This is a genomic window from Thalassotalea sp. SU-HH00458, assembly GCF_040362795.1.
Classification (GTDB): Bacteria; Pseudomonadota; Gammaproteobacteria; order Enterobacterales; family Alteromonadaceae; genus Thalassotalea_H; species Thalassotalea_H castellviae.
Window position 1 is genome coordinate 461,371 of record NZ_BAABWW010000002.1, and the last position, 57,671, is coordinate 519,041.

The 57,671-nt window shown below is 37.1% G+C and carries 53 protein-coding genes (2 of these 53 only partly in view); 33 read left to right on the forward strand and 20 right to left on the reverse strand.

Going from position 1 to position 57,671, the window contains the following annotated elements; all coding sequences use genetic code 11:
• Window positions 1-146 carry the final stretch of a PilZ domain-containing protein gene (locus ABXH06_RS04965; RefSeq protein ID WP_311579776.1) on the forward strand. 538 nt of this gene lie to the left of the window's left edge, so only the last 146 of its 684 coding nucleotides appear in the window; its start codon lies off the left edge, out of view; the stop codon is at window positions 144-146.
• A gap of 1 nt (window position 147) precedes the next feature.
• Here the strand turns inward: ABXH06_RS04965 and xseA are convergent, their stop codons facing one another.
• A complete protein-coding gene (xseA, locus tag ABXH06_RS04970) occupies window positions 148-1,485 on the reverse strand; it encodes an exodeoxyribonuclease VII large subunit (RefSeq protein ID WP_353517481.1) in 1,338 nt (445 codons plus the stop codon).
• A 182-nt stretch (window positions 1,486-1,667) separates the two neighbouring features.
• Here xseA and guaB point away from each other — a divergent pair, with 182 nt between their 5' ends.
• From guaB to ABXH06_RS04995, 5 genes are all read left to right on the forward strand, one after another.
• On the forward strand, window positions 1,668-3,140 hold the full coding sequence (gene guaB / locus ABXH06_RS04975) for an IMP dehydrogenase (protein ID WP_353517482.1): 1,473 nt from the start codon (window positions 1,668-1,670) through the stop codon (window positions 3,138-3,140).
• 264 nt (window positions 3,141-3,404) lie between these two features.
• Window positions 3,405-4,988, forward strand: a complete 1,584-nt coding sequence (guaA, locus tag ABXH06_RS04980; protein WP_353517483.1) for a glutamine-hydrolyzing GMP synthase — start codon at window positions 3,405-3,407, stop codon at window positions 4,986-4,988.
• A 509-nt stretch (window positions 4,989-5,497) separates the two neighbouring features.
• Window positions 5,498-5,845, forward strand: a complete 348-nt coding sequence (locus tag ABXH06_RS04985) for a RidA family protein (protein WP_353517484.1) — start codon at window positions 5,498-5,500, stop codon at window positions 5,843-5,845.
• Between the two features lie 132 nt (window positions 5,846-5,977).
• Entirely contained in the window at window positions 5,978-6,685 is a 708-nt protein-coding gene (locus ABXH06_RS04990) for a glutathione S-transferase family protein (protein WP_353517485.1), read from the forward strand.
• Window positions 6,685-8,628: a RecQ family ATP-dependent DNA helicase gene (locus ABXH06_RS04995; RefSeq protein ID WP_353517486.1), complete on the forward strand. Its 1,944-nt coding sequence runs from the start codon at window positions 6,685-6,687 to the stop codon at window positions 8,626-8,628. Before ABXH06_RS04990 ends, ABXH06_RS04995 begins: the two co-directional genes overlap by 1 nt.
• Window positions 8,629-8,664: 36 nt before the next feature.
• On the opposite strand, the gene ABXH06_RS05000 is transcribed toward ABXH06_RS04995, so the two are convergent.
• Window positions 8,665-8,898 (reverse strand): diguanylate cyclase domain-containing protein, encoded by a 234-nt coding sequence (locus ABXH06_RS05000; RefSeq protein WP_353517487.1) that lies wholly within the window; start codon window positions 8,896-8,898, stop codon window positions 8,665-8,667.
• 163 nt (window positions 8,899-9,061) lie between these two features.
• On the opposite strand from ABXH06_RS05000, the gene ABXH06_RS05005 reads away from it, so the two are divergent.
• Window positions 9,062-9,322: a hypothetical protein gene (locus ABXH06_RS05005; RefSeq protein ID WP_311579801.1), complete on the forward strand. Its 261-nt coding sequence runs from the start codon at window positions 9,062-9,064 to the stop codon at window positions 9,320-9,322.
• 84 nt (window positions 9,323-9,406) lie between these two features.
• On the opposite strand, the gene ABXH06_RS05010 is transcribed toward ABXH06_RS05005, so the two are convergent.
• The gene (locus ABXH06_RS05010; protein WP_311579804.1) at window positions 9,407-9,895 is read right to left on the reverse strand and encodes an FKBP-type peptidyl-prolyl cis-trans isomerase; all 489 of its coding nucleotides are present in this window, start codon (window positions 9,893-9,895) and stop codon (window positions 9,407-9,409) included.
• A gap of 18 nt (window positions 9,896-9,913) precedes the next feature.
• On the reverse strand, window positions 9,914-10,888 hold the full coding sequence (gene ygfZ / locus ABXH06_RS05015) for a tRNA-modifying protein YgfZ (protein ID WP_353517488.1): 975 nt from the start codon (window positions 10,886-10,888) through the stop codon (window positions 9,914-9,916).
• 164 nt (window positions 10,889-11,052) lie between these two features.
• Between ygfZ and ABXH06_RS05020 the strand changes: the two genes are divergently transcribed.
• Complete coding sequence (locus ABXH06_RS05020; RefSeq protein ID WP_303453082.1) at window positions 11,053-11,316, forward strand: FAD assembly factor SdhE; 264 nt, start codon at window positions 11,053-11,055, stop codon at window positions 11,314-11,316.
• Window positions 11,264-11,776, forward strand: coding sequence for a protein YgfX (locus tag ABXH06_RS05025; protein WP_353517489.1), 513 nt, complete (start codon window positions 11,264-11,266; stop codon window positions 11,774-11,776). Before ABXH06_RS05020 ends, ABXH06_RS05025 begins: the two co-directional genes overlap by 53 nt.
• A gap of 35 nt (window positions 11,777-11,811) precedes the next feature.
• On the opposite strand, the gene nadB is transcribed toward ABXH06_RS05025, so the two are convergent.
• Window positions 11,812-13,422, reverse strand: coding sequence for an L-aspartate oxidase (nadB, locus tag ABXH06_RS05030; RefSeq protein ID WP_353517490.1), 1,611 nt, complete (start codon window positions 13,420-13,422; stop codon window positions 11,812-11,814).
• A gap of 202 nt (window positions 13,423-13,624) precedes the next feature.
• Between nadB and rpoE the strand changes: the two genes are divergently transcribed.
• From rpoE to ABXH06_RS05090, 12 genes are all read left to right on the forward strand, one after another.
• Complete coding sequence (gene rpoE / locus ABXH06_RS05035; protein ID WP_311579819.1) at window positions 13,625-14,203, forward strand: RNA polymerase sigma factor RpoE; 579 nt, start codon at window positions 13,625-13,627, stop codon at window positions 14,201-14,203.
• A 27-nt stretch (window positions 14,204-14,230) separates the two neighbouring features.
• Window positions 14,231-14,821 (forward strand): sigma-E factor negative regulatory protein, encoded by a 591-nt coding sequence (locus tag ABXH06_RS05040; protein ID WP_311579822.1) that lies wholly within the window; start codon window positions 14,231-14,233, stop codon window positions 14,819-14,821.
• Window positions 14,818-15,789, forward strand: coding sequence for a MucB/RseB C-terminal domain-containing protein (locus ABXH06_RS05045; RefSeq protein ID WP_353517491.1), 972 nt, complete (start codon window positions 14,818-14,820; stop codon window positions 15,787-15,789). The genes ABXH06_RS05040 and ABXH06_RS05045 overlap by 4 nt, the downstream gene beginning before the upstream one ends.
• Window positions 15,786-16,247, forward strand: a complete 462-nt coding sequence (locus ABXH06_RS05050) for a SoxR reducing system RseC family protein (RefSeq protein WP_353517492.1) — start codon at window positions 15,786-15,788, stop codon at window positions 16,245-16,247. Before ABXH06_RS05045 ends, ABXH06_RS05050 begins: the two co-directional genes overlap by 4 nt.
• Before the next feature lie 161 nt (window positions 16,248-16,408).
• Window positions 16,409-18,199, forward strand: a complete 1,791-nt coding sequence (gene lepA, locus ABXH06_RS05055) for a translation elongation factor 4 (protein ID WP_311579832.1) — start codon at window positions 16,409-16,411, stop codon at window positions 18,197-18,199.
• A 10-nt stretch (window positions 18,200-18,209) separates the two neighbouring features.
• Window positions 18,210-19,130 carry a signal peptidase I gene (lepB, locus tag ABXH06_RS05060; protein ID WP_311579836.1) on the forward strand — a complete coding sequence of 307 codons (921 nt, stop codon included), beginning with the start codon at window positions 18,210-18,212 and terminating at the stop codon, window positions 19,128-19,130.
• Complete coding sequence (rnc, locus tag ABXH06_RS05065; protein ID WP_311579839.1) at window positions 19,130-19,852, forward strand: ribonuclease III; 723 nt, start codon at window positions 19,130-19,132, stop codon at window positions 19,850-19,852. Before lepB ends, rnc begins: the two co-directional genes overlap by 1 nt.
• Window positions 19,849-20,757: a GTPase Era gene (era, locus tag ABXH06_RS05070; protein WP_311579842.1), complete on the forward strand. Its 909-nt coding sequence runs from the start codon at window positions 19,849-19,851 to the stop codon at window positions 20,755-20,757. Before rnc ends, era begins: the two co-directional genes overlap by 4 nt.
• Before the next feature lie 22 nt (window positions 20,758-20,779).
• Window positions 20,780-21,460 carry a DNA repair protein RecO gene (recO, locus tag ABXH06_RS05075; RefSeq protein WP_353517493.1) on the forward strand — a complete coding sequence of 227 codons (681 nt, stop codon included), beginning with the start codon at window positions 20,780-20,782 and terminating at the stop codon, window positions 21,458-21,460.
• A 10-nt stretch (window positions 21,461-21,470) separates the two neighbouring features.
• Complete coding sequence (gene pdxJ, locus ABXH06_RS05080; RefSeq protein WP_353517494.1) at window positions 21,471-22,205, forward strand: pyridoxine 5'-phosphate synthase; 735 nt, start codon at window positions 21,471-21,473, stop codon at window positions 22,203-22,205.
• A gap of 4 nt (window positions 22,206-22,209) precedes the next feature.
• On the forward strand, window positions 22,210-22,590 hold the full coding sequence (acpS, locus tag ABXH06_RS05085; protein WP_311579852.1) for a holo-ACP synthase: 381 nt from the start codon (window positions 22,210-22,212) through the stop codon (window positions 22,588-22,590).
• Window positions 22,591-22,703: 113 nt separating this feature from the next.
• Window positions 22,704-22,949 carry a hypothetical protein gene (locus tag ABXH06_RS05090; RefSeq protein ID WP_311579855.1) on the forward strand — a complete coding sequence of 82 codons (246 nt, stop codon included), beginning with the start codon at window positions 22,704-22,706 and terminating at the stop codon, window positions 22,947-22,949.
• Window positions 22,950-23,038: 89 nt separating this feature from the next.
• Here ABXH06_RS05090 and barA read toward each other — a convergent pair whose 3' ends face one another.
• On the reverse strand, window positions 23,039-25,912 hold the full coding sequence (gene barA / locus ABXH06_RS05095; RefSeq protein ID WP_311579858.1) for a two-component sensor histidine kinase BarA: 2,874 nt from the start codon (window positions 25,910-25,912) through the stop codon (window positions 23,039-23,041).
• A gap of 112 nt (window positions 25,913-26,024) precedes the next feature.
• Here barA and rlmD point away from each other — a divergent pair, with 112 nt between their 5' ends.
• From rlmD to ABXH06_RS05115, 4 genes are all read left to right on the forward strand, one after another.
• The gene (gene rlmD, locus ABXH06_RS05100) at window positions 26,025-27,380 is read left to right on the forward strand and encodes a 23S rRNA (uracil(1939)-C(5))-methyltransferase RlmD (RefSeq protein WP_353517495.1); all 1,356 of its coding nucleotides are present in this window, start codon (window positions 26,025-26,027) and stop codon (window positions 27,378-27,380) included.
• A gap of 42 nt (window positions 27,381-27,422) precedes the next feature.
• Window positions 27,423-29,618 (forward strand): GTP diphosphokinase, encoded by a 2,196-nt coding sequence (gene relA / locus ABXH06_RS05105; RefSeq protein ID WP_353517496.1) that lies wholly within the window; start codon window positions 27,423-27,425, stop codon window positions 29,616-29,618.
• A gap of 37 nt (window positions 29,619-29,655) precedes the next feature.
• On the forward strand, window positions 29,656-30,465 hold the full coding sequence (gene mazG / locus ABXH06_RS05110) for a nucleoside triphosphate pyrophosphohydrolase (RefSeq protein WP_311579866.1): 810 nt from the start codon (window positions 29,656-29,658) through the stop codon (window positions 30,463-30,465).
• A 130-nt stretch (window positions 30,466-30,595) separates the two neighbouring features.
• A complete protein-coding gene (locus tag ABXH06_RS05115) occupies window positions 30,596-31,786 on the forward strand; it encodes an iron-containing alcohol dehydrogenase (RefSeq protein WP_353517497.1) in 1,191 nt (396 codons plus the stop codon).
• Between the two features lie 61 nt (window positions 31,787-31,847).
• Here ABXH06_RS05115 and ABXH06_RS05120 read toward each other — a convergent pair whose 3' ends face one another.
• The 8 genes from ABXH06_RS05120 to ABXH06_RS05155 form a co-directional block, all read right to left on the reverse strand.
• On the reverse strand, window positions 31,848-32,576 hold the full coding sequence (locus tag ABXH06_RS05120) for a YebC/PmpR family DNA-binding transcriptional regulator (RefSeq protein ID WP_353517498.1): 729 nt from the start codon (window positions 32,574-32,576) through the stop codon (window positions 31,848-31,850).
• A gap of 203 nt (window positions 32,577-32,779) precedes the next feature.
• Window positions 32,780-32,917 (reverse strand): hypothetical protein, encoded by a 138-nt coding sequence (locus tag ABXH06_RS05125; RefSeq protein ID WP_311579875.1) that lies wholly within the window; start codon window positions 32,915-32,917, stop codon window positions 32,780-32,782.
• Window positions 32,918-32,926: 9 nt separating this feature from the next.
• On the reverse strand, window positions 32,927-33,439 hold the full coding sequence (locus ABXH06_RS05130; protein ID WP_353517499.1) for a hypothetical protein: 513 nt from the start codon (window positions 33,437-33,439) through the stop codon (window positions 32,927-32,929).
• Between the two features lie 122 nt (window positions 33,440-33,561).
• Window positions 33,562-34,434, reverse strand: coding sequence for a LysR family transcriptional regulator (locus tag ABXH06_RS05135; protein ID WP_311580355.1), 873 nt, complete (start codon window positions 34,432-34,434; stop codon window positions 33,562-33,564).
• A gap of 485 nt (window positions 34,435-34,919) precedes the next feature.
• Complete coding sequence (locus ABXH06_RS05140; protein ID WP_353517500.1) at window positions 34,920-37,055, reverse strand: putative bifunctional diguanylate cyclase/phosphodiesterase; 2,136 nt, start codon at window positions 37,053-37,055, stop codon at window positions 34,920-34,922.
• 4 nt (window positions 37,056-37,059) lie between these two features.
• Window positions 37,060-37,554, reverse strand: a complete 495-nt coding sequence (locus ABXH06_RS05145; RefSeq protein ID WP_311579884.1) for a Rab family GTPase — start codon at window positions 37,552-37,554, stop codon at window positions 37,060-37,062.
• Window positions 37,555-37,643: 89 nt separating this feature from the next.
• Window positions 37,644-39,407, reverse strand: coding sequence for an OmpA family protein (locus tag ABXH06_RS05150; RefSeq protein WP_311579887.1), 1,764 nt, complete (start codon window positions 39,405-39,407; stop codon window positions 37,644-37,646).
• Window positions 39,407-39,943, reverse strand: a complete 537-nt coding sequence (locus ABXH06_RS05155; RefSeq protein ID WP_311579889.1) for a hypothetical protein — start codon at window positions 39,941-39,943, stop codon at window positions 39,407-39,409. Before ABXH06_RS05155 ends, ABXH06_RS05150 begins: the two co-directional genes overlap by 1 nt.
• Before the next feature lie 483 nt (window positions 39,944-40,426).
• Here ABXH06_RS05155 and ABXH06_RS05160 point away from each other — a divergent pair, with 483 nt between their 5' ends.
• Window positions 40,427-41,086 carry a PEP-CTERM sorting domain-containing protein gene (locus ABXH06_RS05160; protein WP_311579892.1) on the forward strand — a complete coding sequence of 220 codons (660 nt, stop codon included), beginning with the start codon at window positions 40,427-40,429 and terminating at the stop codon, window positions 41,084-41,086.
• A gap of 65 nt (window positions 41,087-41,151) precedes the next feature.
• Here the strand turns inward: ABXH06_RS05160 and ABXH06_RS05165 are convergent, their stop codons facing one another.
• The 5 genes from ABXH06_RS05165 to ABXH06_RS05185 are packed head-to-tail and all read right to left on the reverse strand — an operon-like array spanning window position 41,152 to window position 48,857.
• Window positions 41,152-42,081, reverse strand: coding sequence for a glutaminase (locus ABXH06_RS05165; protein WP_311579896.1), 930 nt, complete (start codon window positions 42,079-42,081; stop codon window positions 41,152-41,154).
• A 5-nt stretch (window positions 42,082-42,086) separates the two neighbouring features.
• Window positions 42,087-43,112, reverse strand: a complete 1,026-nt coding sequence (locus ABXH06_RS05170; protein WP_311579899.1) for a zinc-binding dehydrogenase — start codon at window positions 43,110-43,112, stop codon at window positions 42,087-42,089.
• A 7-nt stretch (window positions 43,113-43,119) separates the two neighbouring features.
• Window positions 43,120-44,532, reverse strand: coding sequence for a TolC family protein (locus tag ABXH06_RS05175; RefSeq protein ID WP_353517501.1), 1,413 nt, complete (start codon window positions 44,530-44,532; stop codon window positions 43,120-43,122).
• A gap of 2 nt (window positions 44,533-44,534) precedes the next feature.
• Window positions 44,535-47,678, reverse strand: a complete 3,144-nt coding sequence (locus ABXH06_RS05180; protein ID WP_353517502.1) for an efflux RND transporter permease subunit — start codon at window positions 47,676-47,678, stop codon at window positions 44,535-44,537.
• Between the two features lie 9 nt (window positions 47,679-47,687).
• Window positions 47,688-48,857 (reverse strand): efflux RND transporter periplasmic adaptor subunit, encoded by a 1,170-nt coding sequence (locus ABXH06_RS05185; RefSeq protein WP_311579910.1) that lies wholly within the window; start codon window positions 48,855-48,857, stop codon window positions 47,688-47,690.
• Window positions 48,858-48,972: 115 nt separating this feature from the next.
• Here ABXH06_RS05185 and ABXH06_RS05190 point away from each other — a divergent pair, with 115 nt between their 5' ends.
• Both ABXH06_RS05190 and ABXH06_RS05195 read left to right on the forward strand, forming a co-directional pair.
• A complete protein-coding gene (locus ABXH06_RS05190; RefSeq protein ID WP_311579913.1) occupies window positions 48,973-49,917 on the forward strand; it encodes a LysR family transcriptional regulator in 945 nt (314 codons plus the stop codon).
• A gap of 137 nt (window positions 49,918-50,054) precedes the next feature.
• Window positions 50,055-50,636, forward strand: coding sequence for a DNA-J related domain-containing protein (locus ABXH06_RS05195; protein ID WP_311580357.1), 582 nt, complete (start codon window positions 50,055-50,057; stop codon window positions 50,634-50,636).
• Between the two features lie 64 nt (window positions 50,637-50,700).
• On the opposite strand, the gene ABXH06_RS05200 is transcribed toward ABXH06_RS05195, so the two are convergent.
• Window positions 50,701-51,576, reverse strand: a complete 876-nt coding sequence (locus ABXH06_RS05200; RefSeq protein WP_353517503.1) for a hypothetical protein — start codon at window positions 51,574-51,576, stop codon at window positions 50,701-50,703.
• A gap of 403 nt (window positions 51,577-51,979) precedes the next feature.
• Between ABXH06_RS05200 and ABXH06_RS05205 the strand changes: the two genes are divergently transcribed.
• From ABXH06_RS05205 to ABXH06_RS05225, 5 genes are all read left to right on the forward strand, one after another.
• Window positions 51,980-52,759 (forward strand): PEP-CTERM sorting domain-containing protein, encoded by a 780-nt coding sequence (locus ABXH06_RS05205; protein WP_353517504.1) that lies wholly within the window; start codon window positions 51,980-51,982, stop codon window positions 52,757-52,759.
• A 442-nt stretch (window positions 52,760-53,201) separates the two neighbouring features.
• Window positions 53,202-55,670, forward strand: coding sequence for a S8 family peptidase (locus ABXH06_RS05210; protein WP_353517505.1), 2,469 nt, complete (start codon window positions 53,202-53,204; stop codon window positions 55,668-55,670).
• 164 nt (window positions 55,671-55,834) lie between these two features.
• On the forward strand, window positions 55,835-56,671 hold the full coding sequence (locus tag ABXH06_RS05215; RefSeq protein WP_353517506.1) for a DUF6689 family protein: 837 nt from the start codon (window positions 55,835-55,837) through the stop codon (window positions 56,669-56,671).
• Window positions 56,672-56,697: 26 nt separating this feature from the next.
• Window positions 56,698-57,600, forward strand: coding sequence for an FHA domain-containing protein (locus tag ABXH06_RS05220; RefSeq protein ID WP_353517507.1), 903 nt, complete (start codon window positions 56,698-56,700; stop codon window positions 57,598-57,600).
• A 15-nt stretch (window positions 57,601-57,615) separates the two neighbouring features.
• Window positions 57,616-57,671, forward strand: the beginning of a protein-coding gene (locus tag ABXH06_RS05225) for a protein kinase domain-containing protein (protein WP_353517508.1). It continues 3,292 nt past the right edge of the window; only the first 56 of its 3,348 coding nucleotides appear in the window; its start codon is at window positions 57,616-57,618; its stop codon lies off the right edge, out of view.

Sequence of the window (57,671 nt, forward strand, 5' to 3'; positions counted from 1 at the left end):
CTGAATTAGGGACATTAAAATTTTCAGGAGAAATGTGTAGCCAAAAACAAATCACCAATGGGATGTCTTTAGGAATAAAATTTAACGAAGCACATAAAAATTCAGTGGTTAAGTTACTTTACCATGTGGTCACAATGGAACTTTAGTTTATTTCTGATCGTTTATACTCACCACATTTGCTTCAATAATACCGTCTTTCACTTGAATGTTAATTTTTTCATCAAGTTCAATTTGATGTACGCTTCTAATAATACCGCTTTTACTCCTACTAACACTATAACCTCGTGCAATGGTTGCAAGTGGGCTGACAATGTTTAGCTGTTCAATTAGATGGACAAAGTTTTCACTTTTTCGCGCTAAAATTTGTTGCATCGCATGAATTAATTGTTGCCTTTGCTGCTGTACTATTTCATGTTTATGCAAAATACCTTGCAGCGGAGAAAGTAAAGTTAAACGTTTAGTTAAATGCATGGGTATTACTTTAAAACGTTGAATTTCACGTTTTAATGCTTGCTCAAGTCGTATGGCAAGTTCATCCGCCTTTTGTTGGTAAACTTGTAATTTTTGCTCTGGATGTACTTGAGATAGTCGATGTTGTAACGATTGCATAACTTGTTGTTTGTTCGACAGGGTTTGGTGAATATTTTGCTGTACGCGTTGACTTAATACCGTCAGTTGCGTCAAAGTCTCGCTCAAATCTTGTGAAACTAATTCTGCAGCAGCAGAAGGTGTTGGTGCTCTTAAATCTGCGACGTAATCAGATAATGTTGTGTCTATTTCATGACCAACAGCGCTGATAGTTGGAATTTTGCTATGAAAAATGGCTTCTACGACGTCTTCTTCATTAAAAGGCCAAAGATCTTCTAACGAACCGCCGCCTCTGCCCACAATTAGGACATCGCATTCTTCTCTCGCGTTAGCCTGATCGATCGCCCTAACAATATCAAACTTTGCCTGCTCGCCTTGTACTACTGCCGGATAAATGACGATTTGAATGCTAGAGTTTCGACGTTTAAGGACTGAAATAATATCTTTGACCGCAGCGCCAGTTGGCGAAGTGACCAAGCCAACTCGAGTAATATGTTTAGGGATTTGTTGTTTAAATTGTTGAGCAAATAAGCCTAACGCATTTAATTTTTGTTTAAGTTGTTCATATTGTTGCTTGAGTAATCCTTCACCGGCTTCTTCCATCAATTCAATAATTATTTGAAAGTCACCTCTGGGCTCATATAAAGAAACTTTTGCACGAACAAGTACTTGCTGACCATTTTTTGGAGTGATCCGTGTCCGTTGGTTTTTTCCTTTAAACATCGCACACTTTACCTGTGACTTGGCATCTTTTAGTGATAAATACCAATGCCCAGAGCTTGCGGCGATGAAATTAGATATTTCACCACATAACCAGACAGTATTTAGTTCGCTTTCAAGCATGAACTTTACTTTTTTGGTTAGTTCACTTACTTGTAAAATATGCTTTGTAGCCATAAAAATAGTTACTTTATCAAATGTTAATCAGGATCTAACTTCTATTATATATTTGTTTAAACTATCTATGGCAATTTATTTCACTAAAATTTTAAAATTTAAGTTGTCCTAAGCTGATAAAACGGTTAAAATTCTGCCGCAATATTCACTCCCTAACCACACCTTTTTAGAGAGATGTTGCGATGCTAAGAATTGCCCAAGAAGCCTTAACTTTTGATGACGTATTACTTGTTCCTGCCCATTCAAAAGTGCTCCCACACACGGCCAATTTAAAAACTAAATTGACACGTAAAATTGATTTAAATGTACCCATGATTTCTGCGTCGATGGACACAGTAACAGAAGCCCGTTTGGCTATTACATTAGCGCAAGAGGGCGGCATTGGCTTTATTCATAAAAATATGACTATTGAAGAACAAGCTAAAAATGTTTCATTAGTGAAAAAGTATGAAAGTGGCATCGTTAGCGATCCTGTTACTGTTACTCCGAACGCTACGATTTTAGATACCATGAAACTAGCTGATGATTTGGGCTTTTCTGGTTTTCCTGTTGTTGATGATACCAATAATTTAGTGGGTATTATCACTGGACGTGATTTACGTTTTGAAACTGATTTAACTAAACCTGTTTCTGAGTTAATGACGGTTAAAGAAAAATTAGTGACGGTTGAAGAAGGCGCTGAACGAGAAGAAATTTTGTCGTTAATGCATGAACATCGTATTGAAAAAATACTAATGATCGATAGCGCGTTTAAATTAAAAGGTTTAATTACCGTAAAAGATTATCAAAAAGCGGAAAGTAAACCTAATGCGTGTAAAGATGAGTTAGGTCGTTTACGTGTTGGCGCTGCTGTTGGAGTTGGAGCAGGAACTGATGAACGAATTGATGCTCTAGTTGGCGCAGGCGTTGATGTACTTTTAATTGATACGTCACATGGCCATTCTCAAGGTGTACTTGATCGCGTTAGCGAAACGCGACAAAAATATCCTGATTTACAAATTATTGCTGGTAATGTTGCCACAGCAGCAGGTGCGAAAGCATTAGCTGATGTTGGTGTTGATGCAGTAAAAGTTGGTATAGGTCCAGGCTCTATTTGTACAACGCGCATTGTTACCGGTGTTGGTGTGCCGCAATTAACGGCAATTTCAAATGCAGTTGAAGGATTAAAAGGTACAGATATTCCAGTTATTGCAGACGGTGGCATTCGTTTTTCAGGTGATATTGCAAAAGCGTTAGTGGCAGGTGCTCACTGTGTTATGGTGGGTTCAATGTTAGCGGGTACGGAAGAATCGCCAGGTGAAGTGGAGTTATATCAAGGACGCTACTATAAATCATATCGTGGTATGGGCTCATTAGGTGCCATGGCACAAAAAGATGGCTCAAGCGACAGGTATTTCCAGAAAACTGATGGCGAAGCAGATAAATTGGTACCTGAAGGTATTGAAGGACGTGTTGCATATAAAGGTCCTGTTGCGGCAATCATTCATCAGCAAATGGGCGGGTTACGTTCATCTATGGGGTTAACAGGGTCTGCGACCATCGAAGAAATGCGAACTAAACCTGAATTTATGAAAATATCGTCAGCGGGTATGGGTGAATCACATGTGCATGATGTGACCATAACAAAAGAAGCCCCTAATTATCGTATGGGATAAAAAGGCTGAGGCCTTTTTTAACGATTTTAGCGTTGTCGATTCTCACCTACTAAAGTAGGCTCCGAGTCTCCGCCTTAAACTCGATAAAAAATACTCACAGCATATTGTTGCAGTAGTAAAAATTTAAGCAGGCTGACTTTCATTACTATGATGTAAGAGAATTTCAGCCTGTTGTTATTTTTAGCAAGTTTTAAAAATAACATTTATAAAAAGTGCTGTTATTTAATTTTCAGCGCTTCACTTTAAAAGAAACAGGAATTATTCATGACGACAAATAAAGATATTCATGATTCACGTATTTTAATTTTGGACTTCGGTTCACAATACACGCAGCTGATTGCACGTCGTGTTCGTGAAATTGGTGTTTACTGTGAGCTTTGGGCTTGGGATGTTACTGAAGCGCAAATTAAAGAATTCAATCCTACGGGGATTATTTTAGCTGGCGGCCCTGAGTCAGTGACAGAGCTGAATTCTCCACGTGCTCCTGAGTATGTATTCAATGCAGGCGTGCCTCTTTTGGGTGTGTGTTATGGCATGCAAACGATGGCAGAGCAATTAGGTGGCGGTGTTGAAGGTTCTGAACATAAAGAATTTGGGTATGCGTCAGTAGAAGTTATTGCAAAATCTGAATTATTTAAAAATATTGAAGATAACGTGAGTGAAAATGGCAATGCGTTATTAGACGTGTGGATGAGCCATGGCGATAAAGTGTCCGCTATTCCTGAAGGTTTTACTACTATCGCGCAAACACCAAGTTGTAAATTTGCTGCAATGGCGCATGAAGAGAAAAAATTCTACGGTGTGCAATTTCATCCGGAAGTGACTCATACTAAACAAGGTATGCGTATGCTTGAGCATTTTGTTGTTGATATTTGTCAGTGTGAAAAGCTATGGACGTCGGCGTCTATCATTGAAGACGCTATCGCTAAAATGAAAGCACAAGTCGGTGATGACGAAGTGGTATTAGGTTTATCTGGTGGCGTTGATTCGTCAGTGGTTGCCATGCTTTTGCATCGCGCTATTGGCGATAAGTTAACCTGTGTTTTTGTTGATAATGGTTTGCTTCGGTTAAATGAAGGTAAGCAAGTGATGGATATGTTCGGTGATCATTTTGGTCTCAATATTATCCATGTCGATGCTGAAAGTCGTTTCTTAGATAGGTTAGCCGGTGAGGCGGATCCTGAGAAAAAACGTAAAATTATCGGTAATGTATTTGTTGAAATTTTTGATGAAGAAGCAAGTAAGTTAACCAATGCAAAATGGTTGGCACAAGGCACTATTTACCCGGATGTGATAGAATCTGCAGCTTCTGCAACAGGTAAAGCGCATGTGATCAAGTCGCACCATAATGTCGGTGGTTTACCTGAAGATATGGAACTTGGCCTAGTTGAACCATTACGTGAACTATTTAAAGATGAAGTCCGTAAAATTGGTTTAGAGTTAGGTTTACCTTACGATATGCTTTATCGTCATCCATTCCCAGGTCCTGGTTTAGGTGTTCGAATTTTAGGTGAAGTGAAAAAAGAATATGCTGATTTACTGCGTCGTGCAGATCACATTTTCATTGAAGAATTACACAAACATGATTTATACAAAAAAGTCAGCCAAGCGTTTACTGTATTCTTACCTGTGCGTTCGGTTGGCGTGATGGGTGATGCACGCAAATATGACTGGGTTGTAAGTTTACGTTGTGTTGAAACGATTGATTTTATGACCGCTCGTTGGTCTCATTTACCGTATGATTTCTTAGGGTTAGTGTCGAACCGTATTATTAATGAAATTGATGGTATTTCGCGCGTTGTTTACGATATCTCAGGTAAGCCGCCTGCGACTATTGAATGGGAATAATTAATTAAGCGTTGTTTAAACTTGCTGTAATTTACAATTTCATCGTCAAACGTACTCACTGACTAACGTCTGCTCCGTGCGATTTCCTTGAATTAGTCAATTACCACTGCGTTAAAACATCACTTAAAATATATCTAAAGAAATCCTCAATGTTGAAAGGCCTTGAGGTTTTCTTTTTTAAAGCAATATAAATAATCAAACCATGAAGTTAAAAGTTCTAGGGCGTGTTGAACGTTCGAGTTTGTTTTTGCAGCAATTTGTTTGGTATTTATACAAGGCAGCACTTGCGCCGTGTAGTTATTCTACTCAAGTCAAGCGTTAACACAGTAGAACAGCCAAACAGATGCTACCGAAGGGGTCAACTAAACGCCTCCTGCTCTTTGTTACTTGAATTAATCATAGAATGACTATGCAATAATCCAAGTGCCGCATTCAGAAGCCGTTTGTTTTGAACGAAATTCATACAGCAAAGTTCAATACGCCCTAGTAGGAAGGCGATAGGGGTAAAAATGATAGAAAGATTAGAAACCAAACAACGCATGAGCCGTATTGTTAAACACAACGGCACGATATATTTATGTGGACAAGTGTGTACTGATGCGTCAAAGGGGATTACTGAGCAAACGCAAACCATGTTAGATAAAGTTGAAACTTTGCTTGAGCAGGCCGGTAGCTCAAAAGAACATATGTTATCCGCCACTATTTATTTAAAAACAATGGCTGATTTTGCAGCGATGAATGCAGTTTGGGATGCTTGGGTACCTCAAGGTTATGCACCGGCGAGAGCGTGTGTTGAAGCGGCAATGGCACGTGATGTGTTATTGGTTGAGATTTCAGTAGTAGCGGCTGAAAAATAAAGCGTTTTACAACGTTTACATTTTTTCTATCGTGAAACACTATTCACACCACTGTAATAATTTACAGTGGTGTTTTTTTTATGTATGCTTAATTTCTTTCTGGTGTGAATTTTATTAATTTAAGGATGAGTAATGATAAAGTTGTATGGTTTTGGCAGTGCATTTGGCGTGATTGATGCGAGCCCATTTGTGGTTAAAGTTGATTTATTTTTAAAGCTTGCAGGCATCGATTATCAATTTGTCGCCGATTTTAATAATTTAAAACAATCACCAAAGAATAAATTGCCTTTTATAGATGATGAAGGTGAGAAAATTGCTGATTCTGCTTTTATTATTAAATACTTAACTGAAAAATATCAAATAAAACTTGATGATCACCTCAACGATGAACAACAGGCTCAACTGTCATTATATACTCACGCGTTAGATGAAAGTTTGTATTGGATCTTAGTATATTCTCGCTGGTCAAAAGAGGAAACTTGGCCGGTCATCAAAGAAGCCTTCTTTAACGAACTCCCACTCCCATTAATGTGGTTTTTACCCAATATGTTGCGTAAAGGTGTGGTTAAAACTCTAGCAAGACAAGGATTTGGCCGACATAGCGAGTCTGAATTACTCACTAAAGCAGAGGAACACTTTTCTGCCTTATCAACTTTATTGGGCGATAAAGATTATTTTTTTGGTGAGCAAGCATGCTCTTTTGATGCCGTGGCTTATTCATCATTATGTCAATTTATCAGCGTTGATTATTTTAATAACTTTAATCAGCAAGCCCGTAAATACGAAAATTTAGTACAATACTGCCAACGTATTGAAGCAAAGTACTATTTAAACTCGTAATGACAAATAAACTTACCAGTTCGCTAAAAGAAATATTTGGTTTTGATGATTTTCGTCAAGGGCAAGAACAAACTATTGTCCAATTACTGCAAGGCCATTCATCGTTAGCTATTTTTCCGACCGGCTCTGGAAAATCTTTATGCTATCAATTTACCGCAACGCAACTGCCACATTTAACCTTATTAGTGTCACCTTTATTAGCGTTAATGAAAGATCAGTTAGCGTTTCTTGCAAGCAAAGGAATAGCTGCAGCCAGTATTGATTCAAGTTTAACCGCCGAGCAAAACCAACAAGTGATGGCCGAAGCAAGAAATGGTCAGTTAAAAGTATTAATGGTCTCGGTTGAGCGATTTAAAAATGAACGGTTTCGACAATTCATTAGCAAGGTGAAAATTTCAATGCTAGTGGTTGATGAAGCACATTGTATTTCTGAATGGGGTCATAATTTTCGTCCTGATTATTTAAAGTTACCATCCTATCAGCAAGCCTTAAATATTCCGTTAGTGTTATTACTGACAGCGACAGCGACGAAGAAAGTAAAATTTGATATGGCGGATAAATTTGCCATATCGGCAGATCACATAGTGCAAACAGGCTTTTACCGTAAAAATTTAACCTTATCGGTTATTCCTGTGCTTGAACATGAAAAAAATCAACAATTAATAACCGACATCCAGCAACAAATAGGATGCGGTATTGTGTATGTGACTTTACAGCAAACGGCTGAGCAAGTGGCTGACTTTTTAGTGAAAAATGGTTTGAATGCACAGGCATATCATGCCGGTTTTGATAGTGAAATGCGTGCAAAAATCCAAGATCAATTTATGTCAGGCCACGTGGAAATTATTGTTGCTACTATCGCTTTTGGAATGGGGATCGATAAATCAGATATTCGCTTTGTTATTCATTATGATTTACCAAAATCTATTGAAAACTATAGTCAGGAAATAGGGCGAGCAGGGCGAGATGGTTTGCCATCAAATTGTATTACATTAGCAAACTTAGATGGTTTAAATACAGTTGAAAACTTTGTTTATGGTGATACCCCCGAATTAAGTGGTATTGAGTATGTGCTGAGTAATATCAAAGACGAAAAACAAGCTGGTCGCTGGGAATTACAAGGGTTAAGTTTGTCGAATGCCAGTAACATTCGTCAATTACCGATGAAAACACTGTTAGTGCAACTTGAACTTCATCAAGTCATTAAGCCACTGTATGCTTATTTTGCTGATTTTAAATATAAATTTATAACCACTCAAAATGAAATATTAAATGCCTTCGAAGGAGAACGTAAGGCGTTTCTCCAGGCGGTTTTTCAGTATACTCAGTTCAAAAAAGTATGGGGTGAACCTGATTTTGAGCAATTGTTTCAACATTATCAATGTGAACGAAGTCGAGTGGTTGCTGCGCTAGAATATCTGCAAGAATTAGGACATATCGTATTAGAAACGAAAAAAATCACCGAAGTTTTTAGTATTAATGACACCGCTTTATCGACACCATTGTTAGCTAAAAAATTACATGATTACTTTCTCGAAAAAGAGCAAAGTGAAATAAAAAGAATTGCCGCATTGGTTCGTTTTTTTGAATTAGAACAATGCTTGACTCATCATCTATCGTTATACTTTGATGAACAAAGCTCGCCTTCTCATTGTGGTCATTGTTCTGTATGTAGTGGGAAGGTAGCAAAATTGACATATTCTTCCGTAGTAAACATGCCCAGTGATGAACTACTTAAAAAATATTTAGCAGAAGTAACTGAATTATTAAAAGCTAAAAGTCAAAATGCCATCTCTGTTGAAACCTTAACTCGATTTTTAACCGGCTTGATGGTGCCGTTATTCTCGCGGACTAAAGTGAAACAGCTTCCCGGATTTGCTTGTTGCCAGCATATACGTTTTCAAGAAGTGAAAAAGAAAATTCAGGCACTTAATATCGCGTAATTGACATTGAAAAAAGATTAAATAGTTAAACAATATTTAGCTTTCGGCTATTATGTTAGATTGAACAAAACAATTTCGACCTTGTTCTTTTGCTAAATATAGAGCTTTATCGGCATTTTTCACCATGGTTGTTTTATCACTTGTTTTTGAAACTTGTTCGAGATGAAAGCCAATTGAACATGTAACGTATTTCCCCGCCTTTCCCTTATCGTGTTCATCTTTTGCATTTTGCCATTGTTCAATGATGGCTTGAGCAAATTTTATGAACATATTTAACGTTATTAAAAGTAAATATTCTTTAAATTTCAATTAAATACTGCGAAAGCTTTAAGTTTAAATGAATGATGCTCGATTTATTTTTTATATTTTTGTAATAAATTTGCACAAAAACAGACTAGATGATTAAGAAAGTCATTTGCTAAAGGTGAACATTATGGAAATTATTCAATTAATAGTATCAACCAGTGTTATTGTTGCAGGAATACTACTCGTTGGTTTTCTCAATAAACGTTATGAGTTAGGGCTTGAGGATAATACATCTGGAGGCTGGGCATTTTCAAATTGTGCAAGTTATCCAAAACGTTTGGCAGAAAAAGATCAAATTATTAAGAATTTATCTGAAAGAGTAGCCGTTTTAGAAAAGTTAGTCACAGATCCACAAGAGCAATTAAAGCAAGAGATTGATAGCTTATAAAGTGATGCAATCCCAATATATGTCTTTATAACCCCTGTTTTGTTGCCAAAAAAGCTGAAACACTTTTTTGGCATCATAGAGTTTTTAATGGCTATGACCACATCCGCCCTCGCCATGAACATGGCCATGAGCTAACTCTTCTTCAGTAGCGTCACGTACTTCTAATATTTCCACGTCAAATTTTAAATCAATACCAGCTAACGGGTGATTACCATCGACAGTGATTTCATCTTCTTGTACGTCAACTACAATAACCGTTTGCTCGCCTTCATCCGTAGTTGCTCGAAGTTGAGTACCAACCTCTAAATCTTCAATTTCTGCAAACATTGCTTTAGGAACCGTTTGAACATAATCATCAAAACGCTGACCATATGCTTGCTCGGCGCTGACTTCTACTTCAAATTTGTCACCTGCAACATGATCAACTAAAGCGTTTTCTAGGCCAGGAATTAAATAACCTGTGCCTTGGATAATTGATAATGGGCTATGATCGTATGAACTGTCGATTAATGTGTCTTCGCTATCAGAAACGGCATAATGTAAAACGACAACTTTCTTATCTGTTATTTGCATGGGTTCTCCTAAAGGTAATTATTCTTCATTAAGCGTATAAGGCAGATCAATGATGGAAAGCGAAGACGCAGGATGATCTTTTATACGTAATTGTGTGGATGACGTTATGTCGTTATTTAACACTGCTTGAATATAACATTGGCCATTATCGGCTTGGTAAATACTGGTTATATCCCCGGCTTTACGCCAGTTTTCGCCTAACTGTTTTTCGATAACTTGGGTTTTTATTTCTCCCGTATTTTCACCTGAAAGGCTAAATAGGGCTTTTTTATTCTTGCCTAAATACTGCATACGAGCGACAGTTTCCTGTCCTAAATAACAGCCTTTAGTAAAGCTTATTCCTTGTATCGCTTGCATATTTAACATTTGTGGCACGTACTCATTGTCGCTTTGTAATGTTAACGATGGGATCCCTTCAAGGATCTCGAGTAACGTCCATACCTGACTTGAAAATACAGGAAATTCAAAACTGGTCATTAAGGTGTTGATATTTTCTGTTTCATCAATCATTAAGTAACGGGTCACTTTGCCAGCTATATAAACTAATGTGGTTGTACCTTGTTGAATGACCGGCGTTAAGTTATCAGGAATTTGAGTAAACTTTGTTTTTAATTTTTCTGTTGCTTGCTCGCCGACTACTGCGATAAAACTTAGTTGTTCAGCGGGCAATATTTCAACTTTGGCAAAAACGCCAAATTTTTTCAATTCAGCCAATGATCCTTCAAGGGTTGATTTAGGTTGAAATAAAAGATGTTGTTGCTGACGATTAAATAAACGAAAACAAGAAAAAACTTTTCCTTTCGCATTACAGTGTGCGCCATTTAGCAAACTTTTTTGCTCAAGTTCATTTACATCACAAGTGACTTGTCCTTGTAAATATTTACTTTGCTCTTCACCCATTAATGAAATCGCAGAGTAATCGTCCAATGAAATCAAGTAATTATTGGGTAAATTCTCTAATGAGGGCTTTGTTGTGTCTATTGTGATTGTCATAGCAGCTTAAAAATATCAAAACATGACATAGTAATAGGGGCGAGAGTGTAAAAATGCAAGCGTTAGACTAAACTATAATTTACACTTTTCTTGTTATCAAATGATGGCGTTTAAGCCGTTGAGTTTGTTACAATAGCAGTAATATTGAGAACCAAGGGTGTACTATGTTAACTGTAGGGTCGGTAGAAAAAGACAAATCAAGATTAAAATGGGCGTGCCGCCGTGGCATGTTAGAGCTTGATGTGCTGTTTATGCCGTTTGTCGATGAAGCTTGGGAACATTTATCAGATGAAAACAAAGCAATCTTTGAACGTTTATTAGTTTGCCAAGATCCTGAACTTTTCGCTTGGTTTATGGGACATGAGGAATGTAAGGATGCAGAACTCAACTCAATGGTGCAATTTATACTCGGGAGAGTCAAAGTATAATATCCGGTTAGTTAAATCGTCTAATCAACAGGCAATTCAGTACTGCATTGAGGCGATAACTTTATTGCTTGTTTGCTATATTATTCATCAGCTTTATATGCTGGCTATTATTACATCTCCCCTTAAATCAACGGTGAATATTGCGTTAATTTTATGTATCGTGATTATTGTCATGAAAGGTTATCATCGCTTACCAAAGCATCAAATTAAGTATTTGGTATTGCACAATAATGGTTTAATAGATTGTGATCGCCATAGTCAATTATCGTTACACTTGAATAGTCGTATTGGTTGGTTTGGTTGTTGGCTCATTTTAATTGATAGTCGTTCGAAACAGCTTGTTAACCCAATTAAACTTTTTATTTTTAAAGATAGTCTTTCCCCGCGAGATTATTGTCGGTTATCACGAGCTGTTTTATCGAATCATCGTAAAAAATCTACTTCACCTTCACCCCATTAAAACAAAAGGGTGCTTTGTAACCTTAGGTGTGTAAATTATAGATCTTCAGAAGAAAGAATTGTCATATTAATTTCATCACTTAGTTCAGGATAATCTAAAGTATAATGCAAACCTCTGCTTTCTTTACGCTGCATCGCACAATGAATAATTAATTCAGCAACTTGTACTAAATTTCTCAATTCTAATAAATTATTGCTCACTCGGAAGTTTTGATAATAGTCTTCAATTTCTTGTTGTAGTAATTCAACCCGATGTAATGCGCGTTCTAATCGTTTGGTGGTTCTAACAATACCAACGTAATCCCACATGAACAGTCTCAGCTCATGCCAATTATGTTGAATAACGACTTCTTCATCAGAGTCCGTTACGCGGCTTTCATCCCAATCAGGCAATTCAATGTATTTTTCTGTGTTAGGTAAATGTTTTTCGATATCTTCAGCCGCTGCTTTTGCAAACACTAAACATTCCAATAATGAATTACTGGCCATTCTATTTGCGCCGTGCAACCCAGTATAAGAGACCTCTCCGATAGCATATAAGTTTTCAACATCAGTTTTGCCTTGCTTATTTATCATGACGCCACCACAGGTATAATGCGCTGCAGGTACAATCGGCATTGGCTGCTTAGTCATATCAATGCCTAAAGAAAGGGTTTTTTCATAGATAGTTGGGAAATGTTGCATGATAAATTCAGGTGATTTATGGCTGATATCTAAATACATGCAGTCAGCACCGAGGCGCTTCATTTCGTAATCAATGGCACGGGCGACTATATCGCGAGGCGCGAGCTCTGCGCGTTCATCAAAACTAGGCATAAAACGACTACCATCTGGTCGTCTTAAAATCGCACCTTCACCGCGAAGCGCTTCGGTTAATAGAAATGTACCGGCTTCAGGATGAAATAAACACGTTGGATGAAATTGATTAAACTCCATATTAGCAACACGACAACCTGCGCGCCAAGCCATAGCGATACCGTCACCGCTGGCAACATCAGGGTTTGAAGTATATTGATAAACTTTACTTGCTCCGCCGGTCGCTAAAATGGTTTTTTTAGCAAAGATACGTTCAACTTTTTCACTATTACGGTTCCAAACATATGCGCCAATACAATGTTTGTTTTTGTCTTCTGAATTTTGACAAACTAAGTCAATGGCGTTGTATCTTTCAAAAACTCTTATTCTGTTATGGTTATTCACGCGATCAACGAGAGTCGTTTGTACCGCTTGCCCGGTAGCGTCTGCGGCATGAAGAATACGGCGATGGCTATGACCACCTTCACGGGTTAGGTGATATTTTACTTTGCCGTTATCATTATCATTATCGTTATCTTCTTGATCAAAATTAACCCCTTGTTCGATTAACCATTCTAAACAACTACGAGCATTTTCAGCGGTATACTGTACAATGTCTTCATTACAAAGACCTGCACCAGCAATTAATGTGTCGGAAACATGGGATTCAATACTATCATTTTCATCAAAAACAGCGGCAATTCCTCCTTGTGCATAAAAAGTAGAGCCATCGTTGACTCGGCCTTTACTTAAAATGACAACATCTGCATTTTTTGCTAAATGAAGAGCAAGAGATAAACCTGCTGCGCCACTGCCAATAATTAGCACGTCACAATTGTGTTGTTGATTCATAAATGATTGATTTTCATGTATCCTATTAGATAAATAAATTTTAACGTTTATTCGGCGCAGAGAACAGAAAAAACGGACTATATCGATTAATTTAAGTTTTTTTTAATTTATTTAGAACTTTTTCACACAAGTCTAGTCCTACTTGATGTGTTTGCTATGAGCCAAATTGAAAAGTTAACGAGTTTTAGGAGTATTGGCTCGGATGAGCGAACAAAATGTCGACCAAGTTTTGGTTGAGCGGGTGCAACGTGGTGATAAAAATGCGTTTAACCTGCTAGTTACAAAGTACCAACATAAGGTGGCAAATTTAGTTTCACGCTATGTTAAAAATCATAGCGATGTTCCAGATATAGTACAAGAAGCATTTATTAAAGCGTATCGCGCTTTACCTAATTTTAGAGGGGATAGTGCTTTTTATACATGGTTATATCGTATTGCGGTTAACTGCGCTAAAAACCATATGGTTGCCAGTGGCAGAAAACCACCAGGATCAGATGTTGAAATTGAAGATGCAGAGATTTATGATGCTGGTGATGCGCTAAGAGAAAATGCATCACCTGAAAAATTATTATTAACCAAAGAAATTAAGAGTGTAATTTTTAATACTATTGAGCAGTTACCAGAAGATTTACGTACGGCAATAAATCTTCGAGAGCTTGAAGGATTAAGTTATGAAGAAATAGCTACGATTATGGAATGTCCTGTTGGCACAGTACGTTCACGAATTTTTAGAGCACGTGATGCTGTAGATAAAAAAATCAGGCCATTAATTCAACGCTAATTTTATCGGTTTTTTTAAGGTGTATATATGAGTGAAAGTAAGTTTGAGACAGTTTCATCATTAGTTGATAATTATCAAACCAATGATGATGTTTTTGACGAATTAGTTAAAGACAACCATATGTCCGAAACTTGGCAACGTTACCATATGATTGGTGATGCGATGCGAGACGAATTACCTCATTCGTTAAATACTGATTTATCTACAAGTATTGCTAATGCAATTGCTGAAGAGCCTACCGTTCTTGCGCCAATCGCGAAACCAAGCTTTACAGAATCTGTAAAAGCTAAAGTAGTACAATTTTCTAAACCATTTGGACAAGTTGCTATTGCCGCATCTGCCGCCGGATTAATGGTGATAGGTGTCCAACAAAATGTTGCAGAGACTGATCCTTTAGTCCCTAATCCAATTGTTCAAACTGTTCCTTTTGGTGGCATAGCTGAGCCAGTTAGCTTAAATTATCAACAAAATGATAGAGCTTCCAAGCAACAAGCCATGGTTGAACAACAACGACGTTTTCAGGCACTATTACAAGATCATAAACAACAACTTAAATTTACAGCATTAGCGGAAAAAGCAGAAAATGCTGAAAAAGAGGTTACCAATCCGGTTAAATGAAGTTATTAATTTGTTTTTTAATGCTGGGGAGCTTAAGTTCTTCAGCATGGTCTGCTGAGACCGAATCTCCTGAAACAGCTGATGTATGGCTAGCTCGTCTTTCTCAATCTTTACAAACCTTAAATTTTAGTACCTCTTTTGTGGTGGTTAAAAATAACCATGCGGAACCTTATCATTGGTTTCATGGTGTAACCGATGAAAATGTTGAATTAGAAATATTATCTTTACTTAATGGCCCTCGCCGAGATGTGCTTAGAAAAGATAACACGATTAGTTATATAGAACCCGAATTACCGCCTTATTCCGTACTTTCCGCCAACCTTACTGGTCCAATTCCTAATATTTTAAGTGGTGATATTCATACGTTATCAACTACTTATAATTTCATACCTGTGGGTAAAAGTCGTATTTTAGGGCGTAGTGCTCAAATTATTCGCATCGTCCCTAAAGAAGCTAATAAGTACGGACATTGGTTATGGTTGGATGAAAAAACAGGGTTGTTATTAAAATTAGCAATTGTGACAGGAAAAGGACAACCACTTGAACAAGTGCAGTTTACTCATTTAGATATTACAGAACAACCTGCTGAGAGTTTAAAACAACTACAAGACACTGAATTGCCAAACGTTGTTGATATTCCACATGGTTACCAGCAACAAAAATTATCATGGAAAGTAAATTGGCTTCCTGCTGGCTTTGAAAAAATTAATGCTAATCGTCATCGAATTGCTTCGACAAAACAACCAGTAGAATTTATTTTATTTGGTGACGGTTTGGTTGATATTTCAGTTTATGTGACTCAAAGCCAAGAAAAACAGCGTTCTGTAGATTATGTTATGGATGGAGCAACAGTTGCACTGAGTCAAGTAGTAAATGGTATAGAAGTGAGTGTTGTTGGCAAAATACCTTCCCTAACAGCGAAAAAAATAGCAGATTCGGTAACGTTATTAGTTAGGACTCAACCATGATTAAAGAAGAGGCTCGGGTGACTGCAATAACACAAGATAGCGTGACGGTCGAAAGTATCGTCAAGTCTACCTGTAGTGGTTGTCAGCAATTAGAGTCCTGCGGAAGTGGCCAACTAGCGAAAGCGTTTCCTCAGAAAAAGACGACTTACACCGTCAGCTCTGAATTATCGGTAACAGTCGGGGATCGAGTTATAATTGGTTTGTCAGAAAAATTATTGTTATCAGCAGCTTGGCAAGTATATATCTGGCCTTTAATCGGCCTGTTTATAGGTAGCTTTTTAGGCCAATCTTTACTTGACGCTAACTTGATATCGCATGAATTGTGGGCCTTGCCAATGGCTATTTTGGGTAGCTATTTGGGGTATTTTCTCGCTAAACGACAACAATTTATTATGCGTGATAAACCCGAGTGGCATCCTACCTTAATAGATGTTTTACCAACAAATAAAAAGGATTGATAGCTTAGTTTCAAAGCTTTTATCAAATCTTAATCATTAAATTAACCTAACTTTCCTCGATTATCGTTATTAATATTCAACAAAAGATAGCCCCAAGAGGCTAAATTAGCTAAAATCTCGCCACTATTGATTTTATAAAACGTTTAACTGAATTTTCATCTATGAAACATATCCGAAATTTTTCTATTATTGCCCATATTGACCATGGTAAGTCGACACTATCTGATCGTTTGATCCAGCATTGTGGCGGGTTACAAGACCGAGAAATGGCAGCACAAGTTCTTGATTCTATGGATATTGAACGTGAACGTGGTATTACCATTAAAGCACAAAGTGTCACGTTAGATTACCTGGCAAAAGATGGTGAAACATATCAGTTAAACTTTATCGACACGCCAGGTCATGTTGATTTCTCTTATGAAGTATCTCGCTCGCTCGCTTCATGTGAGGGAGCATTGCTTGTTGTTGATGCTGGTCAAGGTGTTGAAGCACAAACAGTTGCCAACTGTTATACCGCGATTGAAATGGATCTAGAAGTATTGCCGATTTTAAATAAAATTGACTTACCGCAAGCAGATCCTGACCGAGTTAGTGAAGAAATCGAAGATATTATCGGTATTGACGCGACAGGCGCAGTGCAATGTTCGGCTAAAACAGGCATTGGTATTGAAGATGTTTTAGAAACGATTGTTGAAAATATTCCTCCGCCAGAAGGCGACCCTTCGGCTAATCTCCAAGCGCTGATTATTGATTCTTGGTTTGATAATTACCAAGGCGTAGTTTCATTGGTTCGAGTGATGAACGGTGAAGTTAAAAAAGGCGATAAAATGGTGGTGATGTCAACAGGACAAACCCACATTATTGATAAAGTAGGTATTTTCACGCCAAAACAAACAGATACTGGAGTATTAAAAACCGGTGAAGTTGGTTTTATCATTGCAGGTATCAAAGAAATACATGGTGCACCTGTTGGTGATACTATTACTATTGCCAAAAAAGAAGCTGCTGAGCAATTACCTGGCTTTAAAAAAGTACAACCACAAGTCTATGCGGGTATTTTCCCTATTAGCTCAGATGACTATGAAAATTTTAGAGACGCGTTAAATAAATTAAGTCTAAATGATGCATCGTTAGTGTTTGAACCTGAAAATTCATCGGCACTTGGTTTTGGTTTCCGTATTGGTTTCCTTGGTATGCTGCACATGGAAATTATTCAAGAGCGTTTAGCAAGAGAATATGATCTTGATTTAATCACGACCGCACCAACGGTAAATTATGAAATTGCTTGTACTGATGGTGAAATTTTATCTATTGATAATCCTGGTGATTTACCACCGATTAATAATATCGATGAGATCCGCGAGCCAATTGTCCAAGCTAATATTTTAGTACCACAAGAACATTTAGGTAATGTAATTACCTTATGTATCGAAAAACGTGGTGTTCAAAAAGATATTATTTATCATGGCAATCAAGTGGCTGTCACGTACGAGTTACCGATGGCAGAAGTAGTGATGGACTTTTTTGATAAGTTAAAGTCAACCAGTAGAGGTTATGCTTCTCTTGATTATCACTTTGTTCGTTTTGAAGCTGCGGATATGGTACGTGTTGATGTGATGATCAACGGAGATCGCGTTGATGCATTAGCGATGATCACCCACAGAACGAACTCAGTGTCTCGTGGCCGTATGTTAGTTGAAAAATTGAAAGAACTTATTCATCGCCAAATGTTTGATATTGCAATTCAAGCAGCTATTGGCAATAACGTTATCGCACGTACCACGGTTAAGCAACTTCGTAAAAATGTAACGGCTAAATGTTACGGTGGTGATATTTCTCGTAAGAAGAAATTATTACAGAAACAAAAAGAAGGTAAAAAACGTATGAAACAAGTAGGTAATGTTGAAGTACCTCAAGAAGCGTTTTTAGCCGTCCTTAAATTAGAGAATTAATAGGGAAAGCATGGCTGTTTATTTTTCAATATTTTTAGTAGTTCTTACTTCGGTTTGTGGCGTTATTTGGTTATATGACAGATACGTTTTATTACCACAACGTAAGTTAAAATTAGCAACTGCACAAGCGCAGTGTGAGGGAGAACTTAGTGAAGACGTTAAAGAGAAAATCTTAGCGATTCCTGTTTTTATTGATACTCCGGTACAAATTTTTCCGGTTATTGCGTTTGTCTTAATTTTGCGTTCTTTTTTATATGAACCTTTTCAGATCCCATCAGGCTCAATGATGCCAACGTTACTTGACGGGGATTTCATTTTAGTCAATAAGTTTAATTATGGCTTACGTGATCCGGTAGCGCGTAATAAATTTGTTGAGGTAGGATTACCTGAGCGCGGCGATGTTGTGGTGTTTAAATATCCGATAGATACGAAAGTTGATTATATTAAGCGGGTGATAGGTTTGCCTGGCGATCGAATCATTTATCGCAATAAATCGTTATATATCAAATCTGCCTGCACTGAAGCCAAAACAGAATGTAATGAATTCAAACAAGTAGAAACGACCTTTGTGAGTAACGGTGATTACAGTGATGGCAATGTAGAGTTGACTCGCTATACCTCAGCTATGCCTAATAAAACGCATGATATTTTAGTCAATAATCAAATATTGCCACGTACAGCACATTATTATAAACAGTCAGGTTCACAACGGGATGAATTTGTTGTGCCAGAAGGGCATTATTTTGTGATGGGTGATAACCGCGACAATAGTTTAGATGGCCGATTCTGGGGATTTGTTCCTGAAGAAAACTTAGTCGGTGAAGCAGTTTTTATCTGGATGAGTTTTGATTTCGAACGTGATGATTCGAGTTTCTTACCCCGTTGGGTTCCTACAGGAGTCCGCTTTGAACGCTTAGGTAGTATTCATTAATGATAAATAGTAATGCCCTTGCGATTAATCAATTATCTAAAAAACTTGGCTATCGTTTTCAAGAGCCAACTTTATTGATCCAAGCTTTAACCCATCGAAGTGCTAAAGGGGATCATAATGAAAGGCTTGAATTTTTAGGTGATTCTATTTTGGGCTTTGTTATTGCTGAAACACTTTATGATAAATTTCCGCAAGAAAACGAAGGCGATTTAACTCGAATGCGTTCTAGCCTTGTTAAAGGAGTCACGTTGGCAGAAGTGGCGCGTGGTTTTAATTTAGGCGACTATTTAATTTTAGGGCCTGGTGAACTCAAAAGTGGTGGTCATAGAAGAGACTCTATTCTTGAAGATGCGGTAGAAGCTATTATTGGTGCAATATATATTGATTCAGATATGGCGACGTGTAAGTCGCTTATTTTGTCATGGTTTGAACAACGCCTGAATGCTATAAAACCAGGCCAAGCACAAAAAGACCCCAAAACCCGTTTACAAGAATATTTGCAAGGACGAAAAATAGCTTTGCCTATATATGAAGTGATTGATACTACGGGTCAATCCCATAACCAAGAATTTACCGTGCGTTGTACTACTTCAGAAATCGATAATGAAGTAATTACCAAAGGCACAAGTCGCCGTAAAGCGGAACAATCAGCCGCAGAAAAAGTCCTAGAAATTATTTTAGCGAATAATGCCAAAGGTAAACGAACGAGTAAAAAATCATGACACAAAGTACTCATTGCGGACTCATTGCTATTGTAGGTCGCCCTAATGTTGGTAAATCGACTTTATTAAATAGCATGTTAGGTCAAAAAATTAGTATTACTTCGCGCAAACCACAAACAACACGTCATCGTATTTTAGGTATATTAACCGAAGATAATCATCAAGCCGTACTAGTCGATACCCCAGGCTTACATATCGATGAGAAAAAAGCGATTAACCGTTTGATGAATCGTGCGGCAAGTAGTTCTATTGCGGAAGTTGAGCAAATTCTATTTTTAGTGGAAGGCACCCATTGGACTGCGGATGACGAACTTGTTTTAAATAAAGTAAAAAATAGTGGCGCACCGTGCGTTTTAATCATCAATAAAATTGATAATGTGCAAGATAAAGAAGCATTGTTACCGCATTTACAAAAGCTAGGTGAAAAACATAATTTTACTGATATTGTGCCTATCTCAGCGAGTAAAGGGGATAATGTCGATAAAATTCGTGAAATTTGTTTTAAAGCTTTACCTGAAAGTGACTTTTGGTTTTCTGAAGATCACATTACAGATCGCTCAAGTCGATTTATGGCATCTGAAATAATCCGTGAAAAATTAATGCGCTTTACTGGTGATGAATTACCGTATTCAACGACAGTAGAAATAGAGCAATTTAAAGTAGATGAAAAAGGTATTCTACATATTAATGCCTTGATTTTAGTGGAACGTAATAGCCAAAAACGTATGGTTATTGGCAATAAAGGTGAGCGCCTGAAAACCATTGGCCAAGAAGCGCGTAGAGATATGGAGGAAATGTTTGAACAGCAAGTGTTCCTCGAATCTTGGGTGAAAGTAAAATCGGGTTGGGCAGATGATGAAAGAGCCTTGCGCAGCTTAGGTTATGGCGATGATTATTCAGGTTAGATTTGAGTTGTTAATGTAAGCAATGAAAGAGCTTGAGCAACATGCCTTTTTATTACATTCACGACCACTTCGTGATAATCAGGTTATCGCTGAATTTCTCACAGAGTTAAACGGAAAAGTATCTGCAATTGTCTATGTGGGCACTTCTCTAAAATCTAACAAAAAAGCATTATTACAGCCATTTACTCCTTTAATTATTGTCCTAAAAGGTAAAGGCAATTTAAAAACGCTTAATCGTATAGAAGTTAGTAGTAAGTCATTTTTATTGACCAGTGATCACTTATACAGTGGCTTTTATTTAAACGAATTACAAGTACGTTTACTCGGGGAACATGTCCCTTATGAAAACTTATACGGACTGTATAAACATTGTTTAGTCCAGTTGGCGGAAAAAAAATCGATAGAGCCGATATTAAGACGGTTTGAGAATTCCTTATTAGAAGAGCTAGGTTTAACTATTGATTTTTCGGTGCTCAATGAGCAAGATGAACAGTTTTATTACTTACCAGAGCAAGGTTTTATCCCTGTCGTTGAAAACTTAACTCAGCCACGTTATTGCAAAGCGCATTTAGTCGCGATAAATAACCAAGACTTTAGTCATCAGGAAGTAAGAAAAACCTATAAAGTATTAATGCGACAAATTATAAATCATTTACTTGGTGGCAAACCGTTAAATAGTCGCCAATTATTTAAAAAAAGATAGAGAAACATCCATGAGTGATATTTTATTAGGTGTAAATGTAGATCATATAGCAACGTTAAGACAAGCCAGAGGTACCTCTTACCCTGATCCTGTCCATGCTGCGTCTGTAGCAGAGCATGCTGGTGCAGACGGCATCACGATTCATTTACGCGAAGATCGACGTCATATTCAAGACAGAGATGTTTACGTCATGAAAGAAACCTTACAAACACGGATGAATTTAGAAATGGCCGTTACCGATGAAATGCTTGCCATTGCTTGTGAAGTTAAGCCTGTTTTTTGTTGTTTGGTTCCTGAAAAACGTCAAGAACTCACTACAGAAGGGGGCTTAGATGTTGCAGGTCAACAAGCTAAAATTAATCAAGCCGTTCATCAACTTGAGCAAGCCGGTGTACAAACCAGTTTATTTATTGATGCCGATAAAAAACAAATAGATGCTGCTGTTGCAAGTAAAGCACCTTATATTGAAATTCATACCGGTCATTACGCAGATGCTGTTACGGAAACTGAACAACAACAAGCGTTAACGAGACTTATTGAAGGGATCGAATATGCCCATCAGCAAGGCTTGAAAGTAAACGCAGGTCATGGACTTACCTATTTCAATGTTAAACCAATCGCGGCCATTCCTGAAATTATTGAACTTAATATTGGTCATGCGATTATCGCTCGTGCTGCCATTGACGGTTTAGATAAAGCTGTCAGAGATATGAAACAGTTAATGTTAGAAGCTAGAAGAGCATAACTGTATGTCTGTTGTTGGTATTGGTAACGATATCGTACAAATTAAGCGCCTTGCTGCTATGAATGAGCAGGCGTTAGAGCGTTTGGCATTAAGAATATTAACGCCAAACGAATATCGTTATTACAAAACCTTAAAGTTTCACATTTCTTATTTAGCCAAACGATGGGCAGGAAAAGAAGCCGCAGCGAAAGCATTAGGTACTGGAATTGCGGAAGGTGTGTCGTTTCAGCATTTCGAAATTGCATCACTGGCTAGTGGCCAACCCCAATTGATTTTAACTGAAGTTGCATTGAATAAAGCAAAATCACTTCAAGCAAATTCTTGGCATATTTCTTTATCTGATGAAAAAGACTATGCGACGGCTTTTGTTGTTTTATCAAAGTAAATTTCTTGATTTATCAAACACTCATCAACCAGTAACTGTTTTAACCTGCTAAAACCTAAAATTTAAACTATACTGAAATAAATTGTGTATAAAATTTATACGGGTAATGTGTTATGCAGTCACAAAAACTTCCTACCGTTGATCGAAGAAGTGAGGCTCCTGAGCAATCTGTTTGGTGGTCAAAGCTATCTTTAGCACAAAAATTTTCAGCCAGTAGTCTAGGTAAATTTGGTTATGAATTAGCCTTTGTTAGAAATGAGAATGGTAAAAGTATTGCCGTTTTATTATGCAATGGAGGGGTGGCTGTTATTAGTGAAGATGGTGACATTAATACTTCTCCAGATATTAAAATTCGATAATATAGCCAGTATAGATATTACAAGCTTTGACATTATTTGATTTTTATTTAGTCAAGCTTAATCAGAGTCTTGAATACACCATTTTGGTTTTATGAATAATTTTTTTCTAATAATTTATCTATTTCAGCAAATGCTTCATCCGCTAAACTCGACACTCGTTCAATATGTTCAAACAGTTCAAAAAATTCAGGTTCTAAATCATCAATGCCACTACCGCTTTTCAGTTGGGTTTCTATTTGATGTACTATTTTCCCAAGATCAGGTACACCAGTGTAACAGCATGCTCCATTAAGCTTATGAATAAACTCTTTTAATCGGTCAATATCTTGAGCCGTTAAAGCTTCTGATATGGTTAATTTTGTTTCCGGTAAGCTCTCTACTAAACCTTCAAGCATATCTCTTGCTAATTGTGGTTTTCTACCGGCTTTATTCATGGCATCTGGCCAGTTAATAACGGTTGAATGCTCAAATATTTGTACAATAGGATTTTGATTATCTTTAAGTTTGGCTGGTTTTAATGGTTTTTGTGATACCTCAAGTTCGTCAGCAAAGTTATTTTGAATATGACTGACATTTGTAGTGTGACGGCCTAACAGGCGAATATCACAGTATTCATAAATGATATGGCGTAACATGCTTTCATCAATAGGTTTAGTCATGTAAGAGTTAAAGCCCTCTTTAAGCAGTTTGTCTTTTTCATCGCTTAGGGCATGAGCAGTCACGGCTATAATGGGAGTTCGATCATTGAAGGTTTGAGACTTTATATGTTTCAACGCGGAAATCCCATCCATGATTGGCATTTGAATATCCATAAAAATGATCGCGAAATTCTCATTCATACATAACTCTAGAGCTTCTTGACCATCTTTTGCGGTAACTACTTCACGTACTTGTTCTCGTAATAAAGCATTAATAAGTTTTAAGTTTGCTTCATTATCATCAACGGCAAGTACTTTAATATCTATTTTATTTTCTAACACTTCAGTCAGTGAGTGAGCAAAATCAAAATGTTGAGGCGTTAGTGCTTTACAAAGTCTTTCCGGGGTTAATGGTTTACTTAAACAGCTACTTGATCCCACAGCCATTAACGCTTCTTGTAAGTTAGGCGAATTACTATTGATGGCTAAATGAATGGATGGGATGTTCTCTTTGATAGAGACAATCAATTGCTTTAATTCATTTAATGCCGTTGGGGTAATATCATGGGCAATTAATGCAAAGTCGAAGGTATTGCCTTTTGCTAAGGCATTACTAATTTCTTCGAGGCTGATCACCGGAAATACTTTCATATTCCAGCTTTCTAATATTTCACTCGTTGCTATTCTGCTGTGAGTGTGTGGTTCAAAATATAGAATAGTTTTGTTTGCCAATGACGCAGGGTATAAAAAAGCATCGTCTGGAATAGGATTAATTTCACATTGAAAGGTAAACCAAAAGGTTGAACCATTTTTTTCATCACTGATAAAATTAATTTCCCCCTTCATTTCTTTTACGAGCCGTTGTGAAATCACTAACCCTAGGCCTGTACCACCATATAAACGTGTCACGCTTTGATCTGCTTGCCCAAAAGCTTCAAATATAGACGCTTGTTGAGAAGTATTCATACCAATCCCGGTATCATTGACCGTTACTTTTAACGTGGCTTTATTTTCATCAACATCGGCTTTATCGATATCAATATTAACACAACCTTTATCGGTAAATTTAATTGCGTTGCTCGCTAAATTAATGATGACTTGTTTAATGCGCATAGCATCGCCAATTAACGAATCAGGTATTTGCGGTGCAATTCTTAAAGAAAGTTCTATATTCTTTTTATGCGCACCAGGCGCTAATAATGTAATGGTTTCTTCTACCGTTTCTCGCATTGAAAAAGGAATTTTTTCAATGACCATTTTACCTGCATCTAGCTTTGAAAAATCAAGAATGTCGTTGATGATTGCTAATAAATTCGCGGCAGAACGTTCAATCGTTTGTAAATAATCGCGTTGGGTATCTGATAATGGGGTTTTTAACACCTGTCGAGTAAAACCGATCACGCCATTTAACGGCGTTCTTAATTCATGACTCATGTTCGCTAGAAACTCAGATTTTACTTTATTGGCTTCTTGCGCCTTTCGCTTGGCAATATCTAACTCAACGTTTTGAATTTCAAATTGCTCAAGGCTTTCTCTTAAATCAATGGTGGCTTGATCGATACTTTGTTGCATCTCATCATGATAATCTCCTAAGGATTCCGCCATGGCATTCACACCATTTTTAAGAAAATTTAATTCACCAATTAGTTGGCCAGTAACACGGCTTTCCAGCTTACCTTCTCGTATGCGGTCAACTGCTTGCACCATAGAAGTAATAGGACGTGTAAAGCTTTTAATAAGTCTTGTTGAGAAAAAGGCACTGATCAAAACGCCAAATAACGCTATTGCATAAGCCATCATGATCTGACTTTGCTGAGCAAGTTTGATGTGATTCTTATTGATTTGCATGGCAATGTAACCAACGATAACTTGAGCCGATGAAGTAGTAGAGATCACTTCATCATCACTTTTTTCATCAATAATGGGAGTGCGAAAAATAATGTAATCGTCCGTAAATACAGAAGAAGTGGTTAACGGAATTTGTTCGCCAGCATCAATACGCATCAGTTCAGTATCACCATTGTAGGCACTAGCAACAAGTACCTGATTATCTTTCGAAAAAATGGTTATACTTTTAATAATCGAAGATTGGGTACGATGGGTAAAACCCACTAAATGTCTTAATTTTTCTCTGTCAGTATTAATAACGGCTTCTGTGGTTGCTATCGCTAGAGGTTCAATAATACTTCGAGCACGATCACTTAGGTGGGTATTTAGCTCAACATAACGGCTATAAGAAAAATAACTAGCAATACTAAAACCAATGATAGTAGTCGGTACTATTGTTAGTAAAATAACCCAGTCTTTTAGGCTTAATTTATACATTTAATGTGAGACTCTTAATGCCAAGATTTCGTGAAGATTTTTAGTATAATTGGCATTATAATGGCACATCAGCAAGTAAATTTATAGCGCTTAACAATAGGTCTCAATTTTTGTGGCAAATTTCTTTAAAGTAACCCCGAAAACCCAAAAATTGGGTCAACAATGCACCGTAAATATTTCTCGTTTAGATGCTAATGGATGTGGAGTTGCTCACTATCAACAAAAAAACATTTTTATTGATGGCGCATTGCCTTCAGAAACCGTGGTGGCTAAAGTCATTGAACAAAAAAGTAAATACTATCGCGGTAAACTGGTTGAAATAGTCACAGCGGCAGAACATCGGGTAAAACCGAGATGTCAGCACTTTGCTCGTTGTGGTGGTTGCGATATACAGCATTTGGCATCTGAAGAGCAATTGTCATTTAAACAGCAAAAAATTACCGAACTCTTTGCCCGAAATGAAGTTATTCAAGGGAGGCAGTCAAACAATCAATCGTTGAAAATAAAGCGTGAACTGCCATGGCAGACACCGATAACCGATAAAGAATGGCATTATCGCCGTAAAGCTCGTATTGGTGTGCAATATAATAAAAAAGGCCAAGCAACTATTGGTTTTAGACAAAAGGCCAGTAATCAATTAGTGGCGATTAAAACATGCCCTGTGTTAGTTGAGCCATTCGATTCGCTATTTCATTCACTAAATGTACTTATTGCAGCCGTATCAGGTAAAAACCCCATTGGACATATTGAAATCATTGCTTCTAATGTTAATACGTTGATAATTAGACAATTAGTAAAAATGTCAGTACAAGATCGAGCGCTTTGGTTGGTCTTTGCTCAACAACATCAATGCCAAATTATGGTGGATGATGGGCAGTCAATTTTACCGCTAACCACTTGTGAAGAATTAAGTTATCAAATTGATACTGATATCAACATCACATTTAATCCGGATAATTTTATTCAGGTAAACCATCAAATAAACACTAAAATGGTTGCTATGGCCATGGCATGGTTAGCCTTAACACCGCAAGATACTGTCCTTGATTTATTTTGTGGGTTAGGCAATTTTAGTTTACCACTGGCGAAAAGAGTTAACAGGGTTGTAGGTGTCGAAGGTGTTGATGAAATGGTTGTGCAAGCACAACAAAACGCTCAAGCAAATCAATTAACGAATTGTCAATTTTATCAAGCAGATCTCAATAATGATTGGCAGTCTTACCCTTGGAAAAATGAAACCTATACCAAAGTGTTGATCGATCCTGCCCGTGCTGGCGCTTATAAAGCGATAGCTCAACTGGTAAAATTAAAAATACCGCAGTTGTTGTATGTAAGTTGTGATCCCGCAACGTTAGCAAAAGATAGTCAACTTTTATTAAGCCAAGGCTATAAAATTGAAAAAATTTCTTTAATCGATATGTTTTCACACACAAAGCATATTGAGACTATGGTATTGTTTGTTCGTTAACTTTTTCTTTATTTCTACAATAGTAAAAACACAGGATGTCGCATGGTTTCGGTTCGAAAATCTCATCAAATGACCCAAACAAGTTTTGAGCAATGGTTATTATCACTTGAAATCAGCAAAGAGAAATGTCAAATACTAGAAAACATCTGGTCTGAAAATAAAGTTCATCATGAAATAGATGAGCAATGTCAGACAAAATCGCTAGAAATGGTTGAAATTCTTGCAAGCCTTAACCTCGATAAAGACTCGTTAGCTGCCGCTTTTTTGATCCCATTAATTGAATATGACTACATCTCGTTAACTTATGTTGAAGAGCAATATTCCAATTCTGTTTTTCTATTATGCAAAGGCGTTGCACAAATGGAGGCAATTAAAGCTTTACGACAAAGTCAGTCAAATAAAGTCTCTGTAAATCAGGTAGATAACATTCGTAAAATGTTACTTGCTATGGTTGAAGATGTGCGTGCTGTGGTGATTAAATTAGCTGAACGTTTATGTCAGTTACGACTTGTAAAAAATACCGATGAAGAGTCCCGCGTTATTGTCGCCAAAGAAACCGCTAATATTTACGCACCATTAGCGAATAGATTAGGTATTGGCCAGTTAAAGTGGGAATTAGAAGATATCTCATTCCGTTATTTACATCCAAGTGTTTACAAAAAAATAGCCAAATTATTGGATGAAAAACGTTTAGATCGTGAACAGTACATGGTTGATTTTGTGAGTAATCTGTCTCAGCAATTAGCGGATTTAAATATTCAGGGGGAAGTCTATGGTCGCCCTAAACATATTTATAGTATCTGGAAAAAAATGCAGCAAAAATCACTGGATTTTGAGCAATTATATGACGTGAGAGCGGTTCGTATCGTTGTTGAAAAACTACAAGACTGTTATGGCGCATTAGGAATTGTTCATACTAATTGGCAGCATTTACCGAAAGAGTTTGATGATTATGTTGCCACACCAAAACCTAACGGTTATCAGTCGATACATACAGTGGTTTTGGGACCAGAAGGTAAATCTGTTGAAGTACAAATTAGAACGAAGCAAATGCATGATGATGCCGAATTAGGTGTCGCGGCACATTGGCGATATAAAGAAGGCTCGGCGCACGGAAAAACCAGCGGTTTTGATGAAAAAGTCAGTTGGCTTCGCAAAATTTTACAATGGCAAGAAGATGTTACTGAAAGTGGCGAACTTATTGAAGAGCTTCGCAGCCAAGTGTTTGAAGACCGAATTTATGTGTTTACACCCAATGGTGATGTTGTTGACTTACCTAATGGATCAACGCCACTAGATTTTGCCTACTACATTCACTCAAATGTTGGTCATTGTTGTATTGGCGCTAAAGTATTTGGTCGGATAGTACCTTTTACGTATCGCCTTAAAACTGGTGATAAAATTGAAATATTAACCAGTAAAACGCCTAATCCAAGTCGTGATTGGTTAAACCCTAATTTACATTATATTCATGCGCCTAGAGCTCGAGCAAAAGTGCAACACTTTTTTAAACTTCAAGATCGAGATAAACATCTTGCGCAAGGCAAAGACTTACTCGAACAAGAGTTATTGAAGCATGATTTAATGCAGGTTGATTTATTGTCAACCAGTAAACGTTTCAATATTAAAACCGTCGATGATTTATATGTAGCCATTGGCTCTGGTCATGCGCGATTGCAGCAAGTGGTTAATCATCTTCTTTTAGAAAATGAAAAGTCACAACCTCCTGTTGAGTTAGATCCACAAAGTTTAGTCAAGCCACAGTACCATCAAGCTAAAAGCGCCGTTGATGCAAATGGTATAACGGTTTCAGGAGTCGGGAATTTACTCACGCATATGGCAAAATGTTGTCATCCGGTACCGGGTGATGAAATTATGGGCTTTATTACCCAAGGACGTGGGATCTCAGTTCATCAAGCAGATTGTGAACAATTAGCTAATTCACTTACACAACAGCCAGAGCGTGAGATTGAAGTGCAATGGGGGGAAAACCCAACACAACATTATCAAGTGACGGTGAAGCTTGTTTGCGTAGATAGACAAGGGTTAGTGCGAGACATCTCGACGATTATCGCCAATGAAAGGGTAAGCATTATGGGGATGGAAAGTCGTTCAGATCATAGTAACCAAACTGTTATTATGTCGTTAACCATAGAAATAGCGAATAATGAAATGCTCACCCGCTTGATCAGTAAGCTATTACAACTTGACGATATTATTGAAGCGAAACGATTATAGCTATTTGAATATCATCAGTGAATGAGAAAATTTTTACATGTTAAATGATAAACCTTCCATCGAAAAACTTCGCTGGATCATGGCCGAACTTCGTGATCCTGAAACCGGTTGTCCATGGGACCTTAAACAAACTTTTGCCACTATTGTTCCTCATACGATTGAAGAAGCTTATGAAGTAGCTGATGCTGTGACAGAGGCGGTTGAACAGAATGATTTTAGTGAATTAGAAAAAGAGTTAGGTGACTTACTCTTTCAAGTGATTTTTTATAGCCAATTGGGTAATGAACAAAAAAAGTTTGATTTCGACAGTGTATTAGCGGCAATTTGTGAAAAGTTAATCCGTCGTCATCCTCATGTTTTTGCGAATGAGCAGTTAACCACTGAGGATGAAATAAAACAAAATTGGGAGAATGAAAAAGCTAAAGAGCGTCAGAGCCGAAATCAAAATGCTAACATCAGTATTTTAGCTGACATTCCTAAAAATTTACCGGCGCTTTCGCAAGCGGCTAAAATTCAAAAACGTTGCTCTCATGTCGGTTTTGACTGGCATGATATTCACGATGTTTTCGCTAAAATAGAAGAAGAAGTGAATGAAGTTAAAGAAGAGCTTGTTGGTGATCAGCAAGGCTTAGCAGAAGAATTAGGCGACTTAATGTTTGCGGTAGTGAATTTATGTCGGCATGCAAAACAAGATCCCGAACACTTGTTAAGAAAAGCAAATCAAAAATTCACTAAGCGCTTTCATGGTGTGGAAAGACAAGTGGCAAACTCAGGTAAAACGTTCGAACAGCATCAACTTGCTACATTGGAACAATTTTGGCAAAACGTAAAAAAATCAGAAAAATAATTATCTAGGATATATAAAAGATCACACAATGGTGTTTTATAGAGAGCGTCTTGCTATGGTTAGACCAGTTGACAACCACTTACAGTCGTAGTTAGATGGGTAACATCAGCGACTATCAAACGAGTTTTTTGTGATCCATTCTTTATTTATCTTCATCCGTCGATATGTCAATCGACTTATTAACATTCCATTGCCACAACTCATCAGTGGTCCAGAGGAGTTAGGTCAAGCGGCTAAAATATTAAAAGATGTAAACAGAAACAATACCTTTATTGTTACTGATAGCACTCTTGTTCGTTTAGGGATCGTGAAAAAATTGACTGATTATCTAGATAAAGCTCAGCTACATTATGTGGTTTTTGAAGAGGTAACTCCTGATCCAACTATTGCGGTAATTGAACATGGGGTCAGTTTATATCAGCAAAATCAATGTGACAGTGTGATTGTTCTTGGTGGTGGTTCTGTCATTGATTGTGGTAAAGCAATAGCCGCTTCGGTGGTTAAAAATAAAAATATTCAAAGGTTATCGGGATTATTTAAGGTGCGTAAAAAACTACCGCCATTTATTGCTATTCCAACTACTGCAGGTACTGGCTCCGAAGCGACCTTAGTTGCCGTAATAACAGACCCGAGTAAAAAACAAAAATTTACAGTGATAGATCCATGCTTGGTTCCTCATTACGCGATTATCGATCCGCTATTGATGGTTGGCTTACCGGCAAAGATTACGGCTGAAACCGGTATAGACGCGTTAACACATGCCGTTGAATCATATATTGGTTTACATGGGACGACGCAAACTAAATCATACAGTTTAGAGGCGATACAACGCATTTTTACCTATCTGCCCCAAGCGTATCAACAAGGTGGAAATTTAACCGCTCGAGCAGAAATGTCATTGGCAAGTTATTATGCTGGCGTAGCATTTACTCGCACTTCCATTGGTTATGTGCATGCTATTGCGCATCAGTTAGGCGGTTTTTATCATATACCTCATGGCTTAGCTAACGCGGTATTATTACCTCATGTGTTAAGTTTTTCATGTGAAAAAGCGTATCAACAATATGCACAGATAGCTTATCATTTAGGGATAGCAAAACAGCATGAAAATGAAGCCGAAGCTGCTCAATTGTTTATTCAAGCGGTTAAAGCATTAAATAATACCTTGAATATTCAAAAGACATTTTCTGAACTTAAAGAGCAAGATATTCCATTATTAGCCAAGCGTGCGATTAAAGAAGCATATTGTGAATATCCTGTCCCTAAGCAAATGACTACCACTGAATGTGAACAAATATTATTAAAGTTATTAGACGAATAAAAAAAGCACCGTAAAGGTGCTTTTAAAAACGTCATTTTATGACTCAAAAAGAAAAATTGTTTTACTCTTCGGGCAATTCAGCGTTGTGATAAACGTTTTGTACATCGTCGCAATCATCTAACATAGCAATGAATTTTTCAAAGTTAGCAGTATCTTCTTCGCCGGTAATCTCGGTATATGTTTGCGGAACCCAAGTGATTTCTTCAACTTCAAGATCATATTCTGGCATGCTGTTGGCAAATTCTGTTTTGATCTTAAAAAATTCGGTATGTGGCGCGTGAACAGTAATAATGCCGTCTTCTAATTCAACATCAGTTACATCAATATCAGCCATCATCAGGTTTTCTAATACTGACTCGTCATCTTCGCCTTTAAAAGCAAACACTGCTTGATGATCAAACATATGTGAAACAGTGCCGGTAGAACCAATTTTAGAATTCGTTTTTGTAAAACATTGACGAACATCTTTTATGGTACGGTTACCATTGTCAGTTAAACAATCGATGATCACCATACAGTTACCAGGCCCAAAACCTTCATAACGAGCTTCAGCATAATCTTCTCCACCCGCACCTGATGCTTTTTTTATTGCATTTTCAATAACATGAGTAGGTACTTGGTCTTTTTTCGCTTTGTCGATCAAACCACGTAACGCTAAGTTTCCGTCAGGATCTAATCCGCCATTTTTAGCGCAAACATAAATTGCTTTTCCGTATTTAGAATAGACTTTAGTTTTAGCGCCAGCGGTTTTGGCCATTGATAATTTACGGTTTTGGTAAGCTCTGCCCATCTTAAATTTTTCTCATGTTCTCTAAAAATTAACTTGGCTAGATTCTAACAGTGTATTAATTGGCTTTCTAGTGCTGTAAAAGAGATAGGATAAATTAATGAATTGTTAATTGTTGCTTCATCGGGGGATTATTCGTGTGAAGGTGTAGGGTGTAACATTGAGGCTTCACTGTTACACCCAATCACGTTTCTCATAAACATTCTCTATTTAGTATTTTGCTGTCGGTTTGCACCTAGAGTATTCATTTGCAGTTTTTCAATATTCCATTGCGATAAAGATAAATGACTGACTTGGTAACAAAATAGAAATATGCGTTCAAATTGTATTTTTAAGTCTTTCATGATTGTTCCTTAATCTGCTGCCACAGTATCTAAACCAGCGGAAGTAGTCATGCTTGTTGATGATTTAAAATAAGCAAGGTTATCTAAAATAATAGAATTTTCAGATAAAGACTTTGCTGTTAATAAATCTTCATAAGCACTGTAGCTTTCATTGTTTAAATGTTTGGCGATACTACGGTTGCTATATGCTAATGCTTTTAATAATTTACCATGACGACCACGAGTAGCGTTGACAGATAAAGAATCGATTGCTTTAGTACAAGACTCTTCGGCTTTTTCAAATTTATACGTTTTGATTTGTGCTGCACATAAGTTCATTGCATGGTTAAAATCGATGGTTTCTTTCATCTCTATGTCTTTCATACCATTTGCATAATCGCCAGCGACAATTTTATCTGCACCAGTTGTATGTTTAACTACAGCAACTTTAAATTTTTCTGCGCTGTCGAATGCAAATGTAGTACTGCTACACAATAGTAACAATGAGGGTAATGTTTTTGAAACGAGTGAGTTAAGTTTCATGATTTTGTCCTTTTCATTAAAGTTAGAAGTTAATGTCAATGTTGTTGACGGTTGTTACTTTAAGAAAAAGGTTGATGGCTGACAAACGACAAAATTACAGCCATCAATTGAAATTAATTCACTTATAAAGAAAACTCTTGTTTTATCCAAGTGGCAAAGCTATCAAGCTCACTCCCTTCGTTGATACTTTCATGCCTAATTAAAAAGTATTTATCATTGGTGACGAGTTCATGATCAAATAATTTCACTAATAATTGTTCACTAAACCATGATTTACTCATAGGTAAAGGAACCAGTGCGATTCCCATGCCTTGCTGTGCCGCTCTAGCAACACCAAACATGCTGTCAAATTGAATAATTTGCTTTGGATCGAAATCTTCTATGTCTACTCTGTCAGCCCACTGATGCCAAGACCAAGGGCGAGATTGATGAAGAATTAACGGCACTTCTTTTAAGGCGTCGTAGCCTAAACTTGACCATTTTTTATATAAACTTTTATTGCACGCAGGAGCATAGCGAATCGGAAATAGCTCATGAACAATACTGCCATTAGGCTTACCATTAGCTAATACTATCGAAAGCTCGGCTGGAATATTGGTTTGATTTGCCGATTTGACGGTTTCCAATTGTAAGTTGATGGTTGGATTTTCTTCCGTCCAAACACTCAATTTTGGAATAAACAATTCACTGGCAAAAAATTCCGGTAATGTGATAGTGATGGTTTTGTTTTCTTCTGTGGCCGTAAACCTACCTATGGTAGCTTCTAACTCTTGAATGATAGGTTGTACGGCATTGTAAAACTTCTTACCTGAGGTGGTTAATTTTATCGCGCGAGTTTGTCGCTCAAATAGGGTAAAGCCTATTTGTTCTTCTAATTGTTTTATCTGGTGACTAACAGCCGAAGGTGTTAAAAATAGCTGTGAAGCTGCATGTTTGAAACTTAAACATTTGGCTGCGATACAAAAAGATCGCAGTCCGCGGATAGGTGTTTGAATAGCCATTAATGAATACTTTTGATGATCCCAATCCACCTACAGCAAATGTTAGACCAGTAATGCCAGTCTTTAATTTTTTTGTACTCATTACGGTTTGTCTGGGTTATATACGTTTTTTATCTATATTATAAAAATAGTTGGTGCAAATATAACCATAAACTTTGGATTGCTTGCCCTGTTTTGGTGCTATGTATTGTATTGGTGCAAAGCGATGGTGCAGTGTTGTAAAATGAAAAGTTGTTTTTTATTCACTATTGTTAAATGTATAAATGACAGGTAGAAAAAAAGGGTGCGAAAAACGCACCCTTAACATCAAACAAATGTTTAAAAATTTAGAAATCTGGGGAGATTCCGAAAACAAGTTCATCATATGGTAACCCGATGTCTTGGACAAACGAGATAAAATCACCTGATAGATTAATTTAATTAACTTGTTCATAAATAAACCATAAATCCTAACATTCACGCTGCCTTGCCTATACACATTAATAAAATTCTTTTATTAACTTTAAGAAGGATTCAAAGTTTATTGGCCGACTGTATAAAAAGCCCTGCACAGAATTGCAGGCATTATTTTTAAGAAATTTTAATTGCTCTTCGGTTTCTACGCCTTCAGCGGTAACACCTAAATTGAGATTATGTGCCATAGCAATCACAGCTCTAACTATGGCTTTATCATTATCGTCAACCACGATATCTTTAACAAAGGATTGATCTATCTTGACAAAATCTAAAGGAAGCCTTTTAAGATAAGCTAATGAGCTATAGCCAGTACCAAAATCATCAACAGATACGCTCATGCCTATTGCTCTTATTTTACTTAATAATTTTTCAGCTATTGCATAATCATTGACTAAAACGCCTTCAGTAACTTCAAACTCTAATAAGTCAGGTTCAATGTTATATTCTTTTATACAATTATGAATAAAAGAAAATAAATTTTCTTCAATGACTTGAGAGGGAGATAAATTGATAGAAATTTTTATGTTATAGCCATGTTTATTCAATTGTTTGACTAATTCACAAGCTGATTTAATGACCCAATGACCAATCGCGTTTATTAATTCGCTTTTTTCTGCTTCCGGAATAAATTGAATTGGAGAAATAAGACCTTTTTCTGGATGATTCCATCTTATTAACGCTTCAGCTTTATAAATAGAGTTTTGTTCTAAGTTAACAATTGGTTGTAAATACAATTCAAATTGGTGGTGCTTGATGGCATCTCTGAGCTCTTTTTCTAATTCAATAATATGCAATGAAGCATCTTGCAATGATTGAGAATAAAATTGTATGGAATTCTTGTTATTTTTATCTTTGCCGCTGTATGCACTTAAATCGACAAATTTCATGAGTTCTTCAACGCTATTGGCATCTTTTGGATAATTCGCCGCACCTACACTTACACTGATAGAATAGGGTTCACCTTTTGTACTGATAAAGGGTTTGTATGTACAAGCAAATATTTTATCAAGTCTTTTTTTACAGTCGTGTTGATTATCAATATCAGACAAAATAATGGCAAATTCATCACCACCAATACGGGCTAAATAGTCGTTATTATTTAACGTTGCAGTGATCCTTTCACTTAACTCGATCAATAATTTATCGCCATCATCATGTCCATAATATTCATTATGAGAACGAAAATTATTGATATCTAAATACAATAAGTAAAAAGGCTTGTGTTCATTGGTCTGTCGTTCAAGTTTTTGCCAAAAAGAAAAACGGTTAGGTAATTCAGTGAGCATATCTTGGAGTGCAAGCTGTTCATTTTTTTGCACTAAATGCTTAATGTTGGTGACGTCATTGGTGAAAATTATCCAGTTATTGACTTCATTAAGCTCAGTTTTTACGGGATATAAGGCTATTTTTAACCATTTTAATGTCGAAGGAGGTGATATCCAACAAAGTTCGCCATCCCATCCTGATTTGGTGTTCATAATACGGTCAAACTCAGGCAATTGGCTTTTCATTAAGTTAAAAATAATATCAATGGGCTTTTCATCATGTTCGAGGGCTTGACGTCGTTGTTCAAATAATGAATAAGTTGATGAGTTTTCGATAAGTGTTTGTAATGAACTATCGGTAATAATAACGGAAAAACCTGCATTTTCTATCGCTTTCGTTAATGCAATTAATATATCTCCTTGCTGCTCCGGTTTTTTCAGAATGGTAAGTAAACGAGAATGTAAATATTCATTTTGCTCGATTAGCCGATCGTTGGATAATAATAATTCTCGGGCAGATTGTAAGGTATTTTGTTTGCTCTTAAATTCTTCAGCTAAGCTCGTTATCAATAATATATTTTTATCGTTGTGTCTTATTGCTGTGGCTTCAAGGTGTAGTTCTTTTTGATTGTCGGTTACTTCGGTCCAAAAACCTGATTTAAGGGTATTGTTGCGATTACCTTGCCATACTTGTTGTGCATCAATTAAAAAGTCTTGTAAAAATGGCGTGTGATCATCAATAAAAATGGTGTCTTGTTGATGTAATAATGGAAATAAATCAAAAGCCCACTGGCTATTTCCGGCGATACGTTGCACTTCTCCTGTATCACAGTTGGTAACTTCAAAAATTACCTGTTGCAAAGAATTAAGTACGCTGAGTAAAGTTGCATGCATGTTATTACTCCTGAAGCGTAAGCTCGGCAATTGCTTGGAACATTTCTTCTACTTTACTGCCAGTTTTAGCGCTGGTATTAAAGTGAGCGTTAAATAACGATTGATATTGTTTTGTTTTACTATCTTCTAAATGCCAGTTTGCTTGTAAATCACTTTTATTAATGGCGAGAATTGCCGGGACATTATTGGCTTTTCTCGCTAACGCATGGATTTCAAGCCCCTCGATTAAAGAGGTATTTCTCGTTTGATCTACTACGATGATATAAGCAGCAGCTCCCCGTAAATACTTATCTTGAAAAACATTGTAGCGGTCATATCCCTCAACATCCCATAACATTAATTGAACTTCTTGTTGAGCCACATTGACAACTTTTTTATCAACTTTCACGCCAATAGATGTCAGGTATTTTTCATTAAAAATACCTTCAACGTATTGCTTAACCAAACTGGTTTTACCGACGCTAGATGCCCCTAAAAGGCATATCTTTTTTTGAATCAAAATCCATCTCTTTATTAAGTTGTTATTAATGTTGTTATCTAATTATGCCAATTAACTGTGATAAACCTATCAACCCATTAACCATTGCATTAGTTAGTTGTATGCTCAACATAGATAATATTAAACATAACCTTTCTCGCGGTGTTTTTCACATCTTTTATGTTGATTTGTCCAATACCTGTGACATACATTTGTTCTCTTTTTAACCCTAGTTTAGTTAAAGCTAAGGCGGTATTTTCAGCTCGTTTTAAGCTAAGTGCATTATTTGTAATGACATTACCCGTATTATCACTACAGCCCATAATGATCAAACCCACACTTTTGTTAAGTTGGCTAGCTAACAAACTTAGCTGAGTAACTTGTTGTTTTAGCAACTGTAAATCGTCTGTCATTGACGCATTGACTTGAGCATCACCGCTATCAAAACTTAATTGGATACTGGCTATTTTACCGACTAACGCTTTGAATACTTGCTGATTAATGCTAACTGATTCGGCAAGTGGACGACTGTTTGTAAGTGTTAATTCTTTCTCGTTTAATTCGTTTGGTTTTAATCCTATTTCAACCAGTTTAGACGTTAATTGTTGATGATTAGTGTAATCTAACTGTCCGTATAAGTTTAGTTGGTCATTCTGCCAATCAAAAGTAATTTGAGGGTATTTCTGTAGGACTTCTTCGATACGTATTTTTATTAACTCTGGTGACAATGAGTAATATCTTCGCTCTTTTAATGTTACATTTTCGAAAGGTATTTTCTGTAATTCAAACCATTTCTGTACAGATAAAGCACTAGGATCACGCATTAAGTCTAAAGAGATCAGCTGTTTTGAGTGTACCTCAAGGTTTTTCACCACAATACCAGCTTCATGATCAATCGCTATAATCTGCTGATGTAACTTATCAAGTTTGTACCAATTAAGTGATTTAAAGCCGATAAATAAAATGGATATAGCCATAATAAACCAAGCAAACCATGGTTTTCTTCTGTTTGAGGTTTGTTCCGGTTTTTCTTCGGTTAATAAGCAGTCATTTAATTGTGTATCGACATTTTCAAAAGGAGCATTATCGCCATTAAATTGCTGAAATTCTTGTTGATATAAGTGGTGAACTTCTTCAAGGGTAAGTTGCAATTGTTCATTAAGTGATTGCGGAGGTGTTCCTGAAACTGCCGCGACAATGATGGCACTAGGCCCAGGTTTAATTAATAAATTGAAATTATCAGTACTTACCGTCTGTAACTGTTCTTTGACGCCATTATCATCAAGTTGAAATGAGTCGCCTACAAAATCATTAATGGCGGTAAGCATTGAAGAAATTAACTCAGCATCGTTTTGACTTTGTTGATCTAAGTTAACCGCTTTTAAGAGCAAACCTGTTTCCTGATGGATCAGAAAAATGTGTTCAACACGATAATTATAAGTTTGCGAAACGACATATTGTGTAAAACTAACACCTGCCTGCCAAGCTTTAAAACGCCATGTTAAGCCTTTTATTGTAAAACTGTGTTCAATTAATTGGTTTGTTCTCTCGATAAAATTAGACAGAAAAGCACCGACAGATTTTCGCACTAAGCTGCCCATCAGAGGATAAAGTGAACTGATTAAACGATCGCTATGATGCGTTACTGAGTGCTCTACAGAGTTTTCTACAATGGGTAAGAGTACTTTTTTTATTGAATCGTCTTTTTTCTGTCTGTCATGAAAAGCTTCTGTTAGCACATTTGAAACTATGCTTCGAGCATCTTTATTTACGGCGTCGGTGATCCGCTGATTATCTTGACCTAGAATGATGTGTCTAAGCTGTTCTAGCTCTTGTTGTGACTCTTGGTCTGACACTGAAGTATCTTTTGGCATTATAACTGGTCATCTTCCAAGTTAGTTGCCATAGTCGCAAGCAACTTGGCCAATGTTTTTCTATCTGTTTTTGAAGACGTTAATTCATTTGAGACTTCTTCTAAATGTGTTTTCAATTGGCTAATTTGTTGATCAAAATTATTGGAAAGGGTAGAGCTTTCATTATCAAGCGATTGATTTAAATCTTTAAAATCTTGTTGAGTAGCACTAGCAAACATTTCATGTTCAGAATATAAACTGTCTAAGGATTTTTGTAGATTCGCCTCGTTATCATCGTGAGATTTATCAATGAAAGCGATTCGTTCATCGATTTCTAATTGTTTAGTTTCAACTGTTTTTTGAAATGAAGAGATTTTATTTGCTAATCGTTGTTCAAGCGAGTTGATTGATTTCTCCATTTCGCTTTTCAATGCCGCTAGTTGCGCCATAAGCTTTTGCTCTGCCGCGCCAAAAACAATGGTCCTTAATTGAGTTAGTTCATCCATAGAAGCGCTATCATTATTCGAAGCGGTAGCAGCATGTTTTTTATTCGCCATAGTAATATCCCTTTCAAGCCATTTTATTATTAAAATAAGTGTAACAGTTATCTTAAATATTGCCTGAAAGTAGAGAAATTATTTCCTATAAACCAATAGTTTGAATTGATTTCACTGGTAACCTTGCTAGATTTTTTACTTGATTTAATTAAGTGATGTAAATTGTTTGTTAGCGATTATAGTTTGAAAAATAAAGCCTTAAGACAATAAAATGTCTTTTTTCAGCGTAGATTAGGATTAAATTTTGTTTAAATTCTGGTTGACCACTTAGTTAACAATCAGCTGGTAATTTTTATTATCAATTTTGTTAAAAAATAGTTACATTTCGTTAAATTTTTATGATAGCTTATCGGAAAAAGGAGCTATTAAACTTTATAAATCATAAGATTAATATAGTAATTTTGATCTTGATTTTGGTCATAAAGATAACGGATTTATCACACACTAATTTTAAAGATAAACCTGAAATAGCTGGATAAAAGAATGCAATATAAATTAATGTTAATGGTAGTGTTCGGTGTACTTCTTAATAGTGGTAATACTAAAAATGCAGAGGCCGCTTTAATACAATCAGATTATCTAACTTTAGGAGATAATTTAGCGGTATACGATGAAGACACTGATTTAACATGGTTGGATTTGTCGGTAACGGATGGAAAAGCTTATGAAAGCGCCTTAATTCCTCATCATGAAAAGGGATTCAATTATGCGAAATCAAGCCATGTTACTCAATTATTCTTAAACTTTTTTGGCGAGACAGTGTCGTATAATTCTCCTGGTTACAGTACAGGTAATAATTTATTAGCTCAAGAATTCTCAACTCTATTTGGGCTCACCAGCGCTAGCTCATCTTTTGGCTTTTTCTTTGATAACGAAAATAAATTTTCATTATTTGGCGTGACGTTAGGAGGAGGGAAGTTATATGCCCCAGATTTTCCTGTCGATTATAATAAGTATTATGATATTGGTAATTCAGGAGTTGGCACTTATTTAGTAAAACAAGGTCGTATTAGTTTTGATGAACCGGTAATAACTGCATTTTCGCCGAGAGTTGCTGTGCCAGAGCCTGCGAGTTTGCTTATTTTTATTTTTGGGAGTTTAGGATTGTTCGTTAATCGACGAATGTCATCACATAGTGACTGATATAGATTCACTTTTCAGTCATGTTACTAACTAAATAGGTCACTTAATCTAAAAGGTATACTGATTTAATAGATAGATAAACCGAGTTCGTTAGCAAATCCTGATATTAAATTCATACCAACAACGGAGTTGCCAAATTTATTCAAAGGTGGACTCCATGAGCAAATAACACCATAGTTTGGAATGATGGCTATTATCCCTCCACCGACACCGCTTTTGGCCGGTAAACCAACTGAAAATGCAAACTCACCTGATTGATCATACATACCGCTGGTCGACAAAATAGCGTTAATTCTATGTGAATCTTGCCGAGTACATATTTGTTCATTTGTTCTAGGATCAACGCCTTTATTCGCTAAAAATAACAAACTTTGTGCTAACTGATGGCAATTCATTGAAATTGAACATTGAGTAAAATAGTGACTAAGTACTTCTGGCACTTCAGCTTCAATATTACCAAAACTTTTCATCAGATAAGTTAAAGCGGCATTTCGATTACCGTGAATTAATTCAGATTGATAAACGTTTTGGTCGATATATATATTTTCATCATTGGCTAAATGACGCATAAAACTTAGGAAAGCAAGTTTACTCGATGAATAATGGCTGGCTAGAACATCCGCTACTAATAAAGCGCCGGCATTGATCACAGGATTTCTCGGAATACCTTTTTCCCATTCTAGCTGGATAATTGAGTTAAACGGCTGACCTGATGGTTCCATTCTGACACGTTGCCATAATGAATCACCTAATCGGTTCATTGCCATGACTAAACCAAACACTTTTGAAATGCTTTGTATGGAAAACGGCGCTTGGATATCGCCCGCGCCAACTAATTTACCATCAAGGGTGGCGACAGAAATTGCCATTAATTCAGGGGAGACAGTTGCTAAGGCAGGAATGTAATCTGCAACTTTACCTTCTCGATAAAGACCTTGTTGTGAAGCTATTAATTTATCGAGCGTTTTTGCTAAATTTTTTGGTATTGAGGTCATTTATATCACTGCAATTTTACGATTTGTTTACCGGTGAAATTACCTGATATTTGTTTCTCTAACGCTCTAGAAATACATACATCATTAAAGTCGACAATGAATTGCTCAGGCGGAATTATTTTACCATCAGCAACATTTTCGAGTAATAATTTACTCATAAAACTCATATGTTGTTGTGCGCACAGGCTGTTAGCTAACCATGCCCCACCTAAAGACACAATACTGATATTAGGAGCTTTTCTAAACATTAATTCTGGCGCAAGTACTGGCAAGGTTTTTAAACACGCAATTCGGCCACAAAATCGCATTAATTCAATATTTCTCACGGTTGTTTCGCCGCCGATAGAATCGATTACAGCGTCAAATCCTTGTGGGCCTAAAGTTGCTCTAATGTTTTCACAAAGTTTTTTGTCATGATAATCAAAAACAGCATCGGCGCCTAATTTTTTCACTAATTTATGGTTGTGTTTCGATGCCGTCGTAAAAACATCTGCTCCACGTTGTTTGGCAAATTGAATTGCAAACTGACCTACCGCACCTGCTCCAGCCTCGATAAAAATGGTATCGCCTTCAGAAATTTGTATTTTATTTAAGGCGATAAGCGCAGACATTCCGGCACAGGGGAGGGTAGCCGCCGTACTTGAGGGGACACCGTCTGGAATTACCGATACAGAATAGTTTGGCACTTTAGCATATTCACTCAACACCCCTTGTTGAGCAAGACTTGAATGCCACATAATACGGTCACCAATGCTTGGGAATAACCCTTTGTTTGCTTGTACGACAATACCAACGGCATCTAAACCAATAGTATGTGGGTATTGCCATTTACAAAAACCTGCTTTAGCAAATTGGGCATCTAATGGATTTAAGCCCACATATTCAATTTTTACCAAAACTTCATTTTCATCGCACTGCGGCAATGCTAATTCAGCTGTTGATAATTGCATTTGCTCATTGGGTTTTTCCAAGACAATGGCTTTCATTGTCTTGGGTAACTCGCCAAGTTGTATTGATTCGTTCAACGCCATTTTAATTCTAATGTTCGGTTATTAACTGTTGACTCCAATGGCCATTAAATGCCTGATAAGTACTTACTTTGGCAATTAAAGACGAGATGGATGTATCAATGTTACTTTTTTCCGCTATTAAAACATCCTGCCGCGCATCTAACAACTCTAGATAAGGAATTTGTCCTTCTTGATACATGGCTTGAGCCTGTAAAAAAGCATTGTTAGCATGCTTAAATCTAGCTTGTGCATACGAATGTTGATTGGTTTGCTTGATTAAAAACTGCAGAGACAGTTCACTCTCGTTAATCGCTTTAAGTACTACTTGTTGGTAGGCACTATATGCCGCTTCACTTAAAAACTGTTGTGCGTCTTTTTGAGCAATTAATGCCGGATAACTTAGTAACGACCACTCTAATTGAGGAGTCACTTGCCATTGTTGTTGAGTGTCAACTAAACGTGTGTTGTTCAAGCCTAATACACCGGCAAAACCACTTAAACTAATATTTGGTAAAAGTGCTTTACTGGCTGCGACACTGAGTGAATAAGCTTGGCTAAAATTAAATAATGCTTGGTTGATATCAGGGCGTAGTGCAATTGCATTATTAGGATCTGCAATTTCAACCGCAAGATCACTCGATAAAAAGCCCGTTTTTTCAGTCAACATCATTTCATTGGTGAATTGCCCCGTTAAGAGCGCAAGTGTTGATAAGTCACGATATTGAGCGTATTTAATTGCTGGCAAAAGAGCTTGCTGTTGACTAAGTTGAGCTTTAGTTCGATTAAGATCAAGTTCATTGGCTACACCTTCATCAACCCGCGCTTTTAGTACATCAATACTTTGTTTTAATGCTTCAATTTGTTGACTGATAATTAACTCATTTTCTAAATTACCTTGATAGCTTATATAGCCTTTTACTACCGATGAGACTATTTCTACTTTTAATAACCTTAACTGTTCCGCTTTACTCATTGCTGAGGCGTTGGCAGCATCGACTAAAGCTGTGACTCGACCAAATAAGTCTATTTGCCAATCAACGCCAATATTCGCACTAGATTGACTTGTGATAGTTTCTGCTAAACTACTCCTTTCTGCTGAAACAGTAATATTTCCCTGTGGTAAATATTCTGCTTTTTGCGCGCCGAGTCGTGCAAGCATACTCTTTAGCTGTAACTGACTGGTTTTTAAGTCGTGATTTTTGACTAAAGCTAGGTTTACTAACTGATTGAGTTGTGGTGAATCAAACTGGTGCCACCAATTTGACTCATCCATTCCAGATAAACTACTTGCGACATCGGCACGTTCAATAAAGCTCTCTAGCAATTGTTGATGCTGCTCTTCATTGATTTTACTGGCACAGCCCGATAAAAAGAGTGAACTGATTGTAAAACTGATAATGGCAAACTTATGTTTTATTGGGCGTTTTATTAAGCTAATCATGATTATTCCTCGCCCTTAACAGCTTTATTTTTGCTCAGGAAAATATAGAAAACCGGCGTAAATAATAAGCCAAAAATGGTGACACCAATCATGCCTGAAAATACGGCATTACCCATTGCATGACGCATTTCTGAACCAGCGCCTGTGGCAAGTACCAGTGGAATAACGCCAGCCGTAAAAGCAATAGACGTCATTAAAATAGGGCGTAACCGTAAGCGACATGCTTCAATGATTGCATCTAAATGTGATAAACCATGATCATGCTGATCTTTTGCAAATTCGACCATTAAAATCGCATTTTTTGACGCTAAAGCAACAAGTACGATTAATGCTATTTGAGTAAAGATATTATTATCGTCACCCACTAACCATACTCCTAATAAAGCAGAAAATATTGTCATAGGAACAATTAGAATTATCGCTAAAGGTAAGCGTAAACTCTCATATTGTGCGGCTAATACCATAAAGACTAATAACACCACTAATGGAAATACATATACCATCGTATTACCGGCTAGTATTTGCTGGTATGTAACTTCTGTCCATTCATATGAAATTCCTTGTTCTAACGTTTCAGCCAAAATTGCTTCAATAGCTTTTTGCGCTTGATCGGAACTCGTGCCGGGAGTAGGACTGCCATTTAATTCAGCGCTCGGGTAACCGTTATAATGCATGACTCGATCCGGGCCTGTGCTAGGCGTGACCGTTAGAACCGATCCTAGCGGCACCATTTGTCCTTGTCGGTTACGTACTTTTAAGTTAAGTATTTGCGCAGGATCTTGACGGAAATCTGCATCGGCTTGCGCGTTAACCTGATAGGTTCTACCAAATAAATTAAAGTCATTGACATAAATTGAGCCTAAATAAATTTGTAATGCATCGAAAACCTCATCTAGTGGGATCCCTTGAATCAATGCCTGTTCACGGTCAATATCAATATCCATTTGAGGTACTTGAATGCGAAAGCTTGAATATAACCCCATTAAGGCAGGATCTTTTTGTGCTTTTGCGATCACCGCTTGTAAGTTATTAAACAGGACTTCAAAGCCTTTATTTTCACGATCTTCGATCTGCAGTTTGAATCCTCCTGTTGTACCTAACCCTTGAATAGGAGGCGGCGGAAACACAGCAACAAAGGCTTCATCAATGGCCATAAACTTTTGATTTAATTGTGCAGCAATAGCCATGGCAGACTGACTGGGATCGGTTCTTTTATCGAAAGACTCGAGTGGCGTAAAGACAATCGCGCTATTAGGACTAGTAGTAAAACCGTTAACGGATAAACCAGGAAAAGCTACCGCATTCGCGACTCCGGGAATTTCAAGAGCAATTTTTTGCATTTCTTTTACCACAAGTTCTGTTCTATCTAAACTTGCAGCGTCTGGTAATTGAGCGATTGATACTAAATACTGTTTGTCTTGTGCAGGAATAAAACCACCGGGAACTTGGTTAAATAAAGTAATGGTGCCGCCAAGCAGTACAAAATAAATAATACCCACCACCGCACTCATTCTTATCAGTTTTTGAACCAGCTTCTGATAACCTTGCGCACCTTTATCAAAAAGTCGATTGAAAGGGCTAAATAACCATTTGCCAAATAATGCATTAAGTAAGCGAGTTAATTTATCTGGCTTGCTATCGTGCGATTGTAGTAATAATGCTGATAACGCTGGCGATAAAGTCAATGAATTAAATGCCGAAATAAAAGTTGAAATCGTGATTGTTAACGCAAACTGTTTATAAAATTGCCCTGATAAACCGCTAATAAAAGCCGTTGGAATAAATACCGCGCCTAACACTAATGCTATCGCGATAATTGGCCCAGTGACTTCTGTCATGGCAACTCGCGTAGCTTCTAATGGGGTTAGCCCTTTTTCGATATTACGCTCGACGTTTTCCACAACCACTATGGCATCATCAACGACAATTCCGATAGCGAGTACTAAGCCAAACAACGACAGAGTATTAATGGAAACCCCTAGCCATTGCATTACAGCAAACGTACCAATAAGTGAAATAGGCACGGCAATTAATGGAATGATAGACGCGCGCCAAGTTTGTAAAAATAAAATAACGACAATTACTACTAACACTATCGCTTCAAGTAAGGTTGTTATCACGGCATCAATTGATCCCCGTACAAAAACGGTTGGATCATAAACAATGTCGTATTCAACGCCTGCGGGGAAGTTCTTTGATAAATTAGCCATGGTTTCGCGAACTTGATCTGATAACTCAATAGCATTTGCACCTGGTCTTTGAAACACAGGAATTGCAAGTGCTGGTTTACCATCAAGCATGGCGCGTAATGAATAATTGTTTTGACCTAATTCAACTCGTGCAACATCCTTTAGGCGAGTTATTTGTCCTTGCTCACCCAACTTGATGATCACTTGTTCAAATTCTTCAATATTACTTAATCGACCTTTTACATTTAATAAAATTTGAAATTGACTATCGTTACTCGCTGGCTGAGCTCCTAAACTACCTGCTGCAACTTGTTGGTTTTGTTCGCGTAAAGCTGTAATAACATCATTCGCTGTTAATTCATGAGAAGCTAAATCATCAGGATTTAACCAAATGCGCATAGCATATTGGCCACCACCAAATAATTTAAGATCACCGACGCCATCTAAACGAGTGATTTGGTCTTTAATATACAAATCAGCATAGTTGGTAAGGTAAGTCGTGTCATGGGTATTTTCAGGTGAAAATAAATGAACAACCATGGTGAGATCAGGTGACGATTTCTCTGCAACAACACCTAAACGTTGTACTTCTTGGGGTAAGCGTGGCAGGGCGCTATTGACTCTATTTTGTACCTGAACTTGCGCTCGGTCTAAATCAGTGCCTAAGGCAAAAGTGACCGTTAACGTCATGCGGCCATCGCTAGTGGCTTGTGAAAACATATACAGCATGTTTTCTGTGCCATTAATTTCTTGTTCTAAAGGTGTTGCAACTGTTTGGCTGATAACGGTTGGGTTAGCGCCAGGGTAACTCGCGGTGACAACAACAGTAGGTGGCACAACTTCAGGGTATTCGCTAACAGGTAATTGAAATAAAGATAAACCACCAGCAATAAGTATGATCAGCGATAGCATCGCGGCAAAAATAGGCCGTTGAATAAAAAAATGGGAAAATTTCATGCGTGAACCTTAGTATTTTGCAAGTAAGTTTTCGGCTTGGTCTTTACGTAATGTAAAGGCAATACCACTGCTATCAATTTCAACACTGTTAGGTTGAATTGGCATACCAGGACCTACACGAGCAGGACCATTGACCGCAATAATGTCACCTTTTGTAAGGCCAGAGGTTATCGCGCGTAACTTACCGTAACGTTCACCTAGTTCAACGAGCTTATATTGCAATATATTGTTTTCGCCCACCGTTAGAACGAAGCGATTTTTTAAATCGGTACCAATCGCTTTACTTGGAATAATGATTTGCTCAGTAACAGCGTTAGCGGCTAATTTTATACGGGCAAATGAACCGGCACGTAACTGATTGTCAGCATTTTCAAAAACGGCGCGTAGACGTAATGTTCCGGTTGAAGCATTGATTTGATTATCAATAAAATTGATATAGCCTTCATATGGAAAAGTGGTTTGTCCGACTTTTTGCATGATGACTTGTTGCTTGCTGTCAGCAGTGATATTACTGAAAGATTGATTCCATGTGCGCTCATCTATATCAAAATAAGCGTACATTTTCTTATTTGAAACGATAGATGTCAGCACGCTTTGTCCAGCTATTACGTTATTACCTTTTGTGATATTCGCGTTAGAAATAACACCATTGATGGGTGAACGAATAGCGCTAAATTCTAAATCGAGCATTGCTGCATCAAGTTGTGCTTGTAAGGCTAATACTTGTGCTTCACGTTGGCTTAACGTCGATTTTCGTAATTCCACTTCTTCTGTTGAGATGGCTTTCCTTTCTGATAATCTTACGGCACGTTGGGCTTCACTTTTTGCTTGCTCTAGCGCTGCTTTAGCACTTAATACTTGAGCTTCTAAGCTGGTAACTACCGCTTTAAAAGGTCTGTTATCAAGTTGAATGAGTAAATCACCTTCATTAACCACATCGCCTTCTTTAAAAGCAATGTTATTAATTACGCCTGAAACTCTCGGCATCAACGCGACTTCTTCTGGAGATTCAACTCGTGTTGTGTAAGTGTGCCAATTTTGTACGGGTTTAATTAATACTTCAGCCACATCAATAGGCTGCAATGGTCGCTTTGCAGGTGCTGCAGTCGATTCATCACTACAACCAGAAAGTACTATTGTTAACCCAACAACAGAATACATAAGAATATTTTTTAACATTTGAGACTCCTTGAATAATGAAGCCATGATACGGAACTAGTATGTTGATAAAAAGCCTAGTTATTTACACTTATTAGTGCCAAAATTGCACCAATAGTGTTTTTGGAAAGAAATTATGGATACAACAAGTCGACTATTATTATTATTAGATGTAGTTGAAAGAGGTTCTTTTGCAAAGGCTGCGCTGGCACGTAACATAGATAGATCTGTAATTTCTAAACAAATAAGCCGTTTAGAAGAAGAGCTTGGGGTAAGGTTACTAAATAGAACAACACGATCCTTCTCGTTAACAGCCGCCGGAGCTGAAATGATTAAAAAAGCGACGCAACTGCGTGAGCTTTTAGGAGAAACGGTTCGGTTAGCGGAAAATTACCATCAAGAGCCCAGAGGGGTTTTAAAAATAACGGCATCTACCACGATAGGACGACGCTTTATACAACCTGTGATAAATGATTTTCAAAAGCGTTTTCCACAAGTTGAAGTGGAATTGCATTTAAATGAACTACTTGTTGATATTGTATCCGAAGGTTTTGATCTAGCTTTTCGAATTGGAGAGCCAAAAGACTCCTCGTTAATCGCACGAAAAATTGCACGTAACCGATTATTACTGTTAGCATCTCCTGCATTTATAGATACTTATGGTATGCCAAGCACAATTGAAGAATTGGCAAAATTACCTTCTGCTAGTTATTCAAGCCAGTCAGTTAAAGTAGAAAGTATTCATTATTACGATGAGCAAAACAAACAATGCGAACAAAAAACCTTTAGTACATTTAGAGCGAATAATGGTGAAGTATTGCTGATGAAAGCCTTATCTGGAACTGCTTATGTTTTAGCTCCTGCTTTTATTATTGAAAATGAAATAAAAGATGGCTTATTAATTCCGCTATTGCCAAAATTGAAGTTAATGAATTTTAGTGACATGTATGCCGTTTACCCTCACCGTGATTTACCGGTAAGAACTCGTTTGTTCTTTGATGCTGTTAAAGATTATCTTGGTTATCAAACTCCGCTGTGGGAAAAAGCTATTCCAGACTTTGAGAAACTTTATCAAGGTTAAGACCAAACTCCTTTATACTTAACGGCATTAGTACTCTTTTTACTTTATGCACGAAACTAAGGGGAGGCAGTATTTTATGTTAATTTTTAGTATTTTTAACGAGGTGATACATAGGTTTTCAACAGCAAAATTTATTAATAGCGTTAGCTGAAGTTCTTCCCCAATATCCTCTGGGTATCAGTGAATATGATTTGTTATTAGTTTTACAAAAACAGCCATATCAGATATTTTCAAATGATGGGATGCAAGATCCTCTCATTTTATTTCAACGTCATTTTATTTTGTTTAATGCTTTATATCAGTTAAAAGATAGATGGCATCAAGAACAAAGCGCGTGTTTAGATATTGTTGTTACCCACATTAGGTATTTACCTTTTATAGCAGGACAAGAAGGTTTGATACAAGCGGATAATTTACGCGCGTATTATCTTGATTGGCAAAATTTCACTGATACTAAAAAAGAGGACGTTGAAGAACTTATCGAAAGCTTTTGGCAGCTTATGGATGGTGAACATTCATCCTCAACCCTAAGTCAAACAAGTATTGAAAATGCGTTTAAATGTTTATTAATCAAAGATAGCGATGATTTTAAGCAAGTAAAAATACAATATCGTAAATTACTGCATCAACACCATCCCGATAAAGGCGGTGATACGCAAAAATCACAAGAAATTAAAGCTGCCTACGCAATACTCAAGGCTTATTTCAATAACCATTGATTGCAATATAAATGGTGCATTGATGGTAAACATTTATATATTGGTAGTAGCACACCTTTTTATATTAATTCACCATGGGCTTTTTTAATGTAAACGATGTTTTATATATTTTATTGTAATACCTTGCTGCATCTTCTTGGCTACTGGAATCGAACCACTTCATGTGTGCGTCAAAGTATTCGCGAGTCTTACTCGTTGTTTTAATTACAGCATTAAAGGCCTTGACCATCTTTGCTCCTATCTTTGATTTTGAGCATAAAATGTTGCCAAGCATATAATTAGGGGCTTCTTTTAGTGGAAAACTCTCAATAACTGTATTGTCTTCCTCTGAGTAAAAACCAAACACGTTAGGGTATTCAATTGATATATCAAATCGTGCTTTTTCGATCATATTTACTATGCCTCTATTCGCTTTACTCGCATGACGTTTCCAGAAAAAATGAGCGTTTTCGGGAGAATTAATTAATGAATCTATTTCAACGCCGTAACTTCGACCGCCAACAATGCCAAATTTAATTCCAGCGACTGTATTGATAATATCGTAAATAGAGACAGTCTTTTGTTGAGTCACTAACTGCCTGACTTTTTGGAAATAGGGGGAATTTTTATTGATGTATAATCGCAAGCCTGGGAAAACAGTTTGAGGTATTTGGGTACTATAACTAAATTCATTTCTTTCTTTTGTGGTGAGCTTATTCCCAATGCAGACATTTTCTTGATGTTTGATCAGAGTAAAACCGCGTTTAACAGGAACGTGTAATTTTTTAAAAAAATACTGTGAATTTAAGTGAGCTGCTAAAAGATTAAAAGTACTGGTGTCTATATCAAGTACTTTGTTTTTCGCAGTGACATTATTTTGTGGTGCATCAGTAACCCAAACTATTTCAGTAGCAAGCGATTGGCTAGTAATAAAAAGAGAATAAAATGAAAAGGTCACCATTATTTTATGTAACGATAAACAAGGTAAATTTTTAATTCATTTCCCATCCAATAAACTCTGTTAATTATTAATGTATAACACTTTTTTAAACTAATAAGAAATAGATAGTCAAACTCAATGGTTAATATAGCTTGCTGCTTAATTATTCATCGTAATGAAAATATTTATCTTAACTGAATTTATTTACATCAAAAAAGTGCTTAATTACTATCAAAAAAATTGCACTGAAAGTTGTATATATGTTCAATAATTTTACACTTTTAAATTGTTATTATATTTTTTCTTTTTATCTATTTGAAAAATAAGTGTTTATTTATGTGGCATGCTCTCTGCCTAATGTTGGCTGATGTATTTAAATATACAATAAAACATGGATTAATTATTTTTTAAATAAAGGTTACATATGAAATTATCTCACATTATTTTTGGTTGTTCACTGACTGCCCTGACCGCTGTTTCAAATGCTGGCGTAATTTATTCAGAAGGTTTTGAAGGGAATGACAATACATGGTCTGCATATCATAGCCCTGTTATCAATACTCCTTCTGGTGCCATTACCGCTAGCGATGGCAATAACTATGGTCTAATTGATATATCAGTCGGGGGAGCAACTGGAGCATATACTTTTTTTAGTGGCTCTAGTTCAGTATTTGGTAATGGTTTTAGTACCAGTCTTGATGTGTTCATTGATCCTACTGTATGGGCAATTGGTGATGGTTTTGATTATTCATCAGCAGTAAATAACCAAAGTGGCGTTCATAATAGAGATTTTATATTTAACGCTGGTCAAACAACAAATAATGGTTTTGTGATTAATGCTTCTAACAACAGTGGTTTTGACTTTAATGAAGGGTCATTAATAAACAGTGATTATTATGAAGTAACTACTGCCGGTTGGTACACACTAGAGCACGTTTTTTATAATCAAGGTGGGGTGCTAGCCGTTGATTTTAATATTTTAGATGGCGTTGGTGCACTGCTTCACACTGAAACACGTTCTACAGCAGCAGATGATATTGCCACTGTTATCGGTGGTAATAGATATGGCTGGGTAACATATACTGATATGTCATTAGCTATTGATAATTCAACGTTAAGTATTACTGAAGTACCTGAGCCTTCTACATTGGCTATTTTTGCGTTAGGTATCTTAGGTTTAGCATCACGTCGATTTAAGAAATAACTATTCTTAACCAGTTTATAATATTTAAAAAACACCAATGATGATTGGTGTTTTTTTTTGAATTAACAAAAGCTACAACCAAAATAGAAGAATATTCACTACACCTTTGGTTCATGCATTTCTGCGCTAATACACCGCTAAACAGTTGTTGTTAACATTGTTTTATAAATTTTATTTTTATAGATAATTTGTTGATTAATTGGTCCTTTGTAAACGCACTTTGTTGGCGACACTTTTGATGTTGTGAACATGCATTAGATTGATTAATTGGCAATATTTTCCTAGCTCGCTTTTTGAAAACTTTTCAAATCCTGTCATGTGAAAATCTTACTAGGGGTTTTCCCCTAAAGTGCGTAGGGACTGATCCCGATGGTTTCTTCTTACAAATTACAGTCCAATGATGAGTGTAAAATTCATTCCTTCAAAAAAAGTGGATAGAAAAATGAAATCAATTTTAAAAAACATGGCGATGACCATGTCTATTGCTGGCGTTAGTTTAAGTGCTACAGCAACTGCTGTGATTGGCTCGCAATTAGAGCAAAAATTAGAAAATATGTTATCAACAGATAGTGCTATGGTGGTTGTTTCATATGATCAGCTAGATGCGCTGTCAACGTCACAGATACAAACATTATTGAATCTTGGTATAACACAAGGTGTTCAATTTAAGTCATTACCTATTATGGGGGTGCTGGCCACACCAGCTCAAATCAATCAAATTGCCGATTTATCTGGCGTACGCTCGGTTTTTGCTAACAGAGCATTAACTTATTTTAACGCTGAAGCACGTGAAATCACAGGCGTTGAAAAACTGCAATCAACTGAATTTTCTGAAAATAATGGTATAACGTTTACCGGAAAAGGCGTTACTGTGATAGTTAATGACTCAGGTATAGATGCAACACTTGATGATTTAGCTTATGGCGATAAAGTAGTAGAAAACGTTCAAGGGGCAACACATGCTCAAGCTATATCATTAACTGGCGTTGATGGTGTTTGGATCGAAGGACAACAAAATACTGATTTAAATGTCGGTCATGGTACACACTGTGCGGGTACTGTCGGTGGTTGGGGAACACATTCCGATGGCAAATATAAAGGTGCTGCTGTTGACGCTGATATTGTCGGTTATGGCTCAGGTGCTGGTTTGTCTATTTTAGACGCACTTGGCGGATATGATTATGCGATTTCACATATTTGGGATTTTAACTCGCCAATTCGCATCATGAGTAACTCTTGGGGGTCAAGTGGTCAGTTTGATCCAGAAGGTCCTATTTCTCTTGCATCATATAAAGCGTTTAAACTAGGTATGATTTCGGTGTTTGCTGCAGGTAATGATGGATCTGGTGAAGATACCCACAACCCTTACGCGCAAATTCCTTGGGGGATGTCAGTGGGGGCAAGTACCAAACAAGGAGACTTAATCGATTTCTCTTCTCGGGGCAAGCGAGATGAGCAAGGTGATTTTAGCATGCCTGATGGTTCTACTTGGACTTATAAAAACGAAGTTAGCATTGTTGCTCCAGGGGTGGATATCATTTCAACACGAGCAAAAACAAATGTGGCTTCTAATGGTGGTGCAAATGACGTTGATTATATTGAAGCAGAATATTTACCTTTCTATACTATGATTTCAGGTACTTCAATGGCAACACCACACGTTGCTGGTATTATTGCAATGATGCTTGAGGCGAATCCTAACCTAACGCCATTACAAATTAAGCAAATTATTCAAGAAACCGCAACGAATATGCCTGGCTATGAATCTTGGGAAGTGGGAGCAGGACATGTTAACGCCTATGCTGCGGTTGCCGGAGCTCTGGGTTACGATAATCAACACAGTAAGACAGTTAATAATTTAAACAGTTTTAATGCGAACGCGATAATTTTAGAAGATGAAGCCCCTGAATCATTTGAGCTACTATTTTCTCCGGTTGGCGAGCCAGATGTACATGTATTTAATGTCGAAGAAGACGCAGCTTGGATCAGTGTCTCTTCTGAAACGTTAGCCAATACAATGAAACTTAAATTGGAAGCACCAGATGGTACAGTTTACTTTGGTAATTTAACCTTACCGGTATTAAACACAACAATGCGTGTTTCTGCTCCAGCGCAACCTGGCGACTGGAAATTATCAGCCTTTGGCTTAACGTCTTTGTCTGGTGTGCAAGCTGATCCAACCGGAACGACTAATGGTCCTGGTGTACCAGAGTTTATTAGTGGTGATATATCTGTTCTTAAGTCGGGTGGTTATGAAGGGTTAAACGATATTGAAGGACATCCAGCTGAAAAGGCAATTGAGTTTGCTGTTAGTGAGCGACTTGTTGATAGCGAAAATAATCGTGTTTACCGTCCCGATGCTAAGTTGCAACGTAAAGAATTAGCGAAGTTTTTAGTGATGGGCATGTCTATTAGACAGCAACGTGATTTATTGAATGAGCAACAAATGCATTACAGTGATGTCGGTAGTGCGCATATGCCTTATATTAGTTCGGTAGTTGAAAAAGGAGCTGCCTTAAGAGATCGAGTGCAATCACAAGCACCGGTTATGTTAACCAATGGTAGTTCATTTCAACCTAATGCTGCTGTCAACAAACAAGCGTTGGCATACTCTCTGGTACAATCTTTAGGATTAGAAGCGCAAGTCGCTGAAGCTCCAGAGCAGTTAACGGTAGAGTTTAATGGCGAACGGGTACCTGTTATTGATTCAGATAATATTGACCCAGCCATGAAAGGCCATGTTCAAGCGGCAATCGATATGTCAATCATGGGTGTTAAATTTAGTTTACAACAAGGCCCTTATGATTTAATGCCAAAAGTTGTTGCTGAATTTGAACCTAAATCGAAAGTTAAACGTGGTGATTACGCTGTTATTATCGGGCGCGTATACGACGGTTATTTAAGAAACTAATCGATGTTTCAATTTAAAACCAACCTAATTAGGTTGGTTTTTTGCCTTTATTAAATTACTAGTAATACTTGCTATATGGCGCAGTTCAAAGTAGTTTCTAAGTTAGTATTGGCATCGAAGTATCTATTAAAGACAATAATAGACGTAAATTTAGAGGTGAAAACATGTTCAATTTTAAGAAGTTAGTTGCGCTTGTGATGTCTGTTGTGACTATAGTTTTTAGTTCGTTGGCTCTGGCACAGGATGCCGTAACGATTGATGTTCAGGGTAACAAAGTGGAAGCAGTTATTCATTTACCCGGTAATATTTCAGCCGATATCACGTTAGCCTTTGAAAATGCTGTTGGGTTAACACGTGAAAGTATTGGGATTAGTGCAGAAATCATTGATGTCACGTCATTAAGTGTGCTTGAGCGTTTACCAGATACCTTAAATGTATCGACGGTAGCCGCTTTTCCTATGATGATCACCATAGAGCCATTAACTGATTCAGGGTTTTCTTTTTCAGGTTTAGCAACGTTGGATATTCATACGCATAATTTAGAATATACTGCAGGCACGCCACTTCGTTTTTTTAAAGCTCCATTAAATGGCTCATTTAAAGATATTACAATGACTATGGGGGCCGGAAGTTATCGCGCTCGTGGTTCAATTGGGCGTTTTTCACAATTTATTATTGCCGCGGATATAAGGGCGCCATTAGTGGTTGCTAATCAAAAGTACCAACATTTATTATCTGCTTTAACCAATTTTTCATCACAAATTAATGCTGCTGATTATGCTGAGCTGCTACAAGATGTTAATGCAATTGAACAGTTAATGACAACACAACAGTATGCTTTGGCAAGCAATAAAGTGAATGAGTTCAATCGTCATATAAATGCTGCGCGTGGCACAAATATTCCAGACGTGTGGCGTTCAAGTCGTGATATTGACAATGTAGCCGGTGAATTAATGGCGTACGCCAATACACTGCGATTTAGTTTACGGTTGATACCTTAATGTTAAGTATTTATTAGGGGTAGATTATGCCAGCTAAAATTACTGTGTGTTACCCAGAGCAACCTGCAGTTGAAAGTTTTCTGTTTGAAGAAAATGGTTATCGTATTGGGCGTTCGCATGAATGTGAGCTGTTTTTAGATCATCCAACGGTATCTCGTCAGCATGCGAAGGTGGCTCACCTAAATCAACGTTGGCAACTTCATGATGAACATAGCCGCAATGGTACAAGAGTGAATGGCATCGCAATTACGCATTCATCGTTAGCTGAAGATGCGTTAATTTCTTTAGGTCAATTAGATTGTTTATTTGAGACTAAATCTTTCGAGCAAGTAGATGCTATTAATAACCATAATGTTTGGCGCCGAAATCAGTGCCAACAGCAGATCTCTACTCAAATGAGTCAGCATTTTAGTCAGAATCTCAATACTCAATTACAAAACATTATCCTACTAACTGGGATGCAACGAGGTATGGTGTTGCTTGGTAATTGTCTTGATGATTTACAAATTAGTATGTCGATTGGTATGCAGTCAGATGATTTTAAATTAGCGCGTTTTCAAGGCAGTGTTGGAGCAATATCACAATGTATTCGAACAGAGCGCTCTGTCTTTGCGATGGATGTATCGCATCACCAATTATGGCAAGCAAGAAAGAGTATTGAATTAAAACAAATTGCTGCATTTGCTTGTATTCCGTTATTTTATAAAGATAAAGTAATAGGCATCATCTATACTGATAGTAAAATGTCAGATAAAATTTTAACAGAATTAGACGTTGAAATACTTAACACGATGAGTCAGCAATTGGAAGCCACGGTACAAGCGTTATTATTGCAGCACTCCATTGATTTATTGCAAACTCAATTACACAAAGAAGTGATAAGGACATCAAATATAGCGAACAAGCATTTGTTAACTATGTGTCATTAACTTACCTAAGGTGATATGAGCAAAACTGAAGAACCTGCTAGTGTCTCGCATGACGAAGATCTGCTCAATAA

Excerpts from the sequence above, each read along its gene's own strand:
- xseA (WP_353517481.1), bottom strand. The coding sequence starts at position 1,485 with ATGGCTACAAAGCATATTTTACAAGTAAGTGAACTAACCAAAAAAGTA.
- guaB (WP_353517482.1), top strand. The coding sequence starts at position 1,668 with ATGCTAAGAATTGCCCAAGAAGCCTTAACTTTTGATGACGTATTACTT.
- guaA (WP_353517483.1), top strand. The coding sequence starts at position 3,405 with ATGACGACAAATAAAGATATTCATGATTCACGTATTTTAATTTTGGAC.
- ABXH06_RS04985 (WP_353517484.1), top strand. The coding sequence starts at position 5,498 with ATGATAGAAAGATTAGAAACCAAACAACGCATGAGCCGTATTGTTAAA.
- ABXH06_RS04990 (WP_353517485.1), top strand. The coding sequence starts at position 5,978 with ATGATAAAGTTGTATGGTTTTGGCAGTGCATTTGGCGTGATTGATGCG.
- ABXH06_RS04995 (WP_353517486.1), top strand. The coding sequence starts at position 6,685 with ATGACAAATAAACTTACCAGTTCGCTAAAAGAAATATTTGGTTTTGAT.
- ABXH06_RS05000 (WP_353517487.1), bottom strand. The coding sequence starts at position 8,898 with ATGTTCATAAAATTTGCTCAAGCCATCATTGAACAATGGCAAAATGCA.
- ABXH06_RS05005 (WP_311579801.1), top strand. The coding sequence starts at position 9,062 with ATGGAAATTATTCAATTAATAGTATCAACCAGTGTTATTGTTGCAGGA.
- ABXH06_RS05010 (WP_311579804.1), bottom strand. The coding sequence starts at position 9,895 with ATGCAAATAACAGATAAGAAAGTTGTCGTTTTACATTATGCCGTTTCT.
- ygfZ (WP_353517488.1), bottom strand. The coding sequence starts at position 10,888 with ATGACAATCACAATAGACACAACAAAGCCCTCATTAGAGAATTTACCC.
- ABXH06_RS05020 (WP_303453082.1), top strand. The coding sequence starts at position 11,053 with ATGTTAACTGTAGGGTCGGTAGAAAAAGACAAATCAAGATTAAAATGG.
- ABXH06_RS05025 (WP_353517489.1), top strand. The coding sequence starts at position 11,264 with ATGCAGAACTCAACTCAATGGTGCAATTTATACTCGGGAGAGTCAAAG.
- nadB (WP_353517490.1), bottom strand. The coding sequence starts at position 13,422 with ATGAATCAACAACACAATTGTGACGTGCTAATTATTGGCAGTGGCGCA.
- rpoE (WP_311579819.1), top strand. The coding sequence starts at position 13,625 with ATGAGCGAACAAAATGTCGACCAAGTTTTGGTTGAGCGGGTGCAACGT.
- ABXH06_RS05040 (WP_311579822.1), top strand. The coding sequence starts at position 14,231 with ATGAGTGAAAGTAAGTTTGAGACAGTTTCATCATTAGTTGATAATTAT.
- ABXH06_RS05045 (WP_353517491.1), top strand. The coding sequence starts at position 14,818 with ATGAAGTTATTAATTTGTTTTTTAATGCTGGGGAGCTTAAGTTCTTCA.
- ABXH06_RS05050 (WP_353517492.1), top strand. The coding sequence starts at position 15,786 with ATGATTAAAGAAGAGGCTCGGGTGACTGCAATAACACAAGATAGCGTG.
- lepA (WP_311579832.1), top strand. The coding sequence starts at position 16,409 with ATGAAACATATCCGAAATTTTTCTATTATTGCCCATATTGACCATGGT.
- lepB (WP_311579836.1), top strand. The coding sequence starts at position 18,210 with ATGGCTGTTTATTTTTCAATATTTTTAGTAGTTCTTACTTCGGTTTGT.
- rnc (WP_311579839.1), top strand. The coding sequence starts at position 19,130 with ATGATAAATAGTAATGCCCTTGCGATTAATCAATTATCTAAAAAACTT.
- era (WP_311579842.1), top strand. The coding sequence starts at position 19,849 with ATGACACAAAGTACTCATTGCGGACTCATTGCTATTGTAGGTCGCCCT.
- recO (WP_353517493.1), top strand. The coding sequence starts at position 20,780 with ATGAAAGAGCTTGAGCAACATGCCTTTTTATTACATTCACGACCACTT.
- pdxJ (WP_353517494.1), top strand. The coding sequence starts at position 21,471 with ATGAGTGATATTTTATTAGGTGTAAATGTAGATCATATAGCAACGTTA.
- acpS (WP_311579852.1), top strand. The coding sequence starts at position 22,210 with ATGTCTGTTGTTGGTATTGGTAACGATATCGTACAAATTAAGCGCCTT.
- ABXH06_RS05090 (WP_311579855.1), top strand. The coding sequence starts at position 22,704 with ATGCAGTCACAAAAACTTCCTACCGTTGATCGAAGAAGTGAGGCTCCT.
- barA (WP_311579858.1), bottom strand. The coding sequence starts at position 25,912 with ATGTATAAATTAAGCCTAAAAGACTGGGTTATTTTACTAACAATAGTA.
- relA (WP_353517496.1), top strand. The coding sequence starts at position 27,423 with ATGGTTTCGGTTCGAAAATCTCATCAAATGACCCAAACAAGTTTTGAG.
- mazG (WP_311579866.1), top strand. The coding sequence starts at position 29,656 with ATGTTAAATGATAAACCTTCCATCGAAAAACTTCGCTGGATCATGGCC.
- ABXH06_RS05120 (WP_353517498.1), bottom strand. The coding sequence starts at position 32,576 with ATGGGCAGAGCTTACCAAAACCGTAAATTATCAATGGCCAAAACCGCT.
- ABXH06_RS05125 (WP_311579875.1), bottom strand. The coding sequence starts at position 32,917 with ATGAAAGACTTAAAAATACAATTTGAACGCATATTTCTATTTTGTTAC.
- ABXH06_RS05130 (WP_353517499.1), bottom strand. The coding sequence starts at position 33,439 with ATGAAACTTAACTCACTCGTTTCAAAAACATTACCCTCATTGTTACTA.
- ABXH06_RS05140 (WP_353517500.1), bottom strand. The coding sequence starts at position 37,055 with ATGCATGCAACTTTACTCAGCGTACTTAATTCTTTGCAACAGGTAATT.
- ABXH06_RS05150 (WP_311579887.1), bottom strand. The coding sequence starts at position 39,407 with ATGCCAAAAGATACTTCAGTGTCAGACCAAGAGTCACAACAAGAGCTA.
- ABXH06_RS05155 (WP_311579889.1), bottom strand. The coding sequence starts at position 39,943 with ATGGCGAATAAAAAACATGCTGCTACCGCTTCGAATAATGATAGCGCT.
- ABXH06_RS05160 (WP_311579892.1), top strand. The coding sequence starts at position 40,427 with ATGCAATATAAATTAATGTTAATGGTAGTGTTCGGTGTACTTCTTAAT.
- ABXH06_RS05165 (WP_311579896.1), bottom strand. The coding sequence starts at position 42,081 with ATGACCTCAATACCAAAAAATTTAGCAAAAACGCTCGATAAATTAATA.
- ABXH06_RS05170 (WP_311579899.1), bottom strand. The coding sequence starts at position 43,112 with ATGGCGTTGAACGAATCAATACAACTTGGCGAGTTACCCAAGACAATG.
- ABXH06_RS05175 (WP_353517501.1), bottom strand. The coding sequence starts at position 44,532 with ATGATTAGCTTAATAAAACGCCCAATAAAACATAAGTTTGCCATTATC.
- ABXH06_RS05180 (WP_353517502.1), bottom strand. The coding sequence starts at position 47,678 with ATGAAATTTTCCCATTTTTTTATTCAACGGCCTATTTTTGCCGCGATG.
- ABXH06_RS05185 (WP_311579910.1), bottom strand. The coding sequence starts at position 48,857 with ATGTTAAAAAATATTCTTATGTATTCTGTTGTTGGGTTAACAATAGTA.
- ABXH06_RS05190 (WP_311579913.1), top strand. The coding sequence starts at position 48,973 with ATGGATACAACAAGTCGACTATTATTATTATTAGATGTAGTTGAAAGA.
- ABXH06_RS05200 (WP_353517503.1), bottom strand. The coding sequence starts at position 51,576 with ATGGTGACCTTTTCATTTTATTCTCTTTTTATTACTAGCCAATCGCTT.
- ABXH06_RS05205 (WP_353517504.1), top strand. The coding sequence starts at position 51,980 with ATGAAATTATCTCACATTATTTTTGGTTGTTCACTGACTGCCCTGACC.
- ABXH06_RS05210 (WP_353517505.1), top strand. The coding sequence starts at position 53,202 with ATGAAATCAATTTTAAAAAACATGGCGATGACCATGTCTATTGCTGGC.
- ABXH06_RS05215 (WP_353517506.1), top strand. The coding sequence starts at position 55,835 with ATGTTCAATTTTAAGAAGTTAGTTGCGCTTGTGATGTCTGTTGTGACT.
- ABXH06_RS05220 (WP_353517507.1), top strand. The coding sequence starts at position 56,698 with ATGCCAGCTAAAATTACTGTGTGTTACCCAGAGCAACCTGCAGTTGAA.